The organism is Psychrobacillus sp. FJAT-21963 (genome assembly GCF_001420585.1).
Lineage (GTDB): Bacteria > Bacillota > Bacilli > Bacillales_A > Planococcaceae > Psychrobacillus.
The window spans coordinates 121,756-178,965 of sequence record NZ_LJIY01000009.1 but is presented as its reverse complement, the minus strand read 5'-3'; the positions used below and the strand labels follow the sequence as shown (position 1 = coordinate 178,965).

The following is a 57,210-nucleotide window of genomic DNA, read 5'->3' as shown; positions in this document are numbered from 1 at the left end:
AAATATTAAAAACATGAAGAATGAAAACTACGTTCAGCACTCGATCAAGTCCCAGAAAAAGAACGAAAATAGTTTTAGAGGATTATTTAATAGTTTAAGTAACAGCAAACATCAACAACTTTTCATTTTTTCAAATGATAAAAAGAATTTGATTGCAACATATAAGATGAGATTAACTAAAGAAACTAGTAATTTATTCTATTTAGAAATTAAAAATCCTATAAGCATGAGTTCAGATAATCAAATTGATACAGTACTTAAAACAAAATCCAGATTTAAATTCCAAACATTTAGAAATAGTGATGCGGAAAGTAAATATAGGCTAATCGTACAAAAATAAACAAACAACAGGTTATGATAGTTGTTTGTTTTTTTGTACACTTTCAAGAATATTTAATTGAATTTATTGCCCTCATTTTTAATTATAATCTTATTTATACTTCACCATAATATCCTCCTTTGATACTGTTACTTAATCAATAATACTCTCAAGTACAATTCTCTTCCATTTCCCCCAGCAATCATAAATATGCATTTCGGAAGCAGACATGGATAAGAATTTTTCAACATCTTTTTCGTAAACTGCTGTTTTGTAATTTTCAAGTACGTCTTGAACTTTGAAAAAAACCTCCGTCATTAAGTGCATCCCAATTTCTAATTTCAGAAATGTAAGAATGTTACTATAAATGAATTCTATACTCAAACATTTTTTCCTTCTTCAACAAGACCTGATTAAGAGCTAGCAAGTATTGTAATAGTTAAAACAATATAGGCTAACGATAAACTAACAATTATAGTATTAATTGATGTATCTTCATTATTTTTTACTTTTTCCATAATAGTAACTAAATTTACGCATATTATTATCGCAAGTATTGGATTAATGAAAATTCCTTATTCTGCAAATCGAATCACAACATTCACTTCCTTCCAATTTTCTTATTGAACTAAACTGCTCCTTTAGTTCAATAAAAAAAAGGCTTTACTCCTTCTTGAAGTAAAGCACCCTTTAGTTGAAGAAGGCGTATTTAGTTTGGTAAGTTTTCACCCGTAAAAATTTCAATTATAATACTTGAATTTTCCTTATTTAGTTTAGCGTATGCATCATCTTCCATTACAATTTCGACTACATCATTATTAGGACTTATCCAAAGTTTATATGACACGGCTTTAGCTTCTATATTAGGATTTTTATACTGAAATATAAACCTATAATCAGCAGGATGTTCCATCTGTACTTTTGCATTTTCCCATTCGATATCAAATACTATCTCTTTCACTTTTTGGACTTCATCATTATTCGTTATTTCTTTGAAATCTTCATAATCGTTTTCATCGTCAATACGCTTTTGAACTTCAATTTTTTGTTCTTCATTCGCTATTTCATTTGAACAACCTGCGACCATTAAAAATAAAACAACAAAAACGAATAACGATTTTCGAGTTTTCAAAATATCCCCCCAATAAACTTGTCGGACACTAATCAGGTCTTCCCTTAACAGAATTGGAGGCTTTAAAAGGTTCCTCCGTAATAAACACCTCTTAGTCTTCCATCATAATTTGGGTTGTAATTGCTACGAAACCTATCCCCTTCAATAAATGCCCTTCTAACAATCTCCTCAATCGGTAGTTTTTCCTTATCAATAGTTTCTCTTTTTATCGCAAGTTTGAAATCTAACTCATATGTAATATCGGGATTGGCAGGATCTTTAAAGCTAGGCTTTATATATAAGAGGTAATACTTTTTATCCTCAGACAAAGTAAGGTTCTCTTTCTTTAAATCATTAAAAGGAATCACTATTTTCGCTTCTTGTTTTGTTTTATTTAGTTTACCCTTGATATTATGCAATTCATACGATGATTTTACAAACTCATTTTCCTTAAACTTAAGTTCACTTTTTATCATATTTTCACCTTTTTAAAATGTGATTTTGAGTACTCTAAATAATTAATATTTTATCTCATTTCTACCACAATTATCTTCAAAGTTCTTGTTAAACAAAACTGTCCCATTAGTTTTAAAAACTAACCTGCTTCGTTAGTTGAACAAATTAGTAACATCGTTCTTTTATTCTTTAGAAAGCTGTAATACAGCTTCCTATTTTATAGAATTTTTTGGTGCTCATAGCAATAAACTTTTCCTAGGAATTTCTTGTTAGATAGGCAGAATGATTTTACTTTTTCTGATACAGGTGCATGACATACTATACACTTATTTTCAATGACTCTTTCATCATAGTTGTTCTGCTTTCTCTGTATGCTATCTATATGTTGCTTTCTAATTGATTCATCTTCAATATTGGAATTCAAAAAGGAAGTATAAATCTTCACAATATCATCCTTCATTAAAACGAAATTTTTGTGATGTAATTTAAGTACGGCAACTTTTCGATTAATAAACTCAGTTAACTCAATATCATAGACCACCAATTCGCTGGAATTAATCTTTCGTAACTCTTCATCAATTTTAAACGTACATCTTTTCGTAAACGATACCATGGAAATAAAGTATTGGTGGTATTTTAAATCAATAAGGTTTTTAAGTGCTTGAATGTGACCATAGTTCTGCATTAATGGATTTATCATTTTAAACTTGCCATTAATCAACCAAGTTTTTCTTTCTTTTCCCCCATAAATAGTTCCCATATAATTCTTTGTTTCGATTACAAATAATCCATAAGGAGTAATGATAACGTGGTCTATTTGGGAGTATCCCGTTGACGATTTAGGGTTTTTAACTAATAAATCACTCAAGTACATATACTCTTTTGGCATTTGGGTTAGTTGAATGTCAATTTTGTATTCTCCAAGTTCGCCTTTTCTAACTGCAATTTGTTCATTCTTTATTCTTGTTGCATCATAGTGTGTCTTTTTTATAGTGCTTGGAGTTTGTTTCATATTTTTATTAGAGTTGTTGTTCTTTTTATTCTTTAACAAAAAATTTAGAAACATAATTTGCCTCATTCCTATTGGAAATAAACTTCTATATAATTATATATCGACACAAAATAGCATTTGTTTTGGCATCTTTCTGATTACTCCACATTCATTGTGTTTATTTTACAGGTTGTTTTCTCGATTCCATTTTCACTCTTTATCTTTTTTGCCTTCTTTGATCACACATCGGTCACTTAGGTGGATTTTTTTAAGCTATAATTATATTCAAAAGAAGTTTGGAGTTTTATTTATGATTCGAATATTTTCAGTTAAATGTTACTGGAAAGACACTAGAAGAATGAGACGTATATATATAGAAGCAAAAGATAAAGAAGATGCAATAAGAATTGCTGTAGAAAGAGGAGCTTATATATACACTGATGATTATCCATTATTTAGCTAATTATTCTTTAACGTAATAGTTGCTGGATATGAACAAGATGAAGTTTGGACAGATGTTTTTGCGAGTAGCAAGAAATGGAATGTATATCATGATGATAAAGTTATTTCTGTAAAATACTCTCTTACTAAAACCTCCTGTCTTTTATTCTCCATTATTTTTTCTCTTTTTCTTTTCTCTTTATAACTCAAACAAGAGTTGTGACTACTCATACATTTGGTTTTCCATTTTGCAATATTTTGGTGTTTGCTTTTTTTATCATATCCTTTGATTTATTGACCTTTTCTCCGCTCTTTGTTCGTACATTCCTTGTTCAACCTGTTGGTGTGCTTGTTTCTTTCCAAACATACAGCTATAGGGAGTTCTACTCCTCTTTTTTCCAATTTGTTAAAGCTATAAAGGAATTGCGATGCTATTTGTTATACAGGTTTCATTAACATTTTCCGCTATCAAAAAAGTAAAACCTAGGATCTCAAATATTAATATTGTATCTACGAATTACATTAGATACTCTATATCTAATTTATGGTATATTTATCTATTTAGGGGGACTTTTATGAAATCTATAATAAACAAAGCTATAATTTCAATAGCAATATCATTCATATTTTTTAACTCAATAGAAACTAGTTGGATTTACTATACAATAATATTCCTAACTGTTTGGATATTAATTTTTATTAATTTTTCTTTATCTAAAAATCACAGCTTATTTAATTCTCTATTAACAATAAATGTAGCAATATTTATTGTTTATTGTCTAAATACTCGCATTAAAAATGGAAGTATTACTCAATCCGGAATAGATGAACTATGTTTTTTAATTGTGCTCGTAGTAATGATAGTGACAGGCTATATTCATTTAATGAGTCTATTAACTGGGCCAAATAAACCAAATACCAAATCAATCTTAATCAATAAAAGAGAGAAAGACTTAACCTCATTATTGAGTTACGTAGAGAGCTTCCAAATTATTGGTTTGAATGGAAGATGGGGCACTGGAAAATCATTTATTATAAATGCTCTTAAAGAGAAAATTAAAGATCAATATGAATTTATTGAGATTGATTTAATGACATGTAATTTGAACGAAATGCAGCCTACTTTGATCAGGGCTTTTGAAGAAGTGATGTATAAAAATCAAATACTACCAAAGTATGCGAATAAAATGAAAAATAACATTGCGTCATCATCGTTCATTTCTAAGATACAAGATCTAACCAACCTAATATTTACCAATAGTGATTCAAAATCAGAAGTATTACATGAGTTTCAAAAAGAGCTAAAGAAATTAGATAAAAAAATCATAGTCATATACGAGGATATAGATAGAATCTCCAATAAGGATGTTATAAAAGAAATTTTCTCAATATCAGAAAAAGTTTCGAATGAAAATGTAAAAATTATTTATCAATATGATGAACATATCATGGAGAATCTAGNGATTTTTATACAAAACGACAAAATTTGTTCTATGCTGTTTGACTATGATTTTTTCGATAATATAGTTATATCAAATAAAAAAAGATAATTGAGGATTTCTCCTTAATTATCTTTTTTAAACAAATTAATTCAATTTTTCACCGACTGTATTGTACCACTTTATAAACCAACTTATTTATCTGCGTTCTTGCCCAACACATATGTTAATCGAACAAATCTATAGAGTGACCCTACAACATAGTGAAATATACCATCGGATTCTCTTTGGTTGTCCTTTAAGGTACGGCATATATTAGTATCCAGTTAAAATATAAAAATGTCTTTCAGACGACAGTATTCCGGTTAGGAAATACTACAACTTGATGTATTAACCATAAAATAGGTCCTCAAAAAGTTTGTCTTGTTGAATAGTTTAAGTTAACCCTTAACAATATATCGAAAAGTACCCATTTCTTTAGCTGATTTATTATAAGTCAAATATGCTCGAAAACAAAAACAATCCCCCAGATAGTTAGATTTACGATTGGGATTGCGATCGATAAACTCCTCTATATCACTAAACACTTCCTTCAAAACTTTCATGATGGAATAAAACCTCATAATCATATTTAACAACATCTGGTATATGTGAGGCTCTGGATTTTATTGTTTCATAAAAGAATACAAGGTCATCACTTTTTCTTTTTTCTTCCACATTACTAATCCTTAATACAATAAAATAATTAGAGTCTTCTATTTCGCAAAACGGCAGAAGATCAAATAAAATAAAGGGCTCATAATAAAAGGGAATAAACACTTCATAATCTGCTGAGATGATTAACAATTTTTCATTCCACAAAGGATGGAACTCCTTTTTTATAAGGTACCACCCTTCAGGTGATAATTGTACAAATGATCTACCATTTTCCTTATGTACATAAATTAATCCTAATTGTTTTGTAAGATCGTATTCTATAGAAGTATCTATAATAATACTCGTATCCACCCATTCATGGGCCTCCCGTTGATACCTTGATATTTTACTCATTAATTCAAATACTCTTTGATCTGCAACATCTGTGTAAAAATTGAAAAGGTTTGTATAGATGGACTCTTGCCGCCATTTTCTATACACTTGATGATTTAATCTGTACACATGGTTTGATTTATTTACAATTCCACAATCCACAAGATATCCTATCAGTTTTTTAAAATCTTCTTTAATCACCCGGGTTTCTTCTGAAGCAATACGAACATTCTTATCTTTCTTCCTATTCCAGTTTAACTTTATTTCAATACGACGCTCGAAATAGCCTAAGACAAATACCATTTTTAAAAATTGAGTATGTTGTACCGACTCCTTTTTATCTGGGAATTCTTTTACAAAATAGCTTCTTGACCAATTTTGAAGACTCTCTTTTAGATAGCTTGGTAAAATCTTATTAACTATTATCCCATAATTAGAAAGAATTTTTACCTGTTCTTCTTTTAAAGGCTTATCCACATTTACATAAAAAAGGAGATCAGTAATTGTTTGATTGTCAATTTCCTGTATCACTCTTTGAAATTTACGGTCACTAGTATACTCTTCGGCTATCAGTTTTGCTTTCCATAAATCTTGAAAGTCAAAGTTATCAATTTTCAATGTATCTAAAATCTGATTTAATTCTTCTGATTTCAATTTCACTAATAAATCAATATGATTCAATAAACTCCCCCCGATCCAACAGCTCTTCATACGTTAAGATTTTATATCTGAAACCATAGTTTATAAGTTTTCTTCTTCTCTTTGAGTAGAATCTTTCTTCTTCTGTGTTTGATGAAACCATTGAATATAAGATTGCCCTATCCTTCATCTCCTCTTTTGGAAGTAGTTTTCCAAGACGAAGGTACTCTTCTCTTTCTGAACCTTCTTGGTGTGACAGTGCTATCATTACTTCAACATTTAAAAGGGACATATGTTCAATAAGTTTAGATGCTGTTAGTAATTTATCAATCTCACCCTTATTGAATGAATCTATTAACATTTGTCGGTTTTCTTCATTCAAATCGCTGCTAAGTGTATCTATTTTTAAAATACTTTTAAACTTTGTTATCACTTCTCGATGAAAAGAAACGATAAGCATTCTCTTTGTCACTTCTTTTTTTAGTAAAACCATTAAAGCTTCGTATTTGTTTGAATTAAAGGTTGCAGCATTTACCTTTTTGCTCTGATCTCTTCTTAAATAATCTATCCATTCATCATTTTGCAATGGTACCTTTATTTCAACACATGTAACAGGTATTTGATATCCTTTATAAACCAAAGTTCGATGTAAGATTTCAAACCACTTTGGACCAACAAATGTAAAAACAAGGTTGCCATTATCTTCTGATCTAGCAAGTGTAGCTGCTAATGCAAGTTTGTTTCTTGATTTTATGTCAACTGTATTCTCATGTTTTCTGGTTGGTAATTTATGAGCATCATCATAAATGACTAATCCGAATCCATGTAATTCACCTATATAATTACAAACAACTTCGTACGTTCCTATTGTAATCGCTTTAAGTTCCCTATTCTTATGTTCAAAAACAGAAATGTTTTGCTCTGACAGATTCGTGTTTTCCGAAATAACTTGTTTCCATTTATCCATTTTGTACTTGTCTTCTACAATGATTAGTGTTGATGTTTTTAATGTTTCAATGATTTTAAGCCCAACTGCTGTATCCCCTGAATTTGGAGGCAATATAATGGTACCTCCTCCACCAGCTTCTTGATTGTAAGACAGGTATGGCTCCTCCCTGTCATGATTTTTCTCAAATATTTATACATTCAACTCCGACCATTTTGTCTATATTTTTCGTCTTTCCTATGCTTTTTTAGTCGTTATTAGCTATTTGCTTCGGTACTTTTCCCTCAATTCAATACTTTGTATGGAGTTTCCTAGTTAAAAGTGCTTCAAGATACAGTACTCACTTTGTTTCTTCTCAGGTAAAAATAGAGGAGTTAGTGGGAAAAGCTATGGAGATCAGCTCCTTACTTGAACTGCGGTCCTTTGTTCTTTGCCCTTATCGCGAGCCGGTTGCTTCATCCCTTAGTATGGTTAGAAACAATTTGAGAAAAACTAGTGGTTGAAAACGTGTGGATAGGTTAGGTATACATTCTCTTATTGTTGAGGACATGTTGTGTAATAGTTGTGTAACTTTTATAAAAGTTAGTTCAAAATAATAATTTGTGAATAAGTACGTGATAACTTGTGAAGAAGTAGTGGTGATTTGTTATGCAATTGTTGTGTAACTTTTACTGCATACGAAAGTAATTTGTGGGGAGATGTGTTTGAAAAACATTCAGTACAACAATCTGCACCATCCTTTGCATAGTGAATCCATTTGAAAAATACAAGGTTCGGAAGTCTTTAGATTAATCGTTCGTTTGGGTTGAGCAGCCAGTACCTATTAATTGATCAAGTAGATAAACGTGATTATCTACTTGGTCAATTAAAGCTTGTTATTTTGAGCGTACTCTTATTAGCAAACTTATTGTGAATACAAATGGACACGATTAAGTGGTATAAATGTGATAACGTACCTACTTTATATAGAATGCAGCAATGATAAGCAACTCATCTAAATCGTCCAATAGGGTCTGTGCTAATTCACTTCTCCTAGTTGATGAGGACGATGTTAATATATATTTAGTTGTTGATATTTGCCATCTTTCTTTTTCCATTGATAGTGGTTCTAAAAAAAAGTTTAATGGTAAATTTAGAGATTCTGTTATTTTCACCATATTATTATGATAGATTTCGTGCTTAGACATTTCGCCTGCTACTATACAATGCAAAGTAGATGCAGATATGCCAGTTAATCTTGATAGCGATGTTATCGTGTACCCTTTTAAACGAATAAAAGATATTATGTTCTTTCCAATTTTTTTTCGTATATGATGAGGATATAGTGTCAATTTAAATCCCTCTCAAGTTTATTATTTTTTATTGTTGTTTTATATAATAGAAGTATTGTAGCTTCATGCCTCATTATTAAAATTAATACAAGAATTAGGTGGAAGAGCTTTCTTCTGTTGCAAGTGTAGCCATTATATATAGACATTTTGAAAAATTTTCTTTCAATTCTTCAACCTCAGTTGACCAATATAATTCCCTTTGTAAAATCACTCTATTAACCGTTTTATCTAGAAAGATTACCAAGACTTTAGAAAACAAAATTCCTTCATTTTCGTCTTCAAAAACTTTTGCTGTTATTTCAGGAATCTTTCCAATAAACTCTTTTTTTTCGGATTCACTTAAAACAATGATCATTAACCAATCTCCTCTACTTATGCAGGTATCATAATTTATGGTTTAACAATTTCGGTAATATAATATACAAAACAGATATCCTTAACATCTATGTTTGAACTTTTAAATTGATTTCGTGTTGCTCTACCTACTTCAATCTTAACTGACTCTCTAAATAACTATATACATTCTCGTCAGCACTAGGAAACTTTATAACAATTGTAAAGCCGTAATTTACAGTCGTCTGTTGATATTGAATCAAACTATATTTCGTATTAATTTCCATAATTACTCTCCTTTTTTAGACAATAAAAAATGCCATTGACTATAGGTAACACATACGTTTTTTTTTAAAACGTCGTAACCAATAATCAATGGCATTACAGTATCTGTTGCTTCGTTATTGACATCATAATATTTATTGCTAACCTATGCAACAGTTAACCTGAAAGTATTGCAGCATAAATTATCATTTTTTTGAAAAAAAGTTACAGGAACAGCACGATATCATTTTGATAAGCTTTGGTATCAAGATTAACAATACTTAGAGGTAATATTTCTTTTTGATTTTCTCAATACAAATTTTTGTTCTTATTGTTCTTATTCCTAATCAGATTTTGATATAATTAATAATTTGACATTTATAAAATAAATGCCATTCTCATTATTTAAGCCGTAATCATTTGAAGCATCAAAATTGAATCGCTAAATTAAGAGAGTGGGAGAAACAGCGAGAATGCATTATCGTTAACCGAACCTCCTTTTCCATTTTTCTATTTTTCTTAATATCTCTTGGTTTCTTATGCTCAACCACGATTGCCTTGGCATTTTCGTAATCTTCCTGACAATCGGGAGGTTCAGTTTACCATCCTTTTTCATCTTACCCCTCCTATCCTTCCTATGAATAACTACTATTTACTTTACAGGCATGTTTGATAGATTCAAGATTTCCATTTTCCATCTTACATTCTTATTCTTGAAGCGAATGGACCAAATTCAGAAAGCCATTTTCCACCAGCTTTTTCTTCTTCTGTATAATTAACATGATCAAATTGTTCTTCACTACCATTCAATCTATAGGGTAATGACCATGTTCCTACATCAAACACATCTCGTCCAATAAATCGTGTAGACTCACCTGTGGTATTGTTTATAATTTCCGCATCAAAATAGCCGTCTATCCCTTCTTCTCCACCTTTAGGCATTTGTTGATGATAAACTTTTCCAATGCGGTATTTATTCTTCCTTTCCTTACGTTCAGCTTCTTCCTTGTTATTGTGTTCAAGAATATTCTCCATAGTATCTTCAAGAAGTCCCAAAATTTCAGTAAATTTATTTCTAACGATTTCTTGTATATGAGGTTTCAAAGTTAATCTCCAATTCCTTTCTACATCTTTGTCAGCGATTTCTGATAAAGAATAATCTCCATTAGATAAGGAATATAAGTAAGAATCCACCCCACAAACCCGATTCCCGTAATATTTAGTAGTCAAATATATACTTAATCCATCTCCAAAAACAAACGGTTTATCAAGGTTTTCAAGAACATCTTTAAAGTGAGTAATTAGCCCTTTTGCATTATATTTGTCTACTAAGTGTGTAACGCCAAGAATATCGACTTTTACTTCTAACATGTAAACTCCCCCATATCATTATGATATACATTCTCACTGCAGCCGCCGAAAGTATCTGTCCAAACTTTGTCATCTTCACTTGCATGTTCTGTCCAATTAAAATGACGTACTGCTGATTCAATTCCTTTCAATTTCATCTAAAATCCTCCTATTATTTTTATTTTTTTGTTATCTATCTAAATTATATAGCCGATTTTTATTCAAAACGGCAAAATATGTTCTATACTGTTTGACCATGGTTTCTCAAATATTGTTATGAACATAACTTAGAACACCAGCAATACTCATACAGTTAGTATTTAAATCACAAGTTAGAGAGTCTTCTTCTAATCACCTTGAAAAATCCGCTGAAAATTTTGTTGTATTATTGTGCTGACCTGCTGCATTAGTTGAACAAGAAAAAAGAGCCGACTATGCAGCTCATTATTTGTACTTAAATCTAGTTACCATTTTATAAAATCTGGACGCTCTTCAGGAAATAGTGCTGACATACGAAGTTTCGGTAATGAACTTTCCCAATAATTCAGACGAATGACACGATGTAATAAATCATCTCCATCACTTTTAATAAATCGAACAATGTCCGCGGCAGAAAAAGGATTAGCATCGATGGTAAATCCATTGTCATTCATTTTCGCAGCTACTTTTGACGTATCCTGCAAATAAGCAAATTCTTTCAAGACGATTTGCTGCACCGTATTAACCTGAGCCTCTTCAACAATTCTCTCATACTCTTTTAAATCAGAAAGGTATTCGTCCAACTTCACAATTTCTTTTTTTAAATCTTCAAAAGGTAAAAAAAATGCATCTCTATTATTCATGAAAAAATCCTCCTTTTTACTAATTATTCTCTATAAACGAAATGATTCCTGTTTCCCACTGTTGCCTACAAATATTTATTTTTTAAACCACAATTTCAATAGGGATTTTCTGAATTCAAAAGGAGTGTTTACTTGATGGAAACAAGTAAAAAGAAATTAATCGAGTTTGAAAATCTGTCACCTGAGCAACTACAACTAGTGGTGATTCCATTTTCACCTCTTTATCTTTTTTTTCCTTCTTTAGTCACACATCGGTCACTTAGGTGGATTTTTTAAGCTATAATTATAATCAAAAGAAGTTTGGAGTTTTATTTATGATTCGAATATTTTCAGTTAAATGTTACTGGAAAGACACTAGAAGAATGAGACGTATATATATAGAAGCAAAAGATAAAGAAGATGCAATAAGAATTGCTGTAGAAAGAGGAGCTTATAGATTCCGAGCAATATACGAAGATTTTAATCATCTACCGAATAAACATCAGTTAATGAAAGCGAGTAAATATAATATAGATGTAACTGTTCAAACTAGAGATGAATTACGTAAATTATTAAAGGAATATGAAAGAAAATAAGCCCCACCTTCATAGGGTGAGGGCTATAAACTTTTAATTAGATAAAAGAAGAATCACTCACAACCCCAACCGTCTTTATCTCTGTCGAATTTCGGTAAATATGCTGGATGGTCGCTAGATACACCGTTTGGATAAACCTTTTTTAACTCAGTACAGTTTTTAAATCCGGTTTGTACTGGTGTCGGGGTCGGCTTCGGTGCTGGAATTACCACAGGTTTTGTTTCTTCTTGTAAAACTGGTTTGCAACCAGTTGAAACATTATAGGTGAACCCATTAGTAGTTACCACGATATCGCAGTAATCAGCAGTTGCATAAACCTTCGAACTTACAGATTTTAAATTATTAACTACCCCACTATGAGGATGACCATAACTATTATCTCCTCCGTAGCTTAATATCGTAACTTTTGGTTTTACCCTTTGTATGAAAGCTTTCGAACTACTTGTATCAGAGCCGTGATGACCTGCTTTTAGTACAGTAGCTTCTACATTAAATTTATTATAGATTTCCTCTTCAATTCCTGAATCTGCATCTCCAGTTAACATGAAGGATACTTGACCATATGTCACTTTTATTACAATAGAAGCATCATTATTATCAGATGCATTTTCATTTGCGTGTAAAACCGTGATATCTACATTTTCCTCAAGTGATATTTTATCGCCAGTCTTCGGAACTTTATAATTTATTTTATTATCACTTATCGATGTTAATAATTCAGCATAAGTTTGAGTAGTGTGAGATTTACCACTATTAATAAATGTCCCGACTTTATAATAAGACAAAACATCAATCAAACCGCCAATATGATCTTGGTCTGGATGAGTTGCAACTACATAGTCTAGATTGTTGATACCTTCAGAAGATAGATAACTAACTACGTCATTGCCATTTTCACCACCATCTACTAACATGGTTTTACCGTTTCCGGTTTTTATTAAAATAGAATCACCTTGGCCAACATCAATGAAATGAACTTCTAATGGTGTTTTGTTTACAATATTTAATAGGGTAAGTTTACTTTTAGAAGGAGTCTCATATTTTAATGTAGAGCTTTTCTTTACAAAAAGACCTCCGCCCAGTCCATATAACCCACCATTTGTGCCTTTATAGGTATAAATACGATATTCTTCACCCTTTTTAAGAGTACGAACTACTTTTGAATTCTTGTCTAACAGGCTAGTATTGCTTAATACAGTGATTTTACCGATTTGACCTTTCTTTAACTCCGTTTTCCCCCACATAACCTTTTGATTATCTGCATTTACTGTAGGAGAAATAATTGAAAAGACACTAAATAGTAAAACAACGACAAAAAGTATTTTTAAACACTTATTCTTCATTTATATTTTCCCCTTAGATAATATAATCTTCACAGAACTGTTATCTCCAACTAGGTTCGCAAGCCCAGCCATCTTTATCTCTATCATGCTTAGTTGCATATGCTGGATGTCCTTTTTGAACCCCATCTGGATAGTGCTCTTTCAGGGCAGTGCAATTTTTAAAAACTGAAGGTGCTCCCGGGATAATCTCTAATCCACTACTCACATTTGGTTGTGTTTCTGGTTGTGGATTTTCAGAAAGCTCTTTTAATAAAGCTAATTTTGATTTTGAAGGTGTTTCATATTTTACCTTCTCGTTTTTTTGAACGAAACTACCTCCACCTACACCAAATAGACCTCCGTGGTTACTCTTAAAACTATAAACTCGGTACTCTTCCCCCTTTTTCATCGTTCGAACATTAGTTAGAGATCCATTACTCTCGAGTTTTACAAGCACAGTGTCTACGAGAATAGTTGCTTTCCCTATCTGCCCTAGTTTTAATTCCGTCTTACCCCACATTACTATACTTGCAGCATTTGCGTTATCAACTTTATAAGTTGCCCCTCCAAGTAGCAAAGATAATAATAAAAAAATCTTCAAGAATTTAGATAACATTATGTATTCCTCCTCTTCAAATTACTTTTATAGTACAATTTGGAAACGAATAAGTCTATAGTAATATGAAAATCCACCTATCCAATTTTGGATGGTGGATTCATTATTAGTGAATAATATTTTCCTGATTTACCGAATTCATGTCGATTAGCAATTCTAAAGCTGACATCTGAGGAAGGTTATCCGCAAACGTTAATGCTTTATTTACATTATAAAATGAAAAAGCATATAGCTCCTTTTCAATTTCAAATATTCCTTGAATTCTTTTTAATAGATAAACTCTTATCGTAGGTTTATTGTTTTCATTATCTTCTAAGTTCTCACCCAAAAATAATATTGCTAATCCCTCAACTGTAGGACTTTCAATCAAATTAACTACTTCCATGTGCTCTAAATCTATTGGCATTCTCAGATCAAACATAAAATATCCCCCTTCTTAAATAAATATATTCAATGCAAAAAAGGGTAATCCTTCTTTTTTTGTAAAATTAATTCCAAAACTGTTTTTTAATCTTAACATTCTCGCTATTTCCTTTCATTCCTGTAAAGCCCAATAATCGATTGTCTGTTTTCTCTTTAATCAATAATTATGACTACCCATATTATTGCTTGTTGCAAAAAAGAACAAATGTTCTTATAATGATGTACAAGGAGGGAACGATTGTACGTATAAATATTTTGAAAGTACTAGAACATGTAAAAATAGCTGAAATGATTTCCATAAAGGCATTAATGAAATGAGTAAAAGTAAAATAAAGGTATCAATTATTTCAAAGTGTTCTTTAATGGCATATTGTTGTCTGAAAGGTACTAAAAGAACTATTAAAATAGGAAGTATATTCGTATCCGTTCCAGTAATTCATAAAGAAAGCATGGTGATCTAAATGGACTTTTTCGATGAAATGATGGACAATCAATTAGATTTATCCAAGGTGAAAGATAGAGGAAATAAAAAGTGGGTAGCCATGATGCTCCCTGAGCACTTGAAACTTATTCGTGAATACGTTGATAATCAAAAGAAAATACCTAAACCTGAGCTGGATGAGTGGGATCTTGATATTATTCAAGAAAATATTCAAATTGCCATGAAACGAAATGTAGATGTTGAAGTTAAGACATGGAAAAATGGAGAGTTCAATTATCAAATTGGAAGTATCTTCTGGGTCGATTTAAAGGGAAGAACTATTGAAATGGAAGATGTTTTTAAATCATATGTAATACAATTGGATGAAATTGTAGATGTTACTGTATTAGAATAGAGTCGAGGTGTTTTAAGTGGACGATAATCAAAAAGAATAAGTAGATTTTCGTGTGGCTGAAGGAATGCTTTTCTCAGGCACCCAATATATCATTTTCTTTGGCTAATGAGCATAAAAAAGCCACCCTTGAGATTCCACGGCTCGGGTGACTTTTTCAATTTGCTGATGCTGATTTCCCGAAAGGAAACCATGCTATTGTACAGGCAGTTCATACAGTCACATGAACTTCTGTATGACCAATTATATAGTATAAATTTTTATTTACAAATATTATTTTGGAACAACATTTGCCGTAGGAAGTCATTAAGCAGATAATACTAGATGTATATCTTGAAATGTTGATCTGTAATTACTATTATTCATTTAAACATCTCCTCTTGTTTAATAGGAGCAGTCTTAACATAATATCAATCGTACATACTCAGTAAAATTCATTACTAAGTCAAGTCTTTTAATAAACTTGGCAATTTTGCAATCTTATAAACTTGAGGAATGGTAATTGGGTTTATATTTAATGCTTCAAAATTTTGAAGTCTATTATTGTACGCATCCTCTTTAATAAAGTCAGCATAATATTTGTTTAAGGGAGTATCTAGGTTTCCATTGGATACTTTAGCCAAAAAGTGTTTTAATCGTCGTCTAATTGTTAAGGAGTATTTGCTTGAACTGATCAATTCTTCAGCCAAATCAAAGCTATGGAAGTCGCCTGTTGGATAAATTTTCAAAATATAATTTTGAACGTATGCTTCGAAAATTGACTGTTTGAAAAACGAGTATAGACATTTTACCTCTCCGGTCCCCTTCAATTTATTGTAAATATGCGTATTTTTCAAACAAACTTCGAACCTCATAATGTCTCGTTCCCACTCGTATGGCTCTCTATTTTGAGATTTACAATGTTCATTTTTGTCGTAAATAATTGTATGGATGCTCCCACAGGCATGATAGATGGTAGTCTTGTATTTATTCTGTTTTCTTAAACGTTTAAAGCTTCCTTTTGTTTTACTATATAGATGCAAATATATTTCTCTTTCACTAGCTAAAGGGACTTTTTTGTCCACCCTATAATCGATTCTAACTAAATTGTGATCGTCATAAAGTCTTTCATCCCCATAAACATTACTTAAAGCTAACTTTACAAAACGTTCAATTCGCCAATAATCTGCTTCTACTATATTGCCTCTATTTAATATTTTGGTTACATCAATAATAATACTGCATTTAGAAACCCCATGTGCTGTGTACTGTCTAGCTTGAATGCCAACTAATTTGTTATCTCTTACAATTTGATTAAAGGATTTGTGACCATGAGCGTTACCTTTATAAACTATATGTTCTTTAGTTAAATCAATTGATAAATGTGCTGTATGTATCATCGTTTTTCCCTCCTAATTTCATGTGTATAAAAGTCAGTTTCCCTTGTGGTATCAACTGTTCCAGCTATAAAACTCGTCTTAATTAGAGCTATATTTATTTCTTAACCATGAGACTTAATAGAAACGTAACTAATTCATGATATACGGATTTTAAGAGAATAATTCAATTCAACAAGAATGAGGGTGAGTGAGGGTGAAAATAGAAATAACTTCTAGAACATTGAGCTTTTGACCAGAGGTATAATAGAGCATCTTGTAAGCTTCTCGTAATATTCAAACTATTTAGAAGTTTGGAATTTTTATTAGAAATATTGCTTAGAATATATTGTTGTTCAATAAAATAGGAGCGATTAAAATTGCAATTTGGAAGGAGTAGTAGGAATGTCGAAAGAAAATGAGGAAAACAGTAGAAAAGAATATCTTGGGGAAAAGTTAAAAAATGCAAGAAAAAGGAAGGGAATATCACTGAGCGATTTAGCAATTGCCACAGGTGGTGTGACAGTACCTTTATTGTCACGTATTGAAAATAATGCACACATCAATCCCGGAATAATAACATTCAAAAGAATATGCTATGCGTTAGATCTATCAGATACAGACATTCTACAAATAATAAAATCTCTAGATAGTTAATCTAATAACAAGCAAAAAAGCAGCTCTTCTATATTAGAAGCTGCTTTTTTGTATACTGCTGTTAAGCAAATTTTCATATATGGTTTGGCCATTTTCGGGCTTCTTAGGCTTGCGTTCTATTAGGTGATTATGCCAAGTTTGCGAGGTTTAGGGTCAAACAGGGTACGACCATTTTTCTCACTATCGGTGCTTACGTTCCATTAATATTTGAATTAGGCAACTTGCGAGAATTGGGGTCAAACAGGGTACGACCATTTTTCTCATTTTCGAGGCTTACATTCTATTAATATTTGAATTAGGCAACTTACAAGAATTGGGGTCAAACAGGGTACGACCATTTTTCTCACTTTCGGTGCTTACGTTCCATTAATATTTGAATTAGGCAACTTGCGAGAATTGGGGTCAAACAGGGTACGACCATTTTTCTCATTTTCGAGGCTTACATTCTATTAATATTTGAATTAGGCAACTTGCGAGATTTGGGGTCAAACAGGGTACGACCATTTTTCTCATTTTCGAGGCTTACATTCTATTAATATTTGAATTAGGCAACTTGCGAGAATTGGGGTCAAACAGGGTACGACCATTTTTCTCACTTTCGGTGCTTACGTTCTATTCATATTTGGAATTAGGCAACTTGCGAGATTTGGGGTCAATTATGGTACGACCATTTTTCGCTCTTCTGGAGCTTGTATTCTATTATTATAGAATTCAAGTTGCTAATCTTATGCCTTAATGTAATACCAATTTGGTTACGAGGGCATACCATAAGTTTTTCAGCAAATCCAATAATAAACAAAGGAGAATTTTTAAATGAACAGAGATTATGAAATTATCGAAAGTTTAAACAAAATTGAAGAATTGATTATGAGTTTTGCAAACCAAGCGTCCCAATCACCGAAACATCCAGTACTAATTAGCGAATGGATGACACTCGCCAACGGTGCCAAGTATGCTGGCGTATCCTATAATTCATTTGTAAAATTCCAAAGAATGGGACTAAAAGTGTCGCAGGTAGAGGGCATAAAACGGGTATCTCGCAAAGAGATCGACAATTTTCTAGAAAATTATAGTTTTTAAGTAACGGAATGGGGAGGTTTTATTTTAGTTGTATTATAATAACACTAGAGGTAACTCCTCTCCTTTTATATTTTGTCCCCACAACAACAAATATAGGAGGAATCATCATGACAAAGAAAAAAGTATCACCAATCAAAAGCTACAAGCTTGAAAACGGTAATTTACGATACGAGTTTCCACTTTATTTAGGTATTGATCCACTAACCGGCAAACAGAAGCGTTCTTCAAGGAGTGGATTTAAAACACGGAAGGAAGCGGAATTAGCATTAGCTCGTATTAAGCTAGATGTAGCTAAAGGCACATATCATCAAAAACGTGCTGAAACATACCAAGAAATATATGAGCTCTGGATAAAACAATACGAAAAAACTGTTGAAGAAAGTACATTCATTAAAACTATAAGTATCTTTAAAAATCATATCTTACCAGCGATGGGTGCTTATAAAATTGAAAAGATACATGTAGATATATGTCAGAAGCACTTGGATGAATGGGCGTCGAAGTTAAAGAAGTTCCGCATGGTAAAAGCCTATGCTGCGAAAGTGTTGAACTTTGCGATTAAGCGTGGTTATATACAAACAAATCCTTTTGCATATGTAGATTTGCCCACTAACATTTCTAAGAAGTTTGGAGGAGCAGATGAAGATGAACCGGAGAACTTCTATACACGCGAGCAACTTAGAGAGTTCCTATCATGCTTAGAACGTGAAAATAACCACAAAGCTTACGTTCTATTCCGCTTACTTGCTTTTAGTGGTATGCGTAGAGGCGAAGCTTTGGCACTTACTTGGAATGACCTAGACTTTACAAAAAACGAGCTACGTATCAACAAGGCCCTTTCACTTGGCAAAGATAATCGACTATACGTTAAATCTACAAAAACAGGTGTTGCTCGGACAATTAGTATGGACCCCAAGACAATGGCTGTTTTAAAAGAGTGGAAGAAAAAGCAGAAGCAAGAATATCTGAAGTTAGGATTTAATATAAGCAAACCTAATGGACTTGTATTTAGCAATGAAAAAAATGAATTCTTACAACCTACAAAGCTTCGTAAATGGATCATACAGGTTCAAACAAAATATAAGCTATCCATAATTACAACACATGGTTTACGTCATACACATTGTTCATTGCTTTTTGAAGCAAAAGTAAGCTTAAAAGAAGTACAAGATCGTTTAGGTCATAGTGATATAAAAACGACCATGAACATTTATGCACACGTTACAAAGAAAGCAAAAGAAGAAGCAATACTAAAGTTCTCCGACTACGTGGAACCTGCAGATGGTGACGACGCTTTGACTACGTTTTTGACTACGTTAGATTGATACTCATTGAAACTAGATGATATAGACAAAAAGAAAAAACCCTTGGATACCAAGGGTTTTGACACTGTTTGAAATCATATGATTTCGATATATGGAGACGGCGGGATTTGAACCCGCGTCCAGAAACTCTAACACTTAAGCTTCTACGCGTGTATCTTACCTATTTAAAGTTTCGCGTAGCATTATGCCGATAAGCGGGCGTCCTGTACGCTAACTTGGAAATCTCTTGCTGACAGCTCAAGTGGCACTGCCAACCGTATCCCACTAAAGTTGAGCTCTACCTAGCCACATGGGCGATAGATAAATAGAGCAGATCCGAGCTTACGCTGCGAATGCTAAGTTGTTGTTTGTTTTGCCTGTTATTATAAGGTCCGTTTTTACGGAGCCGAGCCTCCGACGCGCAACTCAAGCTCAGACTATCCCTGTCGAATCCATAACGTCCCCGTTTATGGAATAATGTAAGCTTCGTTACATAGCTTACTATACATCAAATTAGGTCAAAATTCAAGTGAGACATCTTACCAGTATTGGATAATCGCTTACTGGTTACGAGCCTTGAATGCTCTTTCAATCTCTCGTTTAGCTTCCTTCTTCTTCAGCACATCACGTTTATCGTAATCTTTCTTTCCTTTACCGATTCCGATTAATACTTTTGCATAGCCATTTTTGATGTACATTTTTAGCGGAACAATCGTGAATCCTTCTCTTTTCGTTTCACCAATTAAGCTGCTAATCTGTTTTTTATGTAAAAGTAGTTTTCTGGAACGTAAAGGATCATGGTTAAAACGATTTCCTTGTTCGTAAGGGCTAATATGCATATTGGAAATCCATGCTTCGTTATTTCGAATACGTACGAAGGAATCCTTTAATTGTACTTTACCGTTACGTATCGATTTTATTTCTGTTCCTTGCAATACAATGCCTGCTTCGATTGTTTCTTCTATAAAATAATCATGGCCGGCTTTTTTGTTTTGTGCAAGGACTTTATCATCATTCTTTTTTGCCATCTCATTCACCTCTTTAAAAGCTAGGGAAGGAGCGATTTCTCGCTCCTTATTTTTTCTTTGAACGTTTACGTTTTTGGGAATTTTTAGCTACTGATTCGTAGAATTTCTTTTTCTGTTTTACTTCTTTTTTCGGACCTGGTTGAGAAGTACCTTTTCTTTGATTGCCAGATCCTTCTTTTTTCTTCGCATGTATTACTTTTGGTGTTTCTTTTCGAGTTCGGTGGAATGCTTTTTTCATTCCGACGATTTCAAAGTCTACAGATGACTCTTCCACTTTTACATCAGCAACGCGTACAGTTACTTCATCCCCGATACGGAATTGCTTCCCTGCACGTTCCCCAATCATCATCATTTGACGATCGTCGAATCGGTAATAGTCGTCTGTCATGTTCGTCACATGCACAAGACCTTCTATCGTATTCGGAAGCTCGATGAACATGCCAAAGTTCGTAATAGAACTTACGATACCTTCGAATTCTGCTCCGATTTTGTCCGCCATATACTGAGCTTTCTTCAATGAATCGGTATCGCGTTCTGCATCAACTGCACGTCTTTCACGCTTAGAAGTATGTTCAGCGATATCATCCATGATTGCTCCCCAATGGTTGATTGTAGGTTGAGATACATCACCTTCAACTAAATACGTGCGGATTAATCGGTGAACGATTAAATCGGGATAACGACGGATTGGTGATGTAAAGTGTGTATAATACTCCGTTGATAAACCAAAATGTCCTAGACACTCTGCATAATATTTTGCTTGTTGTAACGATCTTAAAAGCATTGTAGAAATAACCGGTTCTTCCGGCATTCCTTCAATGGACTCAATAATTTCTTGTAATGCCTTCGGATGAATATTATTTCCTGTTCCTTTAACGACAAGACCGAAATTCGTTAAGAATTCGAAAAAGCGTTGAAGCTTTTCTGGCTTCGGATCTTCATGGATTCGGTAAATAAACGGTACATCCATCCATTTAAAATGTTCTGCTATTGTCTCATTGGCAGCTAGCATGAATTCTTCAATAAGACGCTCTGCAACAGTTCTTTCACGAATTGCAACATTCGTTGGCCAACCATCTTCATCAACCAAAATTTTTGCTTCTGGAAAATCGAAGTCAATTGCTCCACGATCTTCACGCTTCTGTCTTAGGACAGCTGCTAACTCTGCCATCGTTTCGAACATCGGTACAAGTGGTTCGTATCTTTCTATTAAAGCCGCATCTTTTTCTTCCAAGATTTTATATACATCCGAGTACGTCATTCTTTCTGTTGTACGAATAACACTTTGGAATATCTCATGTGATGTGACCATTCCTGATCCATCGATCATCATTTCACAAGATAATGTTAAACGATCCACTTGTGGATTTAACGAACAGATACCGTTCGATAAACGGTGTGGAATCATAGGGATAACACGATCCGTTAAGTAAACACTTGTTCCACGATCATATGCTTCACGGTCAAGAGGTGAACCTTCTGTCACATAATGACTAACATCCGCTATATGTACACCAAGTTTAAATGTACCATCTGGAAACTTTGTCACAGTAACGGCGTCATCTAAATCTTTCGCATCAGCACCATCAATCGTAACAATCACTTCTTCACGTAAATCTCTGCGATTTTCTAAATCTTTTTCATCGATTTCGGAAGGAACAGCTTCCGCTTGATCGATTACTTCCTGAGGAAAATCAATCGTGATTCCATGTTTATAAATAATCGATAGAATATCTACTCCAGGATCATTTTTGTGTCCTAAAATTTGTGTCACAATACCAGTTGCCGATTTTCTATCACTTGGCCAATCCGTAATTTCTACAACTACCTTGTGACCTTCAATTGCTCCGAGTGTATCTCCTTTTGCAACAAAGACATCCATTGGAACTTTTTTATCGTCTGCAATAACAAATCCAAAGCCTTTATTGTCTTGGAAAGTACCAACGATCTTAGAAATCCCTCTTTGTGTAATTTTAATAATTGAACCTTCTCTTCTATCTCCAGAAGTTTCACGGGATACGCGAACAAGTACTGTATCCCCATTCACTGCACCATTTACTTCTGTTGGTGGAATGAAAATATCATCCATGCCATCCTCTTCCGGTGCAACAAAACCAAAGCCTTTTGCATGCCCTATGAATTTACCTACTACTAAGTTCATTCGAGCTGGAACACCATATCGATTTGATCTTGAACGGACAACTAGACCCTTTTCTTCCATTTGAACAAGTGTTTTAACTAATTCTTTAAATTCCTCCGAATGGCTATAACCGAAATGTTCCTCGATTTCTTTAATTGTAAGTGGTTTATATTCATCTGCTCTCATTAATTCAAGTAGCGTATCTTTTAAATTTTCCATGTTACATCCCTCCTTTTTCAGCGTGTGCACTTTTGGTTCGTTTTACACATTCCAATCAAGCGACTCTAAAAAGTTTAATATATCTTCATGTAATTGTTCCTTTTCTGGACCAAGTGTAATGACATGACCAGAATTTTCATACCAATTTAGATTTTTTTCGATTGATTCTGCTTCTTCATAAATGATTGTAGCCGAATTCACATCAATGACCGAATCTTTTTTACCTTGTGTAACAAGGAGCGGAGCATAAATATGATCAACGTGATCACGTACATTGTAAACAAAATCTCTTAATTCTGATAATGTTTCCATTGGTGTTTCGCGTATTGCTTCTACTTCTTTTTCGATTTCTTCCTCGGTTTTTCCTTCATACTTTTTATATTCTCTTGCGTATTTCAATACACCCTCAAACATAATATCGGTTGTTTTCATGGACATTGGGGAACACATTGTCACAATTCCTTTCACAGGAACTGTATACCCCAATTTCAATGAAAATACGCCTCCTAGTGATAGACCAGCAACAGCAATTTCCTCATAGCCTGCAGCCTTTAAACGATCATAAGCCATTATAACGTCTTTCCACCAATCAATAGGACCTGTTTCCAAAAGCTCTTCAGGTGGTACACCATGTCCTTTATAATGTGGCGCTAATGATGTATATCCATTTTTCTCTAAAAAACGTCCAAGCATTCGTACATCCGATGAGTTTCCTGTAAATCCATGTAGTAGAAGCACTGCTCGTTTACCAGCTTCAAAGAAAAAAGGTTTAGGCGTTGTGATTCGCATAAAAAAATACCTCCAATATAAAATACAGTATGCCTCTAACTGCTTTCATTCATAACGGAAAAGTCCGGCAGCCAGACATTACTATATACAAGATTAATATGTATGTAAAAATTTTTAAAAGAAAACGCCTAACCAATCAGAAGTCGGTCAGGCGATCTGTTTTAAAATTTAGTAACAGCAATAGTTAAAATAAAAAATAATACTGCAAGTACAATCGTCACTCTATGTAATACAAGGTCCATGCCTCGAGCTTTTTGTTTTCCAAATAGTTGTTCAGCCCCACCAGAGATGGCTCCTGATAGACCAGCACTTTTCCCTGATTGTAACAACACGACAACGATTAATGCGAGCGATACGATGACTAGTAAAATCATTAAAAACGCATGCATTTATTCCACCTCCTGATAAGAACGTTCACAACAATATTAATTTTACCAAAAAAAACTAGAACTTACAACAGTCTATCGACAAAACAGTATAGTATAAACTGGTTCATTATATATCTAAAAATTTAGCAATGACAGTCAATCGATTACAATTCATAAAAAAAGTAAAAAAAGGAAATTCACAACCTATAGAGAATTAAGTAAATTAGTAAACTCATAAAATAATAGCAAAAGGAAGGTACATCGTGAAATACAAATTAATAGGACTTAGTATACTTATTATAGTATGCATAACAGGCTTACTTTATTGGGAAACTCTACAAGAACAAACTCATCCTCCCTCCGAACAATGGAGTAGATCATTTCAGTTAGAAACGATAGAAGGTAACTTTGCTAAACTTCAAAGTGTTCAAGAAGAGAACGGATACACCATTAGCATGCTTGACTTCAAAAAACTAGAGGTTTTGTCGTGTGACAAGGAGTTAGAGTGTAAAAGAAATCGTACGATTGATTCGCTTAATACATACAAAAATAGTTGGAGTGATGGAACAGACTCCTACTATATAAAAGAAAATTCGCTTATTCATACTAATACAACTTCAGGAGAAAAAGTTATCGCTTCAGACGTTGCTAACTTCACAAAGACAGTAGATTCACTCGTGTATTGGACGGAGAATAAAGATATAGTAATTTTAGAAAGTCCTTTTACTAAAGAAGAGCAACGTTTTAGAGCTGATGAGCCTGTGAATTTTGTTAAAATTCTAGAAGATCAAATCTTTGTTGTAACTGAAAATAAGCAAGATAAACTTTATACTTTGTATAGTCTCTCCAACGAGCTTTCTGAACTCTTTACTTTTACTATTAGTGGACAAGAAAACCTTTTATCTATGCAAATTTTTCAATTAATAGATAAGAGTTATGCTATTGCGCTTGATAAAAAAGTATTAGCTGGTGGCTCTAGTACAAAAAATATTGAATTAGCACAATTTGATCTAAGTAATCATCAATCACCGATCTTCGATAAACTGTCCTTTGTGGAAAATGAAACAAATAGCTCATTAAGCGATATTCAGTCTCCTATGATATATCAAGGTGAACAAGCACCGATTATTACATTTTCTGCTTCATTGTATGACCCCTCTCTCGGGAAGGTCAACAAAATATTTGTTGGTGATTTAGTACATACTACCGTCCAAGCAAATGCTGTTACTAAAGTAGGAAACCGTTATGAACGTTCGATTTTACTAGACCAAGAAACGGTTGCCTATTTAAAAATGAAGGGCTCCAACCGCATTTTAGAATATTCATCCTCCGAGGAGATCAAGAAAAAAGAAACGAAAGAAATCATGCAGGGAGATTATAAAGCCGCTTTTTATACTTTGTTAAGTAATCTATTTCATGGATTTTTACTTGCAATGTTTTCGTTTGTATGGATTTTTCTAACATTTATCGTAACGTATGGTAGTTTATTTTTACTAGGTAAATTTAAACCGGAGCAATCATATAAAATTGCTTTTACCATTCATCTTATCGCACTTTTTAGTATGCAATCGATTTCCTTGTTTAAATTTACAAATATTCAATCGATACTTTATAACATTCCTTTCATAACGGAAGGTTGGCATCTTCTATTACTTTTGTTGCTTGCTATGATTCTATCAACTATTCCTTTGTTCCTTGTTCGTTACAAAGTATCAGAAGAAACGTTCAATCTCTTTGTTTTATATACGACATTTATGAATCTTGCTATATTGTTTCTTTTGATCGGACCTTATCTCTTTTAAAGTTAAAGCTCCTTAACAATCGTTAAGGAGCTTTTTAGATAAGTTTTATAATTGTAGTCCAGCAAGTAGTTCACATACTCGATTTTTATTTTGGACCCGTTAATTTCCGTTCCAGGCGGACGCGTTCCGCCGGCATGGCTTCAGCCGCTTCCCTCGCTACGCTCAGTCCAGGGTCTTCAGCTCATGCTATTCCGGCTGGAGTCGCCGCCATCCACTACAATTAACTATTATCCACAATCAATTAGGAAATCATCATGCCATTAATTGAGTAAGTTTTTATCACTTATATTTTTTCAATTAGGATTTATAGAAAATCGTTGAAAAAGGCGACACTCCTGCGGGAATAGCGTTAGCCGAAGACCCCGCAGCGTAGCGAGGAGGCTAAGGCAACGCCCGCGGAAAGGGAGCCGTTTCAACGATTTTCTTATTTATCGGACGACATTATTTAGTAAAGTTAAATTCTATAAACTTTTTCAGTGCTCTCAGCGTATTAGCGAAAGGAAGGCTAAGGGGCGCCTCGGCAAATGGAATGCAATCTAAGTTAGCCGCGTACAGCTGCAACGATTGTATGACCTACATCTTGTTTGCCCAAGGCTCGGCGCACGCCCGTGGAAAGAGAGCGGTAAGCTTCAGTATCTACGTACTCCCCCTGTGATTACCTAAAAAAAGCGAGAAGTGACTGTATCACTCCACGCTTCCTCTTATTATTAATGTGAAAACCTTTTTCGCATTATTTTAAGTTATAAAATGTTTTTTTGCCTAAGTATTGAGCTGTTTCATATAATGAATCCTCAATACGTAGTAATTGGTTGTATTTTGCTACACGATCCGAACGAGATGGGGCACCTGTTTTGATTTGACCAGCGTTTGTTGCAACTGCGATGTCGGCAATTGTAACGTCTTCTGATTCACCAGAACGGTGAGAGATAACTGCTGTATATCCAGCACGTTTTGCCATTTCGATTGCTTCAAATGTTTCTGTTAGCGTACCGATTTGGTTCACTTTTACAAGAATAGAGTTTCCTACTCCTTGCTCAATTCCTTCAGCCAATTTTTTCGTATTTGTTACGAAAAGATCGTCTCCAACTAATTGAACTTTTTTACCTAAACGATCTGTTAGCAATTTATGTCCAGCCCAGTCGTTTTCATCTAATCCGTCTTCAATAGAGATAATTGGGTATTTTTCACAAAGCTCTTCATACCAAGCAACCATTTCTTCTGAAGTTTTTACAACACCTTCACCTGATAAGTGGTACTTACCATCTTCTTTATTGAATAACTCTGAAGATGCTACGTCCATTGCTAGAAGTACTTCTTCTCCTGGTTTGTAACCTGCTTTTTCGATAGCAGTCATAATAGTAGAAAGAGCTTCTTCATTTGATTTTAAGTTCGGTGCAAATCCACCTTCATCTCCAACAGCTGTGTTTAAACCAGCTTCTTTTAACACTGCTTTCAAGCTGTGGAAAATTTCAGTTCCCATACGAAGTGCATGACGGAAAGTTTCTGCTCCAACTGGCATTACCATAAACTCTTGAATATCTACGTTGTTATCAGCGTGTTCCCCACCATTTAAAATGTTCATCATTGGAACTGGTAATTGTTTTGCATTAAATCCTCCTAAATATTGATAAAGAGGAATATCTAAATAATCTGCTGCTGCGTGTGCAACTGCGATGGAAACTCCTAGAATTGCGTTTGCACCTAGATTTGCTTTGTTTTCTGTACCATCTAATTCGATCATTGCTTGGTCAATGGATACTTGGTCTAAAACTGTGAAGTTTTCTTCCAATTCAGCTGCGATAATGTTATTAACATTTTCTACTGCTTTTAAAACACCTTTACCTAGGTATCTTGCTTTGTCACCATCACGAAGTTCTACTGCTTCATATTCACCAGTAGATGCACCAGATGGAACGATTGCACGACCATATGCACCGCTTTCTGTAAAAACCTCTACTTCTACTGTTGGGTTCCCACGTGAATCTAATACTTCACGAGCTTGAATTTGTGTAATAATTGGCATTTTTAACTCTCCGTTTCGATTAGTGTTTTACCTGTCATTTCAGGCGGTGCTTCTATCCCTAATAAGTGTAACATGGTTGGTGCCAAATCGGCTAAAATTCCGTTACTTCGAAGCGTAATATCTTTTTTCGTCACAATGACAGGCACAGGATTTGTTGTATGTGCAGTCATAGGTTGACCCTCTAGTGTTGTAACTTCATCCGAATTTCCATGGTCTGCAGTAATGATTGCTTGACCACCTTTTGCTAAAATGGCATCCACTACTTTACCAAGACAAGTATCTACTGCTTCAATCGCTTTGATCGTTGGCTCTAACATACCACTATGCCCTACCATGTCTGGATTAGCGAAGTTTAAAATGATTGCATCAAAGTTATCATCTGCAATTTCAGCTAGCAGTGCATCCGTAACTTCATACGCACTCATTTCAGGCTTTAAATCGTATGTAGCGACCTTTGGAGAACTTATTAAAATTCTTTTTTCTCCAGGAAACTTATCTTCACGTCCACCACTCATAAAGAATGTTACATGAGGATACTTTTCTGTCTCTGCAATTCGGAGCTGTGTTTTATCATGATTGGAAAGTACCTCTCCAACAGTATTAAATAAGTTTTCTTTTTCAAATACTACATCTGAAACAACATCATCACTATAATGTGTGAATGTCACAAACTTTAAATTCGTCGGATGTTTTTCACTTAATTGTAGACTATCAAATGATGGCGTATTTAATGCCATAGAAAGTTGAATTGCTCTGTCTGGACGGAAATTAAAGAAGATTACCGCATCCCCAGAGTCGATCGTCGTAGCAGGCTTAGCATCCGCTTCAATAACAAATGGTACGACAAATTCATCTACGATATCTTCTTCATAAGATTTTAATATGCCTTCCGTTGCTGATTCAGCAGTTCTTCCGACACCATCTACAAGCGCTCTATAAGCCAAGTCCACTCGTTCCCAGCGTCGATCTCTATCCATTGCATAATAACGACCACTTATAGAAGCAAACTTACCTACACCAATTTCTTTCATTTGTTTTTCGGCTTCCTCTACATAACCAATCGCTGTTCGAGGACCAACATCTCGTCCATCTAAGAACCCATGGACAAATACGTCTTCTAAACCTTGAGATTTAGCTAATTTCAATAAAGCAAATAAATGAGAGTAATGACTATGAACTCCACCATCTGAAAGTAAACCCATCAAATGTAGCTTCCCACCAGTTTGTTTAACATGTTCAATTGCACCAAGAAGTTTTGGTTCAACAAAGAACTCACCATCACGAATCGATTTATGAATTCGAGTCAGATTTTGGTATACAATTCTTCCTGCACCTATATTTAGATGCCCTACTTCTGAGTTTCCCATTTGCCCATCTGGTAATCCAACAGCTTCACCAGACGCAGTTAAAGTTGCATTAGGATAATCAGCCCAATAACGGTCAAAGTTTGGTTTACTTGCTTGCGCTACTGCGTTTCCGTATGATTCATGGCGCAATCCAAATCCATCTAAAATAATTAAAGCTACTGGACTTTTAGACATTTTCTCCAGCCTCCAAAAGTTTAACGAATGAGTCTACTTGTAAGCTCGCTCCGCCAACTAATGCTCCGTCGATATGTTCTTTGGATAGCAATTCTTCTATATTTTCTGGCTTCACACTTCCACCGTATTGAATACGTATGCTACTTGCCACCTCTTCACCGAAGCTATCAAGCACCGTTTCACGAATTGCTTGGCATACGTCATTTGCATCATCAGCAGTAGCAGTTTTACCAGTCCCAATAGCCCAAATTGGTTCATATGCAATAATCGAATTTTTCACATTTTCTTCTGAAAGACCTTCTAATGCTGCCATTACTTGATTGGAAACAATAGTTTCCGTCTCATTTTGTTCACGTTGTTCTAACGTTTCTCCTACACAAATAATAGGAGTTAAATCATTTTCAAATGCGGCTTTTACTTTTTTATTAACAGAGTCATCTGTTTCATTAAAATATTGGCGTCTTTCAGAATGTCCAATGACCACATAGCTCACGCCTAAATCTTTTAGCTGAGGACCACTTACTTCCCCTGTAAAAGCTCCTTCTTTTTCCTCGTGCATATTTTGTGCTCCTATGGAAATAAAAGAATCTTTTGCATTATGGACAAGTTGGTCTAAAAACAAAGCAGGAGCGCAAATAATTGTTTCGACTTTGCTACTATCTACTTGTCTTCCTTTTAACAGTTCTACGAAATCTTTTGCCTCCGTGAGGGTTTTATACATTTTCCAATTCCCTGCTATTACAGGTTTACGCATATGACTTCTCCTCCATTACTTATCGTTTAAAGCAGAAACTCCTGGCAAATCCTTACCTTCCATAAACTCTAAGGAAGCTCCGCCACCAGTCGAAATATGATCCATTTTATCCGCAACTTCGAATTTTTCTACTGCTGCTGCAGAATCTCCACCACCGATTATTGTGTACCCAGTAGTGTCAGCCATAGCATTAGCAACACCCTTTGTTCCTTCTGCAAAAGCATCCATTTCAAATACACCCATTGGTCCGTTCCAAATAATCAGCTTGCTATCCTTAATGACATCGGAATAAAGTGCTGCAGTTTTCGGTCCAATATCAAGCCCCATCCAATCAGAAGGGATTTGATCAATATCTACCACTTTCGTGTTCGCATCCTTTGAAAACTCATCTGCCACAACTGCATCAATTGGTAAATAGAAAGCAACACCTTTTTCTTTCGCTTTCTCAATAAAAGACTGTGCAAGTTCGATTTTATCTTCCTCTACAAGAGACTTCCCGATATCATGCCCTTGAGCTTTTGAGAAAGTATACGATAATCCACCACCGATTAAAATATTATCTACTTTGTCTAATAAATGATCGATAACACCAATTTTATCTTTTACTTTTGCTCCACCAATGATTGCTGTAAATGGTCTTACTGGATTCGATAAAGCTTTACCTAAAACATCTAGTTCTTTTTCCATTAATAATCCAGAAACAGCTGGTAAAAGCTTAGCAATACCTTCTGTTGTAGCATGAGCACGATGAGCTGCACCAAATGCATCATTTACATATACGTCTGCTAAAGATGCAAATGCTTTAGCAAGTTCAGCATCATTTTTTTCTTCCCCTGAATGGAAACGCACATTTTCAAGTAATAGTACGTCTCCATTATTCATTTGAGAAACAGCTTGTTCTACGGAAGACCCGATCGATTCATCCAATTTTTTAACTTGCTTATTTAATACTTTAGATAAGTGCTCTCCCACTTTTGTCAAACGAAGTTCTTCTTTTACTTCCCCTTTTGGGCGTCCCATATGGCTCGCCAAAATTACTTTCGCACCTTGCTCGATTAAATAGTTTATCGTTGGTAGTGCTGCTCGAATACGTGTATCGTCCGTAATCTTTCCATCTTCCATAGGTACGTTAAAGTCTACTCGGCAAAATACTCTCTTACCTTGTAAAGAAACGTCTTTCATTGTTTGTTTTTCATACATGAGAAAAGCCCCCTAATATAATGAGAAATGAGTAAGTCGCCCGCTTAGCCGCGACATGCGGCTGGCGCCTGAAGTCTGGACAGTACTTTATAGAACTTATTACTGTCAATCTTTTATTAAAAAAATAAGGAGCGAAGGGTAACCCTTGCTCCTTTTACCCTCTTCCATTATAGAGGTTATTAAACATAAACGCTATTTAGAAATTCATTACAATTCGGCGTATTATAGTCCTTTTTTCATCATAAGAAGAGCTAGATCGATACAACGTGCTGAGTATCCTGATTCATTGTCATACCAAGAGATTACTTTAATAAGATTGTCTCCAAGTACCATCGTTGAGAGTCCATCAACTGTAGAGGAAGAAGTATTTCCATTATAGTCGATAGAAACAAGAGGTAGCTCGTTGTAAGCTAGTATTCCTTTTAACTCATTTTCCGAAGCTTCTTTTAATGCAGTATTAATTTGTTCTACTGTTACATCTTTTTCTAATTCTGCTACAAAGTCTACTAAGGAAACATTTGGAGTTGGCACACGAACAGCCATACCATCTAATTTACCTTTTAGTTCAGGAAGTACTTTTGCAACTGCTGATGCTGCCCCAGTAGTTGTAGGAATCATCGATTCTGCTGCTGCACGTGCACGACGATAATCACTATGTGGTAAATCCAAAATACGTTGATCATTTGTGTATGAGTGAACTGTCGTCATCATTCCACGTTTAATACCAAATTGATCTTGTAACACTTTTGCTACAGGAGCTAGACAGTTTGTTGTACAAGAAGCATTTGATACGACATGATCTGTTTCTGGGTTATATTTATCTGCATTTACACCCATAACAAATGTAGGCATATTATCTTTTGCTGGTGCAGATAGAATAACTTTTTTAGCTCCAGCTTCAATATGTTTCCCAGCTTTTTCAGTAGTACTAAAAATACCTGTACATTCAATAACAATGTCCACTTGTTGCTCTTTCCAAGGAAGTGCAGAAGGATCTTTTTCTGCGAATACACGAATGTTTTTTCCATTAACGATTAAGTAATCGCCCTCAGAAGTAACTTCTGCATCAAAAATTCCATGTACAGAATCATATTTTAACAAATGTGCAAGCATTGCAGCATCTGTTAAATCATTGATTGCAACCACTTCAAGATCTTTCTCTTCTAACGCTTCTCTAAAAACTTTTCGTCCAATTCGTCCAAACCCGTTAATAGCTATTTTTACTGTCATTTTGTTTCCTCCTAGTTTGTTTGTGAGATTATTTTCATCATTTCGTTTGCTGCACCCTCATCTGTCACTAACACAGTTTGTGACGGCGCTTGTTTAAAATAAGATAAAAGTGCTTTTGCTTTTTTGGCACCACCTGCAACTGCAAGCAAATACTCTATATTTTTTAATTGTTTTAATTGGATTCCAATCGTTCTAATTCGATGTACAGCTTCGCCTTGTTCATTAAAATAATATCCAAATGCTTCACTGACAGAACCAATCTCTTTTAAACGCTCTATCTCAGCTTCAGTAGAATTTCTTCTTCGAGCCATTTCAGCTGCATCACCTATACCATGAATAATAATATTTGTTCTTTCATATAGGTCCATCATTTCTTGTATAAATGGTTCTTTCTTCATCGTAGTGTATGCTTCTTCACTTAAACTATCCGGCATATACAATGTCCGATAAGTTCCATTCATTTTATCGGAGAAAAGAGAGGCAATCGTATTAGCTTGTAATGAGACATCTTTTCCAACACCGCCTCTTGCTGCGATAAACATCAAGTTTTTCCATCGGGATGTTTCATGTACGAAGTTGGAAATTGATGCAATGGTAGAACCGCCAGTAACAGCGATTATTTTGTCATCGTTTAAAATACTCTCCAAATACTTTGCTGCTTCTTGTGACAAAAGCATTTCTGCATTTTTGTTAGTATCTACATTTCCAGGTACAATTATCACTTCTTTAATGTGTAAATATTTTAAAAGTGTTTGTTCAAGAGTTAATCTACCTGACCATTCTCGAACAACTTCTTTTAAATCTAGTAGTACTTGGGTTCCGGTTGGAGTAATTGCTGCTCCTTCTCGTGAAACCTCAATTAAGTTTTGCATCCTTAAAGCATCTAGTTCTTTTCTTGTATCTCTTTCTGATAAACCTAGTTGTTCTCCTAAAACACGACGTCCAATCCCTTTAGAGATTTGAATCATTTGCAGTATTTGATATCTCTTTTGTAACAAATCACTCATTTCAGGAATTAGCTTTAATTGAGCTGTGAGCAAAGGGTCCATATTTCACTTCCTAACCTAATGTGACATTTTTGTCCCACTACCACAAAAAATGTCCCAGTTACTTAAAAAAAAAGTGAATCAATAAAATAATCATACAATATAATATTCAAATTGGCAATTATTTGTGCATTATTTCGGAAGACAAAGGGAGATTCAAAGAAATAGATGAGATTCTGAATATATTAAGGTGTAGCTTCGCTTCTTACGTGTAGGAAATCAAAGTAAGTAGCGGGTAATCATATAAATGTAGCGAATAGTCATATAAATGTAGCGAATATGCATAGGAATGTTGCGACTAAAGAGAAAATATAGCTAATAACTATTATTTACTGTGAGAAGCAAAAGTACGGAAGCATACTTATAGTAATGCTTCCAGTAACGTAGCGTAATCTACCTTTCCATATTGAATAATTTCATCCTCAAAAACAACTACTGGGATCATAAGCATATATTTTTCATGTAAATCATCGTCTTCTTCTATATTCACTTCACTCATTTCAAAAGAAACGTCCTCTTGTACAAGCTTTAACATTAATCTGGCTTCATCGCACAAATGGCATCCTGGTCTTGTATATAAATAAACTTTCACTTACATTGCCTCCTTGAAAAAAGAGAACGCTCAATTATAATTGAGCGTTCGATTAATTATAATATTACTTACATAATAAGCATTTATCAACTAGACCATCACCATTTACGTCCTGCACCGCCGCCTCCAGCGCTTCCTCCTCCGAATCCACCGAAACCTCCACCAGAGCTTCTACCACCGCCAAAGCCACCTCCGAAGCTTCCAGGTCCGAACATTATGGATCGAGAACGACGACGTCCACCAGGACCACCTCTACCGCCTCCATTCATAATAGAGAAGATAATATAAATTACAATTATTATTGCAATGATCGTTGTAAAGGAAAACCCTTCATCTGTATTAGCCGGGTTCTTAGGTTCTACCAATTCTCCGTCCCAACCATATTCAGTTGCAACCTCATTATAGAGAACTTGATAAGTTGAAAGTACCGCATCATCTACAGAACCTTGATTTAAATAAGGCATTGTATATTCATCAATAATTCGTCCTATTTTTCCATCGGGTAGTGCACCTTCAAGTCCTTGACCAACTGCAATATATACTTCTCTATCTCCAACCTTATCGGGATCTGTTTCAATTACAAGTAGAACACCATTGTTCTTTGCTTTATCACCAATACCGAATTCTCGAATCACATCTACACTAAATTGGTTCACATCTTGACCATTTAAGGAGTTGATAATCATCACAACAATTTGTGAGCCTGTAGCATTTTCTAAATTAACTCCTAACTCTTCAATCTGTTGCTCTGTCGTATCAGATAAATAATTTTCGTAGTCCTGAACATACAATTCACCTGGAATTGGTTCAGGAATATTAGATGCCGCTACAGTTACTATTGGTAAACTAAGACATAAAAGTAGCGCAACGATGAGCATTCGCGCAACTTTTACCATTACTCGCCATCCCCTTCAAAGTCAACGTTCGGAGCGTCCTGAGCTGCTGCGTCTGCTTCAAAGTACTCTTTCTCATCAAATCCAAATATAGAAGCAACGATACTTCCTGGCATTCTCTTTACTTTTTTATTGTAATCCGAAACTACTGCATTATAATCTTCACGTGCTACAGATAAACGATTTTCAGTTCCTGCAAGCTCATCCATTAGTTGACGGAAATTAGCATCCGCTTTTAGTTCCGGGTAATTTTCTACAACAACTAATAATCTGCTCAAAGCACCTGATAACTCATTATTCGCTTCCGCTTGTTCTTCTGGAGTATTCGCTCCAGCCAATCTAGAACGTGCATCTGCTATATTTCCAAGCACTTCTTCTTCATGTGCAGCAAAACCTTTAACTGTGTTCACTAAGTTTGGTATCAAATCCATACGTCGTTGTAATTGGTTCTCAATTTGCGCGTATGCTTTATTCACATCTTCTTCTCCGTTAACAAAACCGTTATAACTTGGTATTAAAATGGCTGCAAAAATTGCAATAATCACCACAATTATAACAATTGGACCTAATAATTTTTTCATATTCATTCACCTCTAATTTGCGTATAGTCTTAATCTACCTTAAATTCTAAAATCTAAAACATCCCATGCTATTCGCTAGAAACAAGAATGTTAGTACTGCTTTTGTTTAATTTTATCCATGAGTGGTAATGATAAATAAAGTTTATTTAATGGGGTGATTCAGATGAATACATCTAATGAGCAACATAGCACTTTGCCAACTGAAGCAGTCGATGCACTAGAAAACATAGAAGGTAGGTTTCCCGGATCTCGTCGTGCCCATGCAAAAGGAATATATTACGATGCCATTTTTAAACCAACAGGCAATGCAAAACCTTTTACGATTGCTGAGCATCTTCAAAACGAAGAAATCCCTGTGACTGTTCGGTTCTCAAATAGTCCTCCAAATCCATCAGCAGCTGATTTCCTTTCACCTGCTAAAGGTATGTCTGTCCACTTCCACTTACCAGATGGTAAAACAAGTCATTTAGTCAGCACGACAGTCCCCATGTTTGTAACGAAGAGTCCTGAAACATTTGTAGACATGCTAAAAACACTAACTGCCGACAAAACAGGTCTAGATAAGGTAGATTTAGGATTAGGTATAGTAAATATCTTAAAAAAATATCCCGATAGAAAAAACATTTTCGCCGCGCTTAAAGAACAAATGAAGCAACCACCAACAAGTTATGCACTCTTAAACTATTACCCTATACATGCCTTTTACTTTATTAATAAAGATGGTAAGCGGCAAGCAATCAAATACGAGTGGCAACCTGTAAAACTAGTAGAAAACTCCTCTAATTTGGATGTGAGTAAATCTTCACCAAATTATCTTAGCGAGGATCTCAACGCTCGATTGGCAAATGGCCCAGTTTCATTTAATTTAGTTATTCGATTAGGATTAGATAGCGACCCTACCGATGATCCTACCGATCCATGGCCAGATGATCGAGAAAAAATTGTCGTTGGACAACTTACATTATTAAAAGCCCTTCAACCGAAGGAAGAATTATTATTCGATCCAACGATTGTTGGAAAAGGCATTGAACTAACCAATGATCCAATCTTACACTTCCGTCATGAAGCTTACAGCGTTTCTTATAATAGACGGAACAATGAATAATAAGACACTCTACACATATAAAGCTATGTGTAGAGTGTTTTAAATGGTATCCTCTAAAAAGCAAATTGATCAATACAATGTTATCCAGAGTAACTTCTATCAGAAGTTGCTAACCACCGAATCCGTTAAAACTTGCACTTTCCACCGTTTTTGCATCTCTTTTCGCATTTTCTACATTTTGGTTTACTTCTGGTGTATTGAATTCACTAAAGTCTTTCCGAATGAAATAGTCGTATCCGAAACCGATTAGAACAAACAATCCAGCGATCCCTAAAACAAGTAGCCATAACATTTCTCCGACACCTCCTTTACGCCATTTATATTCTTGTATGCTATAAAAAAACTGCAAGAACTCTTTATTAAAACCCAAAGGTCGAAATTTACAAATCTTCTACTAATAACTAATACGGTTGAATTGTAAATAGGTTCCAAATAAGAATAAATAGATTGTTCCCACCTTCCGAACGGTTAATGTTTACTTAAGAGTTAGCATGAATTCCGATTGAAGCAGGAATTATTTGGATAGACTTTGTACGTAATACAAATAGTGCTAGTTAAAAGTGAGGAAAAAGTATTTAGCTTCTGAGGTTAGCATATCTTTAAAGAGTACTACTGTGGAATAGGAGCGGAAGGCGGTGGTTCTAGCAGGAAAAGTGGAACACCGATGATGCAATTATAATAAAAAAACACTCTAAAAAGTTGTGTTACCAACGTCTTAGAGTGTTTTGAAAAAACTAAAATACGCCCTCGGAGGGAATCGAACCCCCATCCCAAGAACCGGAATCTTGTGTCATATCCATTAAACTACGAGGGCAAGCGACCTTTCTATTATACAAATGGAACGCAAATAATTCAAGCTATCATTTCAATGCTTAATATTTGACCTTCCTTGACCTTAATGTGTATGATAAAGTTACAGCTGAGGGAACTTTTCTCAGTAATCAAATAATCAAACCACCTTTGAAGGAGGCAATCAGGATGAATTTAATTCCTACAGTTATTGAACAAACAAATCGTGGAGAACGTGCATATGACATCTACTCCCGATTATTAAAAGACCGTATTATTATGCTTGGAAGCGGTATCGATGATAACGTGGCTAACTCCATTGTTGCCCAACTATTATTCTTAGAAGCAGAAGATCCAGATAAAGATATTTCCATCTATATTAATAGCCCAGGCGGAAGTATTACAGCTGGCATGGCCATCTATGATACAATGCAGTTCATCAAACCAGATGTACAAACAATCTGCATCGGTATGGCTGCTTCCATGGGTGCTTTCCTTCTTACAGCAGGAGCAAAAGGAAAACGCTATGCACTTCCTAACGCAGAAGTAATGATTCACCAACCACTTGGTGGCGCTCAAGGGCAAGCAACGGAAATTGAAATTGCTGCAAAACGTATTTTATTTTTACGTGATAAATTAAACAATATTATTTCTGAACGCACTGGTCAACTTATTGAAGTAATCGCTAGAGACACAGATCGTGATAATTTCATGACTGCTGAACGTGCAAAAGAATATGGTTTAATCGACCATATTATCGACCGTAGCGAAATGAAAAAAGCATAATAGAATAATCGTAGCTCTGGGTAGCATTTATATGTTATTGATTCTACGATTAAAGAGTGGAGGAAAGTGACTGGGTCACTTTCCTTCACTCTTTTTCTATATAATGACGCTATATGGACAAATAATTTTTTATGTGGACGGAAAATATTTTATACGGTCAGAAATTAATTTTATCCGGACACATTTTTATCTATCCGGTCACAAACACAGTAAGCACATGTAAAGGACCCTTTGCATATCTACAAAGAGCCTAAATAAAAAGACCGCCTTTTCGTCTTAGCTGACTAGTTGGGCGCTCTCTTTTTTAATTTTCATGGGAAATAAATTTTGCTAATGCTTCTACTGCTTCTTCCTCGTCCGAACCATCTGCACTCAAAGTTACGTTGATTCCTTTACTGATGGCTAGGCTCATAATTCCCATGATACTTTTTGCATTTACTTTCTTCGCATCTTTTTCTAAATAAACATCTGCAATATAACGATTAGCCTCTTGGACAAATAAAGCTGCCTGTCTCGCTTGTAGTCCGGCTGGTAATTTGACTTCGACTTGTTTTTCTGTCATTTTTCTACGCTCCATTTCCCTAAATTGTCTCGCCTCTACGAAGTGCGTCTGCAATTTCATCTATTTTACGCAAACGATGATTTATTCCTGATTTACTCACATTTCCAGTGGAAACCATTTCACCTAATTCTTTCAATGTAACATCTTGGTATTCAACACGCAACCTTGCAATCTCTCTTAATTTATCAGGTAATTGATCTAATCCAATTGTATTTTCAATAAATCGGATGTTTTCAACTTGTCTAATTGCAGCACTGATTGTTTTATTGAGGTTAGCTGTTTCACAATTAACCAAACGATTTACACTGTTTCGCATATCTCGGATGATGCGTACATCCTCAAATTTTAACAATGCATTATGTGCGCCAGCAATGCTAAAGAAATCAGAAATTTTTTCTGCTTCCTTTAAATAAGCAATATAGCCTTTTTTCCGTTCAATTGTTTTTGCATTTAGCTCAAATTCATTCATTAGTTCGACTAACGCATCACTATGTGTTTTATATAATGAATAAATCTCCAAATGATAAGAAGACGTTTCTGGATTGTTAACAGAACCACCCGCTAAGAAAGCTCCTCTAAGATAAGCTCGCTTACAGCAATTCTTTTTAACCAGTTCCTTTGAAATAGAATACTCAAATTGAAAATTCTCTTTCAAAATTTTTAAGTCCTCTAGTAAGTTCTTTGCCCCTTCACGGACACGACATATATATACATTGTTCTTTTTCAATCTCATTTTTTTACGAACAAGTAATTCTACTTGATAGGGATATAATGATTTTATCAATGTATATAGTCTTCTAGCAATTGCTGCGTTTTCAGTTTGGACGTCCAAACTTAGCATTTTATTGCTAAACGATAAAGAACCGTTCATTCGAATAAGCGCAGAAAGTTCAGCCTTTGAACAACAAGGCTTTGACTCTTCCTGGGTCATCTCTTTTTTTGTTTCAGAAGCAAACGACATAACCGTTTCCCCCTTTCTTGCTAGTGACTTATTGGTGGTGATTTTAAATTAACCAGCATATTCTACTAGCCATTTTGCTACTTCCATCGCATCATGACGAACTGCTCCATCATACACAACTGAAATATCTTTTTTTACGATGTCTATGTCTAATGTTTCTAACTTTTCTACATCTATTTTCACTGGTGATGCTTTTTCTTGCTTATATAAAAACTGTACATTTTCAGGAATTTCTTCCTTGCTAATTAATACAGTATCTAAAAAATTTTCTCCTACATGATCAATAAGTGCTTGCACGTGATCAGAAGCCGAATAATTACTCGTTTCCCCTGCCTGCGTCATCAAATTGCAAATGTATACTTTCTTTGCTTTAGATTGAATAATTGCATTCTTTATATCCTTTACTAATAAATTAGGAAGAATACTTGTATATAAACTACCGGGTCCTATAGCAATGATATCTGCCTCTAAAATAATTTTAATTGTTTCCGGTAACGGTTTCACCTCGGAAGGTGTAATAAATACTCTCTCAATCTTATGTCCATAATGCGGGATTTTAGATTCCCCACTTATGATGGTTTTATCTTCAAATTCTGCATGAAGTGTAACAATTTGATTGGCAGCTGGAAGAACCTTGCCGTGTACTTTTAATACATGACTCATTTCTCGAATAGCATTTGCAAAGTCACCTGTAATGGAAGTTAAGGCCGCAAGCATTAAGTTCCCTAACGAATGACCCTCTAATTCGCTTGAGTCGGAAAAACGATACTGAAACATTTCCTCTACTAATGGCTCTACATCTGATAGTGCAGCTAATACATTTCGAACATCACCGGGTGGTGGAATATCATAATTATCCCGTAAGCGCCCAGAACTTCCTCCATCATCTGCCACAGTGACAATTGCAGTAATATCGAGCGGGAATTTCTTCAAACCACGAAGTAAAGTAGATAATCCCGTACCACCACCAATAATTGCTATTTTCTTTTTATGGTGTTTCGTACGATCCATTACTTCATTCCTTTCTTATTGTAACATCTCTATGCGTTATGATTGTTTTGTCATCTGCTTTTAAAAGTTTCCCAAAATATTCGGCAAGAGTTACGGAGCGATGCTGTCCTCCAGTACATCCGAAAGCAATTACAAGCTGAGTTTTGCCTTCTCGTTTATATTGGGGAATCATGAATTGAAACAAATCTGTTAACTTTTCAATTAACGTTTTTGTATCTACCCACTTTAGTACGTAACCAGAAACTTCTTCATCCAGTCCTGATTTTAAACGCAACTCTTCAATATAGTATGGATTTGGTAGAAAACGTACATCAAATACTAAATCCGCATCGATAGGAAGCCCATGTTTAAAGCCAAATGACATAACATTGACTGTAAAAACATTGCTTCCTTTTGGTGAGAATTCATCTTGTATTTTTTCACGTAGCTCTCGTGGTTTCATTTTTGAAGTATTATAAATGAATTGTGCTCTTCCTTTTAAATCAGAAAGTAATTCTCTTTCTTTTTTAATACCATCTAAAGGAAGCCCAGAGTTCGCTAGAGGATGAGATCTTCTCGTTTCTTTATATCTTCTAACTAATACTTCATCTTGCGCATCTAAAAATAATACTTTAGGAGTTACAGACGTTGCTTCTTGTAAGCTGTTAATCGAATCAGCTAAAGTATTAAACATTTCTCCCCCACGCAAATCCATCACAGCAGCAATATTGCGAGGCTGTTTATTCGAATCCATCATTAGATTAATGAATGTGCCTAAAAGTTCAGGAGGTAAATTATCGATACAATAATAGCCAAGATCCTCAAAGCTTTGAATTGCTACTGTCTTCCCCGCTCCAGACATACCGGTAATTATAACTACTTCTGTTTCAAGCTTTTGTTGACTATCCATTATTTACTTCTCCCTCCGATGATTGCTGAATCGTTTCTTTTAGTAGGGTAAATTCTGGCGTGTACACAAATGTTCCATATTGAACTCCGTGTTCTTTAACAGCAAAAAGTAGATTTGTACGATCTCCTTCCGCCATAGGCAATACTTCTAAATCTTCTACTGGATGCCATTCGAGAACACCTTCTTTTGTTTCTTTATAAGGTGTTCCTTCTAAGTCTCTTGCAATAAAGGTGAAGAGCATCCATTCATCGATTTGTTCTCCATCCTCTTCAATCACCATTGTATAAATACCTTTTAAATGTGGATGGATTGGAGTAGTATTCGTTTCTTCTGTATACTCTCGGACGGCGGCACTAAGAATGGATTCACCTGGCTCCATTTTACCTCCCGGAGCAACATACCAGTTTCTTCTAGGCTTTTTTAATAAAAGAACTTGCCCATTTTTATATACGAGTAGATTTGCGATTCGTTGCACGTAATAATCACTCCAAACCAATAAATACTTAATTACTTTATATTATACATGAAAAACAAAAAAAGAGGCTGCTTCATCGATTAAAATCGAGAAACAGCCTGTCCAATAATTTCTATATAAAAAGGGGGTCAATTTATATTTCTTACTATACACTTGATGTGTTTCAAGAAGGTTACAAACGAATTAAAATAAGATTAATTTAAATTAAGCATTTGTAACATTCTTATCTTTTAGATTCTCGATATAATGTTGTGCGGACTGAGCAGCGATACTTCCATCTCCTGTTGCCGTGACAATTTGGCGAAGCATTTTTTCACGTACATCCCCTGCTCCGAAAATACCTGGAATAGATGTTTCCATCTTTTCATTTGTCACGATATAACCATTTTCATTTAAAACCCCTAGATTATTAAATGGTTTCGTTAATGGTAACATTCCTACATAAACAAAAACCCCATCGGTTTCAAATTCTCTTTCAGAACCATCAACAGTCGAAACTAAAGTTACACTTGCTACTTTGCCATCTTTTCCATGAATCTCTTTTAGAGTCGTATTCCAAATAAAATCAATCTTCTCATTTGCAAAAGCACGATCCTGTAAGATTTTTTGTGCACGTAGCTCATCGCGACGGTGAACTATTGTTACTTTTTCGGCAAATTTAGTTAAAAATGCCCCTTCTTCAACAGCAGAATCTCCACCGCCTACAACAACTAGGTTTTTCCCTTTAAAGAATGCGCCATCACATACTGCACAATAACTTACTCCACGTCCACCAAGTTCAGTTTCTCCTGGAATTCCCATTTTCTTATATTCAGCACCAGAAGAAATAATTACTGCTAATGCTTTATATTCTTTTCCACTAACTTTAACAGTTTTGTATTCAGTACCATCGATTATTTCTGCAACATCACCGTATGCATACTCTGCTCCGAATTTTTTTGCATGCTCAAACATTTTTGTCGAAAGTTCTGGTCCCAAAATAGTTTCAAAACCTGGATAGTTTTCGACTTCTTCTGTATTCGCCATTTGTCCACCTGGTATCCCACGTTCAATCATTAATGTCGACAGATTTGCGCGTGATGTATAAACTGCAGCAGTCATTCCGGCAGGTCCAGCTCCGATTATTATTACGTCATAAATTTTTTCTTCCGTCATTGCTAATTCCCCCTACAATTCTACTAACACTCAATCTAAAGGAATTCTCAACTTACTTCAACTTTTTTGCTTAAGCATCAAAAAGCGGTAGAAATTGCATTAATTCATTCACATACTTTGTTAGTGTGTTAGTTGTTATTCCATACTGATCAGCATAATACTTTTTTGTCACATTTTTAGAACGTGAAGATTCAAACATATATTCCGTTGCAGCTGCCAACGCTTTAGGGTTTTTAAACCCATAACCTTTTTCAAGAGCTCGTTCAACTAACACGAACCACATTTGAAATATGTACGTAGCAGTCTGAGTAAGAGGTTTATATTTTTCATACAATAAATCAGTTGCAGCAATCGCTCGCATAAATGCTTTTTCAGCAACCGATTTTTCATCAAAAGAATGTCCTAATGATTGTGCCAAGAACAATTTTTCCATCGTCGTCAATTCTTCTACTTTAATCCATTGGGGATGAGATATTATTTCTTGGCGATGCTTTGATTTTCCCAGTAGATAAAAACCAAAAATGCGTTCACTTACATGTTTATTTTGAAGTTTTTCCAAAATAAACTCTCTTTGATGTTCTGAACCATCACTATTTATATCCTTCATCTGAGGCAACCAAGGTTCAAATCCTGCTTTTTCTGGATCTAACTTTAGTAAGGCTTTCCATGCATTTCGGGCAACTTCCTCATGTCCAGCAAAATATGCAGAATGCGAAAGCCAAAAATAAAACCCTGGATCTCCTTCGAAACCCTTACGCTGTAAACTTCTTAACCATTTATAAGCTTCGTCATACTTTCCAATTAACGCAAAAGTAGCCCCTAGCTTATATCGATGCTCCACAAAATAAGGATTTATTTTCGAAAGAATATTTGTAATTCCTTCTAATTCCTCCGTATTTTTTTCATAATAATGGATGACTGCCAAGTTACAAAGCGCATGAATATTCCCTCTATTTTCAGTTAATACCTGATGGAGCAAAGCTTTTGCTTGTTCCTCTTCCCCAATATAAAAATAAGCTAATGCTAAATTATTATACGCTGCCCAAAACTCTGGATTATCGGTAATAATCGATTCAAGTAATTCTACCGCTTCATTAAACTTTCCTTCTTCCATCAATCGGCGGGATTTTTCTTGTTGAAAAAGGGCTTCACTAGAAGGACTGTCGACATCTAGTAGCTCTAAGTTATCTTGTTCCGTAAAATCCACAATCTCCATTGCTTCTTCTGTATATTCACCTTGAATATCCATTTCTAAATATTCTCTAGCAAAACGATTTGCATCCACAAAGTTTCCTAAATGGGCATTTACTTCTGCAAGGAGGAAGACAATTTCTGGCTCCGTTGGGTTAAGCACATTAGCTTCTCTTAAAAGTTCATGTGCCTTATCGAAATTATCTAATTCCATTTGTAGTATTGCGTATTGCAATAATATAGATGCGTCATTTGGACTTAACTCAACTGCTCTTTTCAAATATTTATGTGCTTTATTATATTGTTCTTTTTGAAGTTCACCTAATGCTTTTTTATAGTAGTAATCGCCAGTTGGCAAAAACGAAATAATATTTTCTTTTAAATCCTTTTTACGTTTTTTATTCAAGATAACCTCCGAAAAATAATAAGGAACGTATAAAACGTCCCTTCAGACTGTAGACAAACTTAATATAGAAGATAGATCTGGTTTTCCGAATCTTACCACTCGCTTTCCGCGGGCGAGCGCCGAGCCGCTTCGTCGCTACGCTCCTGCAGGGTCTCGCCTGTCTCGCTTTTCCCGCAGGAGTCGAGCGGATTCTTCTCCAAACCAATAAAATGCTACCTTATTAACGAGGTCAATTAGCTAGCTACCTTTTGTCTTCAATCTAAAGGAACTTGTATACACCGTCCCTTATTAGTATATCCCTCAGTATATCATAAACATCTATTATTTATGTGTTTTATATTAATTACAAAAACTACTACTTGATGAATTTATCATAAGCGTCATCCCGGTCATGATTTACCTCGTGTGAACCAGAACCTGCACTAGAAGCGAATGGAATGTTTAGTTAAATGAGCTAACATCTATGTGAACGTAACGAAGAATGTGAGCGTTTGTAAACATCTGGTTACTTTTGTTTCTTACTCTCATGTCTCTTTTGTAGCACTTGTAGTAAATCGTAGAAGCTCACTTTTTGATTTTGTAATAAAACAAGTAAGTGATAAAGAAGATCTGCAGCTTCCCACTTTAATTCCTCTGCATCATTGTTTTTGGACGCAATGATGACTTCCGAAGATTCTTCTCCAACCTTTTTACAAATTTTGTCTACGCCTTTTTCAAATAAATAAGTAGTGTATGCACCCTCTGGCATCGTTTGTTCTCTTTCCGCAATGATATCAATTAAGGATGTAATAACATTGTATCCAACCGTATCGTCCAGTTTTTCTAAAGTATTATGGAAGCAAGTATTTTCTCCAGTATGACAAGCAGGACCATTAGGCAACACTTCTACTACTAAAGCATCTGAATCGCAATCCGAACGAATAGAAACAACTTGTTGCGTATTACCGGAAGTTTCCCCTTTATGCCATAATTCTTGTCTACTTCTACTAAAGAACCAAGTTTCCTTTGTTTCCACTGTTTTTGAATATGCCTCTTCATTCATGTAAGCAAGGGTTAAAACTTCTCTTGTAATAGCATGTTGAACAATAACTGGAATAAGACCCTTTTCTTCAAATGTTAAGTTTGTCATTTTACATCTACTCCTCTTTCACGAACGTAGTTTTTTACTTCTCGTACACTAGTTTCTTTAAAATGAAAGATGGAAGCTGCTAGTGCAGCATCAGCATTTGCTTCTTTAAACGCTGCTAATATATGTTCCACATTCCCAGCTCCACCGCTAGCAATGACAGGAATCGATACAGCGTCCTTCACCAGCTTTGTGATGGCAATATCATATCCATCCTTTTCTCCATCACGATCCATACTCGTAAGTAAAATCTCTCCAGCACCACGTTTTTCTACTTCTTTGGCCCAGTCTACTGCTTTCCAATCTGTTTTTTGTTGACCCCCGTGAGTGTAGACAAACCACTCTTGAACGGCATCAGACCACTTTACATCGATCGCTACAATAATTTTATTGGAACCAAATGTTTTTGCCCCATCTGTAATTACAGATGGATTGCTAATTGCTGCTGAGTTAATGGAAATTTTACTTGCTCCAGCCTCTACTAATTGCTTCATATTTTCTACCGTTCTTATTCCCCCTCCAACAATTAAGGGAATAGAAATTTGAGAAGCCGTTTTTTTCACGACATCAATCATTGTTTCGCGTCCTTCAACAGAAGCAGAAATATCTAGAAATACTAGCTCATCTGCCCCTTCCTTATCATAAAAAGCTGCTAGCTCTACAGGATCTCCTGCATCTCTTAATTGAACAAATTGAATGCCTTTGACAACTCGTCCATCTTTCACATCTAGACAAGGAATAATTTTCTTTACCACTTTGTAACCTCCTGCAATGCTTCCGTTAGAGTAAAGCGATTATTGTATAACGCTTTACCTGTAATGACCCCGCTCACGGTTGTATCTTTTGCAAGCCTTGCGACTTCTCCAAGATCTTTAAGCGAACTTATACCTCCCGAAACAATTACTGAAAGACCTGTTGCCTGTGCAAGCTCTTTGTTTGCAGCTAAATTTGGTCCTAGAAGTGTTCCATCTGTTGCAATATCAGTGAAAATAACATGTTTAGCCCCTTTAGAAGCAAAATACTGTCCTACTTCCACAGCAGATTTAGAAGAGGTTTCTAGCCATCCGTGTGTTGCTACCATTCCATCTTTTGCATCTAAGCCTAATACAATTCTGTCTCCACCGAATTCTTCCAGTAATTCCGCTACTAGTTCAGGTTGTGCAATCGCTAGACTACCAATAATGACACGGTTAACCCCTTTTTCTAAATAAAATTGAACATCCTCTTTCGATCGAATCCCTCCGCCAATTTGAACACTCACCGGGAGTTCTTTTGCAATCCGAATGACTTCATTAGCATGTATCTTTTCGCCATCCTTCGCACCATCTAAATCTACCAAATGAATCCAGCTTGCTCCTTCGTCTGCAAACTTTTTAGCCATATCGAATGGAGAATCTCCATATATAGTTTCTTGCTCATAATCCCCTTGATATAAGCGGACACATTTTCCGCCTTTCATATCAATCGCTGGGTACACTTGAATGGATGTCATGCTCATATCTCCTTTTTAGGCGCCTTGCGCTATTCTTATGTAAGTAATCCTTTCGTGGAAGGAACGCCTTTTACACGCTCATCCTTTGTGATTGCGTCGTCAATGGCACGAGCTAGTGCTTTAAAGATTGCTTCAATCATATGATGAGTATTTGCACCATAGTGGACAATGACATGGACATTCATACGTGCTTCCAATGCAAACTTCCATAAGAACTCATGCACAAGCTCTGTATCAAAATTTCCGACTTTTTGTGTTGGGAATTGTGCACGGAATTCTAAATGCGGACGGTTGGAGATATCAATTACTACTTGTGCCAAAGCATCATCCATTGGAACAAAAGCATTTCCATATCTTTTAATACTTTTTTTATCACCTAATGCTTCTTTAACCGCCTGGCCCAGTACAATTCCAATATCCTCTGTCGTATGGTGATCATCAATATGTGTATCGCCAATCGCTTTTATAGTTGTATTGAATAGCCCGTGTTTTGTAAACAAATCAAGCATATGATCCATAAAAGGAACACCAGTATCAATTACTGCTTTTCCTTCTCCATCTAAATCTATTTCAACAAAAACTTTTGTTTCATTCGTCATTCGCTCAATTTTAGCAATTCTATCATTCGTCAATTTGAATCCCCCTTTTCCCAACTTCTTGATTCTACCGATCGTGCATGACCTTCCAATTGCTCCATTCTTGCTAAACGAGCAATTTTAGGGTATTGCTCCTGCCACATTTCCTCTGAATAATATACAACGCTTGTTTTCTTAATAAAATCATCTACGCAAAGCCCACTAGAGAATCTCGCAGTACTATTAGTAGGAAGTACATGGTTCGTTCCAGCGAAATAATCACCAACGGGCTCACTACTAAATCTTCCAACAAATATTGCACCAGCATGCTTAATTTGGTCACTTATATCTTCTGGATGTTGCGTCATTATTTCTAAATGCTCCGGAGCAAGCTCGTTAACAGCGTCTACCGCCTGTGCCAATGATTCTGCAATATAAATACGACCAAAATTTTCGATAGACGATCTCGCAATTTCTTCTCGAGGTAATTGTTTTAACTGTATTTCTACTTCATCCGCCACTTCTCTTGCAAGTTTTTCACTCGTTGTAACTAAAACCGCACTGGCAAATCGGTCATGCTCCGCTTGTGCTAACAAATCAGAAGCTACTTCATCTGCAAAAGCTGTCTCATCGGCAATAATCGCTATTTCACTCGGTCCTGCAATCATATCAATCGCTACTTTTCCGAATACTTCTCTTTTTGCAAGTGCAACATAACTGTTCCCTGGGCCAGTAATTTTATCTACTGCTTGGATGCTTTCCGTTCCATATGCTAGAGCAGCAATTGCTTGAGCTCCACCGACCTTATATATTTCCTTTATCCCAGCTATCTTTGCAGCAACTAGTACAGAAGCAGGAAGCTTCCCTTCTTTTGATGGCGGTGAAACGATTACCACTCGTTTGACTCCTGCAACAATCGCTGGTATCGCATTCATTAAAACAGATGATGGATAAGCAGCAGTGCCACCAGGTACATATAATCCAACTGCATCTAATGGTGTAATTTTATATTGTATATAAGATTTCTTCTCTAATGGAAAGTCAATATTTTGACGGACTTGTTGCAAATGGAAAGCACGAATATTTACTGCTGCTTCCTCTAAATCTGTTATTAACTGCGAATCAAAACTAGCAAACGCTTCCTCAACCTCTTCTTTAGTTACTCTTAGGCTCGTAAGCTTTGCCCCGTCCCATTTCTCGGTATAGTTAAATAGAGCTTTGTCTCCATTTTTCCGGACCTGTTCAATTACTTCACGAACTGTAGTTACATGATCTGCATTCGCCTGTTCCACTGATCGTTGTAGCGAAATTGTATTCGAAAGCTTTGCTATTTGCATAACATTCCCTACCTTTTGTTTAATTCATTTTTTAATTGTGAAACGAACTCTTTAATTCTTTCCCGTTTCACTCGATAGCTAACGGGATTAACAATTAATCGAGAAGAGATGTCGACAATTTTTTCATATTCTACGAGCCCATTTTCTTTTAACGTTTGACCAGTAGATACTATATCCACAATTCGATCTGCTAAACCTATCATTGGAGCTAACTCAATAGAACCATTAAGCTCAATAATTTCCACTTGCTCCCCTTTTTCTTTATAAAAGTTCGTTGCTATTGTTGGGTATTTCGTGGCTACTCTCGGAGCAATTTCGTTCATATAAGTGCTAGGAAGTCCTGCAGTTGCTATATAGCAATTACTTATATATAAATCAAGCAATTCATGGACATCTCGTTGTTGTTCTAATAGTACATCTTTTCCAGCAATTCCGATGTCTGCAACCCCATGCTCCACATAAACCGGAACATCCATTGGTTTTGCTAATATAAATTTTATATTTTCCTTAGGCGCTTCTACGATCAACTTTCTAGAATCATTTATTTCTTTCGGTAAATTGAATCCTGCTTCTACAAATAATTTATATGCTTCTTCAAATATGCGTCCTTTTGGCATTGCAATTGTTAAATCATTCACGTAAAGAACCACCTTCTGAGACAGTAATAACATCATCAAATGTCTTTTTATAGGCATCTATATCATTTACACTTGCCATATATTGAAGCGTTACTCTTTCTGCTTTTTTTCTTCGTTCTTCTGCAAGTTCACTAGCTTTTCTATAAAGTCCCTCTTGAAATAAGATCAACGTATGCTTTTCTTTTAACTCATTTCTAGGCAGTACCTCTAAAAGTCTATCTACTCTAATTCCAAACCCAGTAGCACCAACTTTTTCATTAAAAAGATTAAATAATGCATCGTATCTTCCACCATTACCAATAGGAAATCCACTTCCTGCAGCATGAATCTCAAAAAGCATACCCGTGTAATAACTCATGTGACTTGCTAGTGTAAAATCAAAGGATGCAATGGAAGTATCACATAATTGTAACTCTAGTAAATCTCGAAGTTGATCTACTTGATCCATCAAGTACTGTTGATCATTTGTTAAAAATTGTCGAAACTCCTCTAATGCTTTTGATTTGACCGTATACTCAATCAAGTTCGTAAGATTCTCTTTTTGTATTTGTTTTAACTCTAGCTCCTCTAACTTCTGTTCAAAGCCTACAAAATTCTTTTCAACTAATAGTTGTCGCAAGGAATCTACTTGTTTTTCTGTATGAGTATTATTCCTTAAAATTGCAGTTAACAATCCTGCGTGTCCAATAGTAATACGAAAGCTCTCCACACCAAGTTCTTTCACAAGTTCAACTGCTGTATGTATGATTTCGCTATCTCCGTATGCACTAAAATCACCGATTAACTCAAGCCCTAATTGTTCAAATTCTGCAGGTCTACCACCTTCTCTTTGTTGAGCGCGAAATACATTAGCATAGTAAGCCAATCGTAATGGATTTTTTTCCTTTAATAGTTTAGCAGCCGCGATTCTCGCAATCGGAGTCGTCATATCTGGCCGTAATACAAGCATTTCCCCTTGATTGTCTACTAATTTAAAAAGAGAGGATTCATCAATGGCAGATGCTCTTCCTATCGTCTCAAAATACTCCACTGATGGCGTTTTTATAAAGTCATATCCTTTGTTTCGTATAAAATCTCTCGCAGTTGACCGTATATATTCTTTTTGTTCATTCACTTCAGGAAATGAATCTCTCATCCCTAAAGGTTTCTCAAACATTTGAATCTTACTCATGTAGTTCACTCCTAAATTCACTTTAATACACTAGAGTACTAATACGATAAATTATTTTAAATTTTATCTTATTTTTATCCTTTCGTCAACATACGAGAGCCTTTTTATATATAAAAAAAAAGCCATTCAACTAGAGCTTACTGTCTAATTAGAATAGCTTTTCTATATCATCTATTGCGTTCCTGCATTTCTTCTTTCGTATAAATAATCCGCATAGGATTTCCTCCAACAAAGCAACCTTCTGGCACATCACTATTTACAAGCGTCGCAGCCGATACGATGGCATCATCACCAATTGTCACACCAGGCAAAATCGTAGAATTGGCACCAATCAACACTCGATTGCCAATAATAACATCACCAATACGATATTCGTCTATTAAATATTCATGTGCTAAAATTGTCGTATTATACCCAATGATAGAGTTATCACCAACTTTAATTCGCTCCGGAAACATTACATCCACCATAACCATTAATGCAAAAGATGTTTCATTACCAACTTTCATCTTTAAAAAAGTGCGATAAAAGAAGTTTTTCCAACTTAAAAATGGTGAATACCTTGCTGCTTGGATAAAAATAAAATTTTTAACAACTTTCCAAAATGGGACAGTATCGTACACATGCCACAAGGAATTTGCACCACTCACAGGATACCTTTCAGTCTTTCTCATACTGTTTGCCCCTTTGCAATTATAAGCAAATCATTTATATGATGTAACATATAGGTAGGTAGAAAAGTAGCTAAAAAGGCTTCTCCTTTTAAGGACCATGCAACTGCTGCAGTATCAACTCCAGCCCTTTGTCCTCCAACTATGTCATGTAAATTGTCACCAATCATCAGTGCATCCTCTTTTTTTACATTTAGTTTCTTAAGGGCCAGTTCAATTGGTTCAGGATCTGGTTTTGGCTGTTTAACATCATCTATACCTACAATTGTGTCGAAAAGATTTTCACATTGCATAAGCTTAATGCCTTTATCAATCATAACTCGTCTTTTTGTCGACACGACAGCTAATTTGTAACCTTCCTCTTTCAACTTATATAGTGTATCTACAACCCCATCAAAAGGAACAGCCATTTGATCATGCATTTGTATATTCCATGATCTGTACGCTTCAATAAGTGCTTCCGTTAAATTAGGGTCAATTGTATTAAAAGTTTCTGCTAAAGGAGGCCCTAAAAAAGGCAAAACACTTTCTCTATTATATTTCCCAGGAAATTTATCTCCTAAAACATGTAAAAAAGTTTCTATTATAAGTTCATTTGTATTTAGTAGTGTTCCATCAAAATCGAATAGTAAGGCTTTATAAGGACTTCTCATGATGGTGTTGCCACTTCCTTTTGTTTTGTCTGCTCCGCCTTATTCCATAAGTATGCAACAATAATCGTCAAGACAAATGCTGTCATAATTCGAATCAAAAATAATGGTAGTATCGGAATTCCTAAAGGAATAAAGATTAATGTATCTTCAATCACAGCATGACAAGCAACTAAGAAGATAAATGCAATTGTTGCATCCTTTTTACTTACACCATCTTCTTTTACAGCTTGAATCATTACACCTGCTCCAATTGCTAATCCCATAACTAATCCTATAACTAAAGTTAGTGAGGCATTTGGTTTTAAGCCAATTATTTTTGTGAAAGGACCTATCACTTCTGAGAATTTTTGTAAATAACCCTTTTCCTTTAAAAACTGAATAATAACCATTAACGGTATGACAATTATCGCCAATTGCAAGACACCAAACGTCGCTTTTTGTATACCTAAAATCGCTATTTCTAACCAGCCATCTGGTATTTGCTGAGTAGCAGTTGTTATGCCATATTTAGCGATTTCTCCGCCTCCTTGCCATACCAAATTAATAATGACAGCAGAGAGAATCGCTAATCCAAATCGAACAACTAATACAATCCACAGCTTTACTCCCACCCGAAGAGCTACACCCGTTTCGATAAAAATATTGTGGGAGAAAGAAAGCATTGTGGCTAATATAAATACTTCTTTTACAGTAAGTTCTAATGAAAGAATCCCACCAATTGCAGCATATAGATTAAGCCCATTTCCCAAAACTAAAGGGATTGCTGCCTCTCCTCTTAAACCAATAAGCTCCATAAATGGAGAAATAACCTGGATGATCCAAGGGAAAATAGGTGTGTATTGCAATATGACTACAAATAATGTGATAGGAAATATTATTTTACTCAAAGTCCAAGTAGTTTTAAGCCCAGCTAAAAAACCCCTTTTTAAAGTTTCCAATCCTCTTCCTTCTTTCCTTACTTATCTAAATAATGCACCACAGGCTTAACAGTAATTCTTCTATAAACAAGTAAAATTAATGCTATGATAATACCTAGTAGTGAAACGACTTGAGCAGTTCTCAAATCTCCAATTAAATAAAGGCTATCCGTTCTCATACCCTCAATAAAGAAACGACCTACAGAATACCAGATGATATATAATAAGAATATTTCTCCACGACGTAAATTTACTTTACGAAGTGAAATTAATATAATAACTCCAATAATGTTCCAGACGGATTCATATAAAAATGTCGGATGATAATATTTACCATCTATGTACATTTGCTCTATTATCCAGTTAGGTAGCATCAAGTTTTCTAAAAATGTTCTTGTTACTTCTCCTCCATGTGCCTCTTGATTCATAAAGTTACCCCAACGTCCAACTGCTTGACCTATTAATAAACTAGGAGCTACAACGTCTGTAAGCTTCCAAAAAGAGGTGCCTCTTTTTTTCGTAAAAAAATAAGCAGTTAAAAAAGAAGCGATTAAAGCGCCATGAATTGCTATACCACCATTCCAAATTTGAATAATTTTTTCCGGATTTTGACTATAAAAATCCCATTTAAATATTACATAGTATATTCTTGCCCCCACAATTGCTAAAGGTACAGCCCAAATCAATAAATCCGTTAAGTACTCTGGATGAAAACCACGCTTCACCATTTCACGCTGTGCTACTATAAACGCTAGTATAATTCCCAATGCAATAATCACTCCGTACCATCTTACTTCCAACGGTCCGAGTGAAAAAGCTACTGGATCAATAGCTTGTAATAAATTCATATGAAACTCCTTTCAATCGTTATATTAATATTCATTTTCTCCATTTTGGCTAATTACATCATCTAATCGTTTCGCAAAATCTTCTGCAGCATTGACACCCATTCGTTTTAAACGGTGGTTCATCGCCGCTACTTCAATTATTACTGCCAAGTTTCGACCTGGTCGAACTGGTACGGTCAGCTTTGTAATAGCTGTATCAAATATTTCCATTTTATCTTCTTCAAGTCCAAGTCGCTCATACGTTTTTTCAGCATCCCATAAATCTAATTCAATTACTAATGTAATACGTTTATATGTACGAATTGCACTAGCCCCGAACATAGTCATAATATCAATAATGCCTATACCTCGTATTTCTAGAAGATGCTCAATTAATTTTGGTGCACTACCAACTAGCGTATCTTCACTTTCTTGTCTAATTTCCACACAATCATCCGCAACTAATCGGTGCCCTCTCTTCACGAGTTCAAGTGCTGTCTCACTTTTCCCGACACCACTTTTCCCAGTGATCAACACGCCGACCCCGTATATATCAACTAATACGCCATGAACTGCTGTAGTTGGTGCAAGCATGCTTTCTAAGAAGTTAGTTAGTATACTCGAAAATCGAGTTGTCGCCATACTAGTCGTTAGTACAGGAACAGAATTTTTATTGGAAGCTACTATTAATTCTTCGGGAACTTCCATACCATGTGAAACGATGATTGCCGGTGTATCAGGAGCACAAAGTTTCCTCATACGCTCTTCTTTTTCATTTGGTTCTAATAACTGAAAAAAGGAAACTTCTGTTTTTCCTAATAGTTGAATGCGATTAGATGGGTAATGTGTAAAATAACCTGCTATTTCAATTCCAGGTCTTGATATATCACTTAATGCAATATGCCGCCCCATACCTTCTTCTCCACTAATTAATGTGAGGTTAAACTTTTCTTTTACGTCCTTTGTCGTCACATGTGGCATATATTGAGTCCCCTTTCTCGCTACTATTTCTCACATAGTTCTTATTTTAGCATGATTACTCTATTTAATAGTATCCATTTATCTTTTCATCTTCTATTTATTATAAGAAGGGAGAGATTTTAATGTTGAAAATCATGCTAGATGCAGGACATGGGCCAGAAACTCTCGGAAAACGCACACCAGATGGGAAAATGAAGGAATTCGAATTTAATAATGCAGTTGTAGGATTCTTAAAGGATGAATTAAAGAATTGCGGGGTGATCGTTTTAGTAAGTCATCCTGGTAATTTAGATATACCCCTATACGAAAGGACAACACTTGCCAATAAGCTGGAAGTGGACGCATTTATTTCTATACATGCTAATGCGTTTGGATCTACATGGAATAACACAAGCGGCATTGAAACATTCACGTATTCAAAAGCTTCCGCACAATCTAAGTTACTCGCAAAGTCTATTCAGGATGCTTTATGTTCTATTACAAAAGGTAAAAACCGTGGAGTAAAACAAGCTGATTTTGCAGTACTACGCGATACAAAAATGCCTGCAGTATTAGTCGAATGTGGTTTTATGACAAATAAAATAGAAGCAGCCTTACTTCAATCTAGGACATATAGAATACTTTGCGCAAAAGCAATTGCCTTTGCAATTCTTCGTTGGAAATAAAATATTGCAAGGTCCCATTTAGGAGGGCGAGTTCAGACTGTAGACAAACTCGAATTTTTCTATACAGGAAATATTTGGTTTTCCTAAACTTATCGCTCCTTTCCGGTGTGAAACGACATTTCGTTCACATGCTCGCTTTTTGTCCAAATAATGTCATCCGATTAATAAGAAAATCGTTGAAACGGCTCCCTTTCCGCGGGCGTTGCCTTAGCCTCCTAGGCCAACACGATGTTGGTCATGCAATCGTTGCCGCAAAAGTTCTTTTGCGACGAGCTTTGCGCAGGAGCAGGATGCGGCGAACTTAGATTGCCTTCCCCTCAACTGCGGGGTCTTCGGCTAACGCTATTCCCGCAGGAGTGTCGCCTTTTTCAACGATTTTCTATAAATACTAATTGAAAGAACATAAGTGATAAAAACTTGCTCTATTAATGGCATGATGGTTTTCTAATTGAAGTGCGGATAATAGTTAATTGTAGTGGAAGGCGGCGCTTCCAGCCGGAATAGCAAATGTTTTCTGCACCGAAAGCGAAGCGTCAGGTGCATATAGTTCTTAGTGTGCTAAGCAATCAGAAAGTGCCGTGAATCAAATTGAATATTCATGTGTTTCCTTATCAAAAAGTTTTGTAGCACGGTACTAAAACAAGACAGAATAAGCAAAAAAAGCTGACGGAAGAAATGAATTCTTCTGTCAGCTTTTTCTTTTATTCACCTTCTACTGTATAGCGTACAAGGATTGTTCCTGTTTTTGCATCTCCATATACTCTGAGCGGATCTGCTTCGGAGTCTACTATTTTCGTAAATCCAACTTTCTTATTTAACAATTGCTCTGATTGGTTCAATTGCGTCACATCTAATAGTTGGACATCTATTTTTCCTAATTGAGAAGTAACTTCTCCTTTTAAAGACACATCTTTTCTAACATATAATTCGACAGTACCTGCAACTGCAGAGCCTTCGATTTTACG

The 57,210-nt window shown here is 35.2% G+C and carries 61 protein-coding genes, 1 tRNA gene, 1 other RNA gene and 1 pseudogene (1 of these 64 only partly in view); 12 read left to right on the top strand and 52 right to left on the bottom strand.

What is annotated here, in order from left to right:
• Nucleotides 1-340: hypothetical protein (locus AN959_RS21570; protein WP_216598645.1), on the top strand; the 340-nt coding region annotated here is incomplete at its 5' end.
• Nucleotides 341-472: 132 nt separating this feature from the next.
• Here the strand turns inward: AN959_RS21570 and AN959_RS17480 are convergent.
• The 4 genes from AN959_RS17480 to AN959_RS17465 form a co-directional block, all read right to left on the bottom strand.
• Nucleotides 473-703, bottom strand: coding sequence for a hypothetical protein (locus AN959_RS17480; RefSeq protein WP_056832661.1), 231 nt, complete (start codon nt 701-703; stop codon nt 473-475).
• A 325-nt stretch (nt 704-1,028) separates the two neighbouring features.
• Entirely contained in the window at nt 1,029-1,451 is a 423-nt protein-coding gene (locus AN959_RS17475; RefSeq protein WP_371256575.1) for a hypothetical protein, read from the bottom strand.
• A gap of 62 nt (nt 1,452-1,513) precedes the next feature.
• Complete coding sequence (locus tag AN959_RS17470; RefSeq protein WP_056832659.1) at nt 1,514-1,906, bottom strand: hypothetical protein; 393 nt, start codon at nt 1,904-1,906, stop codon at nt 1,514-1,516.
• Nucleotides 1,907-2,103: 197 nt separating this feature from the next.
• The gene (locus AN959_RS17465) at nt 2,104-2,952 is read right to left on the bottom strand and encodes a nuclease-related domain-containing protein (RefSeq protein ID WP_082461078.1); all 849 of its coding nucleotides are present in this window, start codon (nt 2,950-2,952) and stop codon (nt 2,104-2,106) included.
• Nucleotides 2,953-3,746: 794 nt separating this feature from the next.
• Here AN959_RS17465 and AN959_RS22065 point away from each other — a divergent pair.
• Nucleotides 3,747-4,779: pseudogene (locus AN959_RS22065) on the top strand (P-loop NTPase fold protein); the annotation flags it as partial.
• 1 nt (nt 4,780) lies between these two features.
• Nucleotides 4,781-4,868: hypothetical protein (locus AN959_RS22060; protein ID WP_371256578.1), on the top strand; the 88-nt coding region annotated here is incomplete at its 5' end.
• A gap of 468 nt (nt 4,869-5,336) precedes the next feature.
• Here the strand turns inward: AN959_RS22060 and AN959_RS17455 are convergent.
• From AN959_RS17455 to AN959_RS17430, 8 genes are all read right to left on the bottom strand, one after another.
• A complete protein-coding gene (locus AN959_RS17455) occupies nt 5,337-6,467 on the bottom strand; it encodes a hypothetical protein (protein WP_056832654.1) in 1,131 nt (376 codons plus the stop codon).
• A complete protein-coding gene (locus AN959_RS17450; protein WP_056832652.1) occupies nt 6,454-7,485 on the bottom strand; it encodes a helicase-related protein in 1,032 nt (343 codons plus the stop codon). Before AN959_RS17450 ends, AN959_RS17455 begins: the two co-directional genes overlap by 14 nt.
• 842 nt (nt 7,486-8,327) lie before the next feature.
• The gene (locus tag AN959_RS17445) at nt 8,328-8,702 is read right to left on the bottom strand and encodes a helix-turn-helix domain-containing protein (protein WP_056832651.1); all 375 of its coding nucleotides are present in this window, start codon (nt 8,700-8,702) and stop codon (nt 8,328-8,330) included.
• A gap of 94 nt (nt 8,703-8,796) precedes the next feature.
• On the bottom strand, nt 8,797-9,057 hold the full coding sequence (locus AN959_RS17440) for a hypothetical protein (protein ID WP_056832649.1): 261 nt from the start codon (nt 9,055-9,057) through the stop codon (nt 8,797-8,799).
• 127 nt (nt 9,058-9,184) lie between these two features.
• On the bottom strand, nt 9,185-9,322 hold the full coding sequence (locus tag AN959_RS21150) for a hypothetical protein (RefSeq protein WP_156350825.1): 138 nt from the start codon (nt 9,320-9,322) through the stop codon (nt 9,185-9,187).
• Nucleotides 9,323-9,998: 676 nt separating this feature from the next.
• Complete coding sequence (locus AN959_RS17435; protein ID WP_056832647.1) at nt 9,999-10,670, bottom strand: hypothetical protein; 672 nt, start codon at nt 10,668-10,670, stop codon at nt 9,999-10,001.
• Nucleotides 10,664-10,807: a hypothetical protein gene (locus AN959_RS21145; protein WP_156350824.1), complete on the bottom strand. Its 144-nt coding sequence runs from the start codon at nt 10,805-10,807 to the stop codon at nt 10,664-10,666. Before AN959_RS21145 ends, AN959_RS17435 begins: the two co-directional genes overlap by 7 nt.
• Before the next feature lie 306 nt (nt 10,808-11,113).
• On the bottom strand, nt 11,114-11,491 hold the full coding sequence (locus AN959_RS17430) for a hypothetical protein (RefSeq protein ID WP_056832645.1): 378 nt from the start codon (nt 11,489-11,491) through the stop codon (nt 11,114-11,116).
• Between the two features lie 314 nt (nt 11,492-11,805).
• Between AN959_RS17430 and AN959_RS17425 the strand changes: the two genes are divergently transcribed.
• Complete coding sequence (locus AN959_RS17425; RefSeq protein WP_056832643.1) at nt 11,806-12,066, top strand: hypothetical protein; 261 nt, start codon at nt 11,806-11,808, stop codon at nt 12,064-12,066.
• Between the two features lie 53 nt (nt 12,067-12,119).
• Here AN959_RS17425 and AN959_RS21915 read toward each other — a convergent pair whose 3' ends face one another.
• The 3 genes from AN959_RS21915 to AN959_RS17410 form a co-directional block, all read right to left on the bottom strand.
• On the bottom strand, nt 12,120-13,409 hold the full coding sequence (locus AN959_RS21915; RefSeq protein WP_056832641.1) for an MBL fold metallo-hydrolase: 1,290 nt from the start codon (nt 13,407-13,409) through the stop codon (nt 12,120-12,122).
• A gap of 40 nt (nt 13,410-13,449) precedes the next feature.
• On the bottom strand, nt 13,450-14,004 hold the full coding sequence (locus tag AN959_RS21970) for an excalibur calcium-binding domain-containing protein (RefSeq protein ID WP_056832639.1): 555 nt from the start codon (nt 14,002-14,004) through the stop codon (nt 13,450-13,452).
• Between the two features lie 106 nt (nt 14,005-14,110).
• Nucleotides 14,111-14,425 (bottom strand): hypothetical protein, encoded by a 315-nt coding sequence (locus AN959_RS17410; protein ID WP_056832637.1) that lies wholly within the window; start codon nt 14,423-14,425, stop codon nt 14,111-14,113.
• Nucleotides 14,426-14,888: 463 nt separating this feature from the next.
• Here AN959_RS17410 and AN959_RS17405 point away from each other — a divergent pair, with 463 nt between their 5' ends.
• A complete protein-coding gene (locus AN959_RS17405; protein ID WP_056832634.1) occupies nt 14,889-15,263 on the top strand; it encodes a YolD-like family protein in 375 nt (124 codons plus the stop codon).
• 437 nt (nt 15,264-15,700) lie between these two features.
• Here AN959_RS17405 and AN959_RS17400 read toward each other — a convergent pair whose 3' ends face one another.
• Nucleotides 15,701-16,639, bottom strand: a complete 939-nt coding sequence (locus AN959_RS17400; protein ID WP_056832632.1) for a hypothetical protein — start codon at nt 16,637-16,639, stop codon at nt 15,701-15,703.
• 381 nt (nt 16,640-17,020) lie between these two features.
• On the opposite strand from AN959_RS17400, the gene AN959_RS17395 reads away from it, so the two are divergent.
• The 3 genes from AN959_RS17395 to AN959_RS17385 all read left to right on the top strand — a co-directional run bounded on the left by AN959_RS17395 (nt 17,021) and on the right by AN959_RS17385 (nt 19,677).
• On the top strand, nt 17,021-17,272 hold the full coding sequence (locus tag AN959_RS17395; protein WP_056832630.1) for a helix-turn-helix domain-containing protein: 252 nt from the start codon (nt 17,021-17,023) through the stop codon (nt 17,270-17,272).
• Nucleotides 17,273-18,085: 813 nt separating this feature from the next.
• A complete protein-coding gene (locus AN959_RS17390) occupies nt 18,086-18,352 on the top strand; it encodes a hypothetical protein (RefSeq protein WP_056832629.1) in 267 nt (88 codons plus the stop codon).
• Between the two features lie 107 nt (nt 18,353-18,459).
• Entirely contained in the window at nt 18,460-19,677 is a 1,218-nt protein-coding gene (locus AN959_RS17385) for a site-specific integrase (protein ID WP_056832627.1), read from the top strand.
• 89 nt (nt 19,678-19,766) lie between these two features.
• On the opposite strand, the gene ssrA is transcribed toward AN959_RS17385, so the two are convergent.
• The 5 genes from ssrA to secG form a co-directional block, all read right to left on the bottom strand.
• Nucleotides 19,767-20,121, bottom strand: a transfer-messenger RNA (tmRNA) gene (gene ssrA / locus AN959_RS20825).
• A gap of 95 nt (nt 20,122-20,216) precedes the next feature.
• Nucleotides 20,217-20,684: an SsrA-binding protein SmpB gene (gene smpB, locus AN959_RS17380; RefSeq protein WP_053588444.1), complete on the bottom strand. Its 468-nt coding sequence runs from the start codon at nt 20,682-20,684 to the stop codon at nt 20,217-20,219.
• Between the two features lie 46 nt (nt 20,685-20,730).
• On the bottom strand, nt 20,731-23,043 hold the full coding sequence (gene rnr / locus AN959_RS17375) for a ribonuclease R (protein WP_056832625.1): 2,313 nt from the start codon (nt 23,041-23,043) through the stop codon (nt 20,731-20,733).
• A 42-nt stretch (nt 23,044-23,085) separates the two neighbouring features.
• Complete coding sequence (locus tag AN959_RS17370) at nt 23,086-23,832, bottom strand: carboxylesterase (protein ID WP_056832622.1); 747 nt, start codon at nt 23,830-23,832, stop codon at nt 23,086-23,088.
• Between the two features lie 161 nt (nt 23,833-23,993).
• Entirely contained in the window at nt 23,994-24,221 is a 228-nt protein-coding gene (secG, locus tag AN959_RS17365) for a preprotein translocase subunit SecG (protein WP_053588441.1), read from the bottom strand.
• Nucleotides 24,222-24,463: 242 nt separating this feature from the next.
• On the opposite strand from secG, the gene AN959_RS17360 reads away from it, so the two are divergent.
• A complete protein-coding gene (locus AN959_RS17360) occupies nt 24,464-26,002 on the top strand; it encodes a hypothetical protein (RefSeq protein WP_056832620.1) in 1,539 nt (512 codons plus the stop codon).
• Between the two features lie 730 nt (nt 26,003-26,732).
• Here AN959_RS17360 and eno read toward each other — a convergent pair.
• From eno to AN959_RS17315, 9 genes are all read right to left on the bottom strand, one after another.
• Complete coding sequence (gene eno / locus AN959_RS17355) at nt 26,733-28,025, bottom strand: phosphopyruvate hydratase (protein WP_056832618.1); 1,293 nt, start codon at nt 28,023-28,025, stop codon at nt 26,733-26,735.
• A 2-nt stretch (nt 28,026-28,027) separates the two neighbouring features.
• Entirely contained in the window at nt 28,028-29,566 is a 1,539-nt protein-coding gene (gpmI, locus tag AN959_RS17350; protein WP_056832616.1) for a 2,3-bisphosphoglycerate-independent phosphoglycerate mutase, read from the bottom strand.
• Entirely contained in the window at nt 29,559-30,320 is a 762-nt protein-coding gene (tpiA, locus tag AN959_RS17345; protein ID WP_056832614.1) for a triose-phosphate isomerase, read from the bottom strand. Before tpiA ends, gpmI begins: the two co-directional genes overlap by 8 nt.
• Nucleotides 30,321-30,335: 15 nt before the next feature.
• On the bottom strand, nt 30,336-31,520 hold the full coding sequence (gene pgk / locus AN959_RS17340) for a phosphoglycerate kinase (RefSeq protein WP_056832612.1): 1,185 nt from the start codon (nt 31,518-31,520) through the stop codon (nt 30,336-30,338).
• Nucleotides 31,521-31,742: 222 nt separating this feature from the next.
• A complete protein-coding gene (gap, locus tag AN959_RS17335; RefSeq protein ID WP_053588434.1) occupies nt 31,743-32,750 on the bottom strand; it encodes a type I glyceraldehyde-3-phosphate dehydrogenase in 1,008 nt (335 codons plus the stop codon).
• A gap of 11 nt (nt 32,751-32,761) precedes the next feature.
• Nucleotides 32,762-33,799, bottom strand: a complete 1,038-nt coding sequence (locus tag AN959_RS17330; protein WP_056832609.1) for a sugar-binding transcriptional regulator — start codon at nt 33,797-33,799, stop codon at nt 32,762-32,764.
• Between the two features lie 358 nt (nt 33,800-34,157).
• Complete coding sequence (locus AN959_RS17325; RefSeq protein ID WP_056832607.1) at nt 34,158-34,388, bottom strand: glutaredoxin family protein; 231 nt, start codon at nt 34,386-34,388, stop codon at nt 34,158-34,160.
• A gap of 98 nt (nt 34,389-34,486) precedes the next feature.
• On the bottom strand, nt 34,487-35,284 hold the full coding sequence (locus AN959_RS17320) for a YgcG family protein (RefSeq protein ID WP_056832605.1): 798 nt from the start codon (nt 35,282-35,284) through the stop codon (nt 34,487-34,489).
• Nucleotides 35,284-35,862 (bottom strand): LemA family protein, encoded by a 579-nt coding sequence (locus AN959_RS17315; protein ID WP_056832604.1) that lies wholly within the window; start codon nt 35,860-35,862, stop codon nt 35,284-35,286. The genes AN959_RS17320 and AN959_RS17315 overlap by 1 nt, the downstream gene beginning before the upstream one ends.
• Nucleotides 35,863-36,025: 163 nt before the next feature.
• Between AN959_RS17315 and AN959_RS17310 the strand changes: the two genes are divergently transcribed.
• On the top strand, nt 36,026-36,967 hold the full coding sequence (locus AN959_RS17310) for a catalase (RefSeq protein WP_056832601.1): 942 nt from the start codon (nt 36,026-36,028) through the stop codon (nt 36,965-36,967).
• Between the two features lie 109 nt (nt 36,968-37,076).
• Here the strand turns inward: AN959_RS17310 and AN959_RS17305 are convergent, their stop codons facing one another.
• Together AN959_RS17305 and AN959_RS17300 are read right to left on the bottom strand one after the other, a co-directional pair.
• Complete coding sequence (locus AN959_RS17305) at nt 37,077-37,259, bottom strand: hypothetical protein (protein ID WP_056832599.1); 183 nt, start codon at nt 37,257-37,259, stop codon at nt 37,077-37,079.
• Nucleotides 37,260-37,709: 450 nt separating this feature from the next.
• Nucleotides 37,710-37,781, bottom strand: a tRNA-Arg gene (locus tag AN959_RS17300).
• A gap of 164 nt (nt 37,782-37,945) precedes the next feature.
• Here AN959_RS17300 and clpP point away from each other — a divergent pair.
• Nucleotides 37,946-38,542 (top strand): ATP-dependent Clp endopeptidase proteolytic subunit ClpP, encoded by a 597-nt coding sequence (gene clpP / locus AN959_RS17295; RefSeq protein WP_056832598.1) that lies wholly within the window; start codon nt 37,946-37,948, stop codon nt 38,540-38,542.
• 304 nt (nt 38,543-38,846) lie between these two features.
• Here the strand turns inward: clpP and AN959_RS17290 are convergent, their stop codons facing one another.
• The 19 genes from AN959_RS17290 to hprK all read right to left on the bottom strand — a co-directional run bounded on the left by AN959_RS17290 (nt 38,847) and on the right by hprK (nt 55,580).
• The gene (locus AN959_RS17290) at nt 38,847-39,104 is read right to left on the bottom strand and encodes an HPr family phosphocarrier protein (protein WP_056832596.1); all 258 of its coding nucleotides are present in this window, start codon (nt 39,102-39,104) and stop codon (nt 38,847-38,849) included.
• A 19-nt stretch (nt 39,105-39,123) separates the two neighbouring features.
• Nucleotides 39,124-40,065 carry a DNA-binding protein WhiA gene (whiA, locus tag AN959_RS17285; protein WP_053588426.1) on the bottom strand — a complete coding sequence of 314 codons (942 nt, stop codon included), beginning with the start codon at nt 40,063-40,065 and terminating at the stop codon, nt 39,124-39,126.
• 48 nt (nt 40,066-40,113) lie between these two features.
• Nucleotides 40,114-41,076, bottom strand: coding sequence for a YvcK family protein (gene yvcK / locus AN959_RS17280; protein WP_056832594.1), 963 nt, complete (start codon nt 41,074-41,076; stop codon nt 40,114-40,116).
• Nucleotides 41,077-41,080: 4 nt separating this feature from the next.
• Entirely contained in the window at nt 41,081-41,965 is an 885-nt protein-coding gene (gene rapZ / locus AN959_RS17275) for an RNase adapter RapZ (RefSeq protein ID WP_053588424.1), read from the bottom strand.
• The gene (locus tag AN959_RS17270) at nt 41,958-42,440 is read right to left on the bottom strand and encodes an NUDIX domain-containing protein (protein WP_056832593.1); all 483 of its coding nucleotides are present in this window, start codon (nt 42,438-42,440) and stop codon (nt 41,958-41,960) included. Before AN959_RS17270 ends, rapZ begins: the two co-directional genes overlap by 8 nt.
• Before the next feature lie 204 nt (nt 42,441-42,644).
• On the bottom strand, nt 42,645-43,595 hold the full coding sequence (gene trxB / locus AN959_RS17265) for a thioredoxin-disulfide reductase (protein WP_056832591.1): 951 nt from the start codon (nt 43,593-43,595) through the stop codon (nt 42,645-42,647).
• 70 nt (nt 43,596-43,665) lie between these two features.
• Complete coding sequence (locus tag AN959_RS17260; RefSeq protein ID WP_056832589.1) at nt 43,666-45,192, bottom strand: lipopolysaccharide assembly protein LapB; 1,527 nt, start codon at nt 45,190-45,192, stop codon at nt 43,666-43,668.
• Nucleotides 45,193-45,697: 505 nt separating this feature from the next.
• The gene (hisIE, locus tag AN959_RS17255) at nt 45,698-46,321 is read right to left on the bottom strand and encodes a bifunctional phosphoribosyl-AMP cyclohydrolase/phosphoribosyl-ATP diphosphatase HisIE (RefSeq protein ID WP_056832587.1); all 624 of its coding nucleotides are present in this window, start codon (nt 46,319-46,321) and stop codon (nt 45,698-45,700) included.
• Nucleotides 46,318-47,073, bottom strand: a complete 756-nt coding sequence (gene hisF, locus AN959_RS17250) for an imidazole glycerol phosphate synthase subunit HisF (protein WP_056832585.1) — start codon at nt 47,071-47,073, stop codon at nt 46,318-46,320. The genes hisIE and hisF overlap by 4 nt, the downstream gene beginning before the upstream one ends.
• Nucleotides 47,067-47,810: a 1-(5-phosphoribosyl)-5-[(5-phosphoribosylamino)methylideneamino]imidazole-4-carboxamide isomerase gene (gene hisA / locus AN959_RS17245; RefSeq protein ID WP_056832583.1), complete on the bottom strand. Its 744-nt coding sequence runs from the start codon at nt 47,808-47,810 to the stop codon at nt 47,067-47,069. Before hisA ends, hisF begins: the two co-directional genes overlap by 7 nt.
• Before the next feature lie 35 nt (nt 47,811-47,845).
• Nucleotides 47,846-48,442: an imidazoleglycerol-phosphate dehydratase HisB gene (gene hisB / locus AN959_RS17240; protein ID WP_256363935.1), complete on the bottom strand. Its 597-nt coding sequence runs from the start codon at nt 48,440-48,442 to the stop codon at nt 47,846-47,848.
• Nucleotides 48,439-49,722 (bottom strand): histidinol dehydrogenase, encoded by a 1,284-nt coding sequence (gene hisD / locus AN959_RS17235; RefSeq protein ID WP_056832581.1) that lies wholly within the window; start codon nt 49,720-49,722, stop codon nt 48,439-48,441. The genes hisB and hisD overlap by 4 nt, the downstream gene beginning before the upstream one ends.
• Before the next feature lie 8 nt (nt 49,723-49,730).
• Nucleotides 49,731-50,360, bottom strand: coding sequence for an ATP phosphoribosyltransferase (gene hisG, locus AN959_RS17230; protein WP_056832579.1), 630 nt, complete (start codon nt 50,358-50,360; stop codon nt 49,731-49,733).
• Nucleotides 50,353-51,531: an ATP phosphoribosyltransferase regulatory subunit gene (locus AN959_RS17225; protein WP_056832578.1), complete on the bottom strand. Its 1,179-nt coding sequence runs from the start codon at nt 51,529-51,531 to the stop codon at nt 50,353-50,355. Before AN959_RS17225 ends, hisG begins: the two co-directional genes overlap by 8 nt.
• A 167-nt stretch (nt 51,532-51,698) precedes the next feature.
• Entirely contained in the window at nt 51,699-52,205 is a 507-nt protein-coding gene (locus AN959_RS17220; protein WP_056832576.1) for a DapH/DapD/GlmU-related protein, read from the bottom strand.
• Nucleotides 52,202-52,855: a pyrophosphatase PpaX gene (gene ppaX, locus AN959_RS17215; RefSeq protein WP_056832574.1), complete on the bottom strand. Its 654-nt coding sequence runs from the start codon at nt 52,853-52,855 to the stop codon at nt 52,202-52,204. The genes AN959_RS17220 and ppaX overlap by 4 nt, the downstream gene beginning before the upstream one ends.
• Nucleotides 52,852-53,793 carry a nucleoside recognition domain-containing protein gene (locus AN959_RS17210; protein WP_056832573.1) on the bottom strand — a complete coding sequence of 314 codons (942 nt, stop codon included), beginning with the start codon at nt 53,791-53,793 and terminating at the stop codon, nt 52,852-52,854. Before AN959_RS17210 ends, ppaX begins: the two co-directional genes overlap by 4 nt.
• A gap of 17 nt (nt 53,794-53,810) precedes the next feature.
• Nucleotides 53,811-54,620 (bottom strand): prolipoprotein diacylglyceryl transferase, encoded by an 810-nt coding sequence (gene lgt, locus AN959_RS17205; RefSeq protein ID WP_056832571.1) that lies wholly within the window; start codon nt 54,618-54,620, stop codon nt 53,811-53,813.
• A gap of 24 nt (nt 54,621-54,644) precedes the next feature.
• Nucleotides 54,645-55,580, bottom strand: a complete 936-nt coding sequence (gene hprK / locus AN959_RS17200) for an HPr(Ser) kinase/phosphatase (RefSeq protein ID WP_056832569.1) — start codon at nt 55,578-55,580, stop codon at nt 54,645-54,647.
• A 122-nt stretch (nt 55,581-55,702) separates the two neighbouring features.
• Here hprK and AN959_RS17195 point away from each other — a divergent pair, with 122 nt between their 5' ends.
• Nucleotides 55,703-56,245, top strand: a complete 543-nt coding sequence (locus AN959_RS17195) for an N-acetylmuramoyl-L-alanine amidase (RefSeq protein ID WP_056832567.1) — start codon at nt 55,703-55,705, stop codon at nt 56,243-56,245.
• A gap of 701 nt (nt 56,246-56,946) precedes the next feature.
• Here the strand turns inward: AN959_RS17195 and AN959_RS17190 are convergent.
• On the bottom strand, nt 56,947-57,210 hold the 3' end of the coding sequence (locus AN959_RS17190) for a DUF4097 family beta strand repeat-containing protein (RefSeq protein WP_053588408.1). It continues 858 nt past the right edge of the window; 264 of the gene's 1,122 nt are visible here — the last part of the coding sequence; its start codon lies beyond the right edge, outside the window; its stop codon occupies nt 56,947-56,949.

Excerpts from the sequence above, each read along its gene's own strand:
- AN959_RS17470 (WP_056832659.1), bottom strand. The coding sequence starts at position 1,906 with ATGATAAAAAGTGAACTTAAGTTTAAGGAAAATGAGTTTGTAAAATCA.
- AN959_RS17465 (WP_082461078.1), bottom strand. The coding sequence starts at position 2,952 with ATGTTTCTAAATTTTTTGTTAAAGAATAAAAAGAACAACAACTCTAAT.
- AN959_RS17440 (WP_056832649.1), bottom strand. The coding sequence starts at position 9,057 with ATGATCATTGTTTTAAGTGAATCCGAAAAAAAAGAGTTTATTGGAAAG.
- AN959_RS21150 (WP_156350825.1), bottom strand. The coding sequence starts at position 9,322 with ATGGAAATTAATACGAAATATAGTTTGATTCAATATCAACAGACGACT.
- AN959_RS17435 (WP_056832647.1), bottom strand. The coding sequence starts at position 10,670 with ATGTTAGAAGTAAAAGTCGATATTCTTGGCGTTACACACTTAGTAGAC.
- AN959_RS21145 (WP_156350824.1), bottom strand. The coding sequence starts at position 10,807 with ATGAAATTGAAAGGAATTGAATCAGCAGTACGTCATTTTAATTGGACA.
- AN959_RS17430 (WP_056832645.1), bottom strand. The coding sequence starts at position 11,491 with ATGAATAATAGAGATGCATTTTTTTTACCTTTTGAAGATTTAAAAAAA.
- AN959_RS17425 (WP_056832643.1), top strand. The coding sequence starts at position 11,806 with ATGATTCGAATATTTTCAGTTAAATGTTACTGGAAAGACACTAGAAGA.
- AN959_RS21915 (WP_056832641.1), bottom strand. The coding sequence starts at position 13,409 with ATGAAGAATAAGTGTTTAAAAATACTTTTTGTCGTTGTTTTACTATTT.
- AN959_RS21970 (WP_056832639.1), bottom strand. The coding sequence starts at position 14,004 with ATGTTATCTAAATTCTTGAAGATTTTTTTATTATTATCTTTGCTACTT.
- AN959_RS17410 (WP_056832637.1), bottom strand. The coding sequence starts at position 14,425 with ATGTTTGATCTGAGAATGCCAATAGATTTAGAGCACATGGAAGTAGTT.
- AN959_RS17405 (WP_056832634.1), top strand. The coding sequence starts at position 14,889 with ATGGACTTTTTCGATGAAATGATGGACAATCAATTAGATTTATCCAAG.
- AN959_RS17400 (WP_056832632.1), bottom strand. The coding sequence starts at position 16,639 with ATGATACATACAGCACATTTATCAATTGATTTAACTAAAGAACATATA.
- AN959_RS17395 (WP_056832630.1), top strand. The coding sequence starts at position 17,021 with ATGTCGAAAGAAAATGAGGAAAACAGTAGAAAAGAATATCTTGGGGAA.
- AN959_RS17390 (WP_056832629.1), top strand. The coding sequence starts at position 18,086 with ATGAACAGAGATTATGAAATTATCGAAAGTTTAAACAAAATTGAAGAA.
- AN959_RS17385 (WP_056832627.1), top strand. The coding sequence starts at position 18,460 with ATGACAAAGAAAAAAGTATCACCAATCAAAAGCTACAAGCTTGAAAAC.
- smpB (WP_053588444.1), bottom strand. The coding sequence starts at position 20,684 with ATGGCAAAAAAGAATGATGATAAAGTCCTTGCACAAAACAAAAAAGCC.
- rnr (WP_056832625.1), bottom strand. The coding sequence starts at position 23,043 with ATGGAAAATTTAAAAGATACGCTACTTGAATTAATGAGAGCAGATGAA.
- AN959_RS17370 (WP_056832622.1), bottom strand. The coding sequence starts at position 23,832 with ATGCGAATCACAACGCCTAAACCTTTTTTCTTTGAAGCTGGTAAACGA.
- secG (WP_053588441.1), bottom strand. The coding sequence starts at position 24,221 with ATGCATGCGTTTTTAATGATTTTACTAGTCATCGTATCGCTCGCATTA.
- eno (WP_056832618.1), bottom strand. The coding sequence starts at position 28,025 with ATGCCAATTATTACACAAATTCAAGCTCGTGAAGTATTAGATTCACGT.
- gpmI (WP_056832616.1), bottom strand. The coding sequence starts at position 29,566 with ATGTCTAAAAGTCCAGTAGCTTTAATTATTTTAGATGGATTTGGATTG.
- tpiA (WP_056832614.1), bottom strand. The coding sequence starts at position 30,320 with ATGCGTAAACCTGTAATAGCAGGGAATTGGAAAATGTATAAAACCCTC.
- pgk (WP_056832612.1), bottom strand. The coding sequence starts at position 31,520 with ATGTATGAAAAACAAACAATGAAAGACGTTTCTTTACAAGGTAAGAGA.
- gap (WP_053588434.1), bottom strand. The coding sequence starts at position 32,750 with ATGACAGTAAAAATAGCTATTAACGGGTTTGGACGAATTGGACGAAAA.
- AN959_RS17330 (WP_056832609.1), bottom strand. The coding sequence starts at position 33,799 with ATGGACCCTTTGCTCACAGCTCAATTAAAGCTAATTCCTGAAATGAGT.
- AN959_RS17320 (WP_056832605.1), bottom strand. The coding sequence starts at position 35,284 with ATGGTAAAAGTTGCGCGAATGCTCATCGTTGCGCTACTTTTATGTCTT.
- AN959_RS17315 (WP_056832604.1), bottom strand. The coding sequence starts at position 35,862 with ATGAAAAAATTATTAGGTCCAATTGTTATAATTGTGGTGATTATTGCA.
- AN959_RS17310 (WP_056832601.1), top strand. The coding sequence starts at position 36,026 with ATGAATACATCTAATGAGCAACATAGCACTTTGCCAACTGAAGCAGTC.
- AN959_RS17305 (WP_056832599.1), bottom strand. The coding sequence starts at position 37,259 with ATGTTATGGCTACTTGTTTTAGGGATCGCTGGATTGTTTGTTCTAATC.
- clpP (WP_056832598.1), top strand. The coding sequence starts at position 37,946 with ATGAATTTAATTCCTACAGTTATTGAACAAACAAATCGTGGAGAACGT.
- AN959_RS17290 (WP_056832596.1), bottom strand. The coding sequence starts at position 39,104 with ATGACAGAAAAACAAGTCGAAGTCAAATTACCAGCCGGACTACAAGCG.
- whiA (WP_053588426.1), bottom strand. The coding sequence starts at position 40,065 with ATGTCGTTTGCTTCTGAAACAAAAAAAGAGATGACCCAGGAAGAGTCA.
- yvcK (WP_056832594.1), bottom strand. The coding sequence starts at position 41,076 with ATGGATCGTACGAAACACCATAAAAAGAAAATAGCAATTATTGGTGGT.
- rapZ (WP_053588424.1), bottom strand. The coding sequence starts at position 41,965 with ATGGATAGTCAACAAAAGCTTGAAACAGAAGTAGTTATAATTACCGGT.
- trxB (WP_056832591.1), bottom strand. The coding sequence starts at position 43,595 with ATGACGGAAGAAAAAATTTATGACGTAATAATAATCGGAGCTGGACCT.
- hisIE (WP_056832587.1), bottom strand. The coding sequence starts at position 46,321 with ATGACAAACTTAACATTTGAAGAAAAGGGTCTTATTCCAGTTATTGTT.
- hisA (WP_056832583.1), bottom strand. The coding sequence starts at position 47,810 with ATGACATCCATTCAAGTGTACCCAGCGATTGATATGAAAGGCGGAAAA.
- hisD (WP_056832581.1), bottom strand. The coding sequence starts at position 49,722 with ATGCAAATAGCAAAGCTTTCGAATACAATTTCGCTACAACGATCAGTG.
- AN959_RS17225 (WP_056832578.1), bottom strand. The coding sequence starts at position 51,531 with ATGAGTAAGATTCAAATGTTTGAGAAACCTTTAGGGATGAGAGATTCA.
- AN959_RS17220 (WP_056832576.1), bottom strand. The coding sequence starts at position 52,205 with ATGAGAAAGACTGAAAGGTATCCTGTGAGTGGTGCAAATTCCTTGTGG.
- ppaX (WP_056832574.1), bottom strand. The coding sequence starts at position 52,855 with ATGAGAAGTCCTTATAAAGCCTTACTATTCGATTTTGATGGAACACTA.
- lgt (WP_056832571.1), bottom strand. The coding sequence starts at position 54,620 with ATGAATTTATTACAAGCTATTGATCCAGTAGCTTTTTCACTCGGACCG.
- hprK (WP_056832569.1), bottom strand. The coding sequence starts at position 55,580 with ATGCCACATGTGACGACAAAGGACGTAAAAGAAAAGTTTAACCTCACA.
- AN959_RS17195 (WP_056832567.1), top strand. The coding sequence starts at position 55,703 with ATGTTGAAAATCATGCTAGATGCAGGACATGGGCCAGAAACTCTCGGA.